At 71.2% G+C, this 57,234-nt stretch carries 48 protein-coding genes, 2 tRNA genes, 1 pseudogene and 1 riboswitch (1 of these 52 running past the window's edge); of the genes and pseudogenes, 32 read left to right on the plus strand and 19 right to left on the minus strand.

The annotated features are described in order from the left end of the window. The 4 genes from ACWD1U_RS11615 to nudC form a co-directional block, all read left to right on the plus strand. On the plus strand, window positions 1-1,989 hold a 1,989-nt coding region (locus tag ACWD1U_RS11615; RefSeq protein ID WP_451106620.1), incomplete at its 5' end, for a PD-(D/E)XK nuclease family protein. An 80-nt stretch (window positions 1,990-2,069) separates the two neighbouring features. Continuing rightward, the gene (locus tag ACWD1U_RS11620) at window positions 2,070-5,600 is read left to right on the plus strand and encodes an ATP-dependent DNA helicase (protein WP_451106621.1); all 3,531 of its coding nucleotides are present in this window, start codon (window positions 2,070-2,072) and stop codon (window positions 5,598-5,600) included. A 31-nt stretch (window positions 5,601-5,631) separates the two neighbouring features. Further along, window positions 5,632-7,035, plus strand: a complete 1,404-nt coding sequence (locus ACWD1U_RS11625) for a dipeptidase (RefSeq protein ID WP_451106622.1) — start codon at window positions 5,632-5,634, stop codon at window positions 7,033-7,035. A gap of 153 nt (window positions 7,036-7,188) precedes the next feature. After that, the gene (nudC, locus tag ACWD1U_RS11630) at window positions 7,189-8,133 is read left to right on the plus strand and encodes an NAD(+) diphosphatase (protein WP_451106624.1); all 945 of its coding nucleotides are present in this window, start codon (window positions 7,189-7,191) and stop codon (window positions 8,131-8,133) included. A 100-nt stretch (window positions 8,134-8,233) separates the two neighbouring features. On the opposite strand, the pseudogene ACWD1U_RS11635 reads toward nudC, so the two are convergent. Together ACWD1U_RS11635 and ACWD1U_RS11640 are read right to left on the minus strand one after the other, a co-directional pair. Then, window positions 8,234-9,045: pseudogene (locus ACWD1U_RS11635) on the minus strand (phosphotransferase). A gap of 97 nt (window positions 9,046-9,142) precedes the next feature. Continuing rightward, on the minus strand, window positions 9,143-9,400 hold the full coding sequence (locus ACWD1U_RS11640) for a mycoredoxin (RefSeq protein WP_388771439.1): 258 nt from the start codon (window positions 9,398-9,400) through the stop codon (window positions 9,143-9,145). Between the two features lie 98 nt (window positions 9,401-9,498). Between ACWD1U_RS11640 and ACWD1U_RS11645 the strand changes: the two genes are divergently transcribed. From ACWD1U_RS11645 to ACWD1U_RS11660, 4 genes are all read left to right on the plus strand, one after another. Next, window positions 9,499-11,778: an ATP-dependent DNA helicase UvrD2 gene (locus tag ACWD1U_RS11645; RefSeq protein ID WP_451106626.1), complete on the plus strand. Its 2,280-nt coding sequence runs from the start codon at window positions 9,499-9,501 to the stop codon at window positions 11,776-11,778. A 164-nt stretch (window positions 11,779-11,942) separates the two neighbouring features. After that, complete coding sequence (locus ACWD1U_RS11650) at window positions 11,943-12,269, plus strand: hypothetical protein (protein WP_451106627.1); 327 nt, start codon at window positions 11,943-11,945, stop codon at window positions 12,267-12,269. 174 nt (window positions 12,270-12,443) lie between these two features. Beyond that, a complete protein-coding gene (locus ACWD1U_RS11655; protein ID WP_451106629.1) occupies window positions 12,444-12,821 on the plus strand; it encodes a WhiB family transcriptional regulator in 378 nt (125 codons plus the stop codon). After that, window positions 12,818-13,141, plus strand: a complete 324-nt coding sequence (locus ACWD1U_RS11660; protein WP_451106631.1) for a hypothetical protein — start codon at window positions 12,818-12,820, stop codon at window positions 13,139-13,141. The genes ACWD1U_RS11655 and ACWD1U_RS11660 overlap by 4 nt, the downstream gene beginning before the upstream one ends. 205 nt (window positions 13,142-13,346) lie before the next feature. Here ACWD1U_RS11660 and ACWD1U_RS11665 read toward each other — a convergent pair whose 3' ends face one another. Then, window positions 13,347-14,717 (minus strand): ABC1 kinase family protein, encoded by a 1,371-nt coding sequence (locus ACWD1U_RS11665; protein WP_451106632.1) that lies wholly within the window; start codon window positions 14,715-14,717, stop codon window positions 13,347-13,349. Continuing rightward, a complete protein-coding gene (locus ACWD1U_RS11670; protein ID WP_451106634.1) occupies window positions 14,710-15,918 on the minus strand; it encodes a ThiF family adenylyltransferase in 1,209 nt (402 codons plus the stop codon). The genes ACWD1U_RS11665 and ACWD1U_RS11670 overlap by 8 nt, the downstream gene beginning before the upstream one ends. 302 nt (window positions 15,919-16,220) lie before the next feature. On the opposite strand from ACWD1U_RS11670, the gene ACWD1U_RS11675 reads away from it, so the two are divergent. From ACWD1U_RS11675 to ACWD1U_RS11690, 4 genes are all read left to right on the plus strand, one after another. Then, window positions 16,221-16,832 (plus strand): M48 metallopeptidase family protein, encoded by a 612-nt coding sequence (locus tag ACWD1U_RS11675; protein ID WP_451106636.1) that lies wholly within the window; start codon window positions 16,221-16,223, stop codon window positions 16,830-16,832. A gap of 138 nt (window positions 16,833-16,970) precedes the next feature. Next, the gene (locus ACWD1U_RS11680; RefSeq protein WP_451106638.1) at window positions 16,971-18,695 is read left to right on the plus strand and encodes a TerD family protein; all 1,725 of its coding nucleotides are present in this window, start codon (window positions 16,971-16,973) and stop codon (window positions 18,693-18,695) included. An 11-nt stretch (window positions 18,696-18,706) separates the two neighbouring features. After that, entirely contained in the window at window positions 18,707-19,387 is a 681-nt protein-coding gene (locus ACWD1U_RS11685) for an AIM24 family protein (protein ID WP_451106640.1), read from the plus strand. Window positions 19,388-19,403: 16 nt separating this feature from the next. After that, complete coding sequence (locus ACWD1U_RS11690; RefSeq protein WP_451106642.1) at window positions 19,404-20,159, plus strand: AIM24 family protein; 756 nt, start codon at window positions 19,404-19,406, stop codon at window positions 20,157-20,159. Window positions 20,160-20,308: 149 nt separating this feature from the next. On the opposite strand, the gene ACWD1U_RS11695 is transcribed toward ACWD1U_RS11690, so the two are convergent. Both ACWD1U_RS11695 and ACWD1U_RS11700 read right to left on the minus strand, forming a co-directional pair. Then, on the minus strand, window positions 20,309-20,836 hold the full coding sequence (locus tag ACWD1U_RS11695; protein WP_451106644.1) for an NUDIX hydrolase: 528 nt from the start codon (window positions 20,834-20,836) through the stop codon (window positions 20,309-20,311). Beyond that, complete coding sequence (locus ACWD1U_RS11700) at window positions 20,833-22,278, minus strand: zinc-dependent metalloprotease (protein ID WP_451106646.1); 1,446 nt, start codon at window positions 22,276-22,278, stop codon at window positions 20,833-20,835. Before ACWD1U_RS11700 ends, ACWD1U_RS11695 begins: the two co-directional genes overlap by 4 nt. A 192-nt stretch (window positions 22,279-22,470) precedes the next feature. Here ACWD1U_RS11700 and ACWD1U_RS11705 point away from each other — a divergent pair, with 192 nt between their 5' ends. From ACWD1U_RS11705 to ACWD1U_RS11715, 3 genes are all read left to right on the plus strand, one after another. After that, a complete protein-coding gene (locus ACWD1U_RS11705; RefSeq protein ID WP_451106647.1) occupies window positions 22,471-23,592 on the plus strand; it encodes an SDR family oxidoreductase in 1,122 nt (373 codons plus the stop codon). Window positions 23,593-23,686: 94 nt separating this feature from the next. Then, on the plus strand, window positions 23,687-24,148 hold the full coding sequence (locus tag ACWD1U_RS11710) for a molybdenum cofactor biosynthesis protein MoaE (protein WP_451106649.1): 462 nt from the start codon (window positions 23,687-23,689) through the stop codon (window positions 24,146-24,148). Between the two features lie 382 nt (window positions 24,149-24,530). Then, window positions 24,531-25,622 carry a YlbL family protein gene (locus ACWD1U_RS11715; RefSeq protein ID WP_451106650.1) on the plus strand — a complete coding sequence of 364 codons (1,092 nt, stop codon included), beginning with the start codon at window positions 24,531-24,533 and terminating at the stop codon, window positions 25,620-25,622. Window positions 25,623-25,676: 54 nt separating this feature from the next. On the opposite strand, the gene ACWD1U_RS11720 is transcribed toward ACWD1U_RS11715, so the two are convergent. After that, entirely contained in the window at window positions 25,677-26,219 is a 543-nt protein-coding gene (locus ACWD1U_RS11720; protein WP_451106652.1) for a PPA1309 family protein, read from the minus strand. Window positions 26,220-26,382: 163 nt separating this feature from the next. On the opposite strand from ACWD1U_RS11720, the gene ACWD1U_RS11725 reads away from it, so the two are divergent. The 4 genes from ACWD1U_RS11725 to ACWD1U_RS11740 all read left to right on the plus strand — a co-directional run bounded on the left by ACWD1U_RS11725 (window position 26,383) and on the right by ACWD1U_RS11740 (window position 32,139). Next, on the plus strand, window positions 26,383-29,325 hold the full coding sequence (locus tag ACWD1U_RS11725; protein ID WP_451107002.1) for a UPF0182 family membrane protein: 2,943 nt from the start codon (window positions 26,383-26,385) through the stop codon (window positions 29,323-29,325). Window positions 29,326-29,381: 56 nt separating this feature from the next. Beyond that, a tRNA-Met gene (locus ACWD1U_RS11730) sits at window positions 29,382-29,455 on the plus strand. A 234-nt stretch (window positions 29,456-29,689) separates the two neighbouring features. Next, window positions 29,690-31,513 carry a tetratricopeptide repeat protein gene (locus tag ACWD1U_RS11735; protein ID WP_451106653.1) on the plus strand — a complete coding sequence of 608 codons (1,824 nt, stop codon included), beginning with the start codon at window positions 29,690-29,692 and terminating at the stop codon, window positions 31,511-31,513. Window positions 31,514-32,065: 552 nt separating this feature from the next. Next, window positions 32,066-32,139, plus strand: a tRNA-Met gene (locus ACWD1U_RS11740). Between the two features lie 129 nt (window positions 32,140-32,268). Here ACWD1U_RS11740 and ACWD1U_RS11745 read toward each other — a convergent pair. Continuing rightward, complete coding sequence (locus ACWD1U_RS11745; RefSeq protein ID WP_451106655.1) at window positions 32,269-32,685, minus strand: Fur family transcriptional regulator; 417 nt, start codon at window positions 32,683-32,685, stop codon at window positions 32,269-32,271. A 409-nt stretch (window positions 32,686-33,094) separates the two neighbouring features. Here ACWD1U_RS11745 and ACWD1U_RS11750 point away from each other — a divergent pair, with 409 nt between their 5' ends. Continuing rightward, window positions 33,095-33,517, plus strand: coding sequence for a MarR family winged helix-turn-helix transcriptional regulator (locus ACWD1U_RS11750; RefSeq protein WP_451106657.1), 423 nt, complete (start codon window positions 33,095-33,097; stop codon window positions 33,515-33,517). Further along, window positions 33,514-34,806: an MFS transporter gene (locus ACWD1U_RS11755; protein WP_451106659.1), complete on the plus strand. Its 1,293-nt coding sequence runs from the start codon at window positions 33,514-33,516 to the stop codon at window positions 34,804-34,806. The genes ACWD1U_RS11750 and ACWD1U_RS11755 overlap by 4 nt, the downstream gene beginning before the upstream one ends. Window positions 34,807-35,065: 259 nt before the next feature. Here ACWD1U_RS11755 and ACWD1U_RS11760 read toward each other — a convergent pair whose 3' ends face one another. Together ACWD1U_RS11760 and hisN are read right to left on the minus strand one after the other, a co-directional pair. After that, complete coding sequence (locus ACWD1U_RS11760; protein WP_451106661.1) at window positions 35,066-35,458, minus strand: CBS domain-containing protein; 393 nt, start codon at window positions 35,456-35,458, stop codon at window positions 35,066-35,068. 129 nt (window positions 35,459-35,587) lie between these two features. Further along, the gene (hisN, locus tag ACWD1U_RS11765; RefSeq protein WP_451106663.1) at window positions 35,588-36,388 is read right to left on the minus strand and encodes a histidinol-phosphatase; all 801 of its coding nucleotides are present in this window, start codon (window positions 36,386-36,388) and stop codon (window positions 35,588-35,590) included. Window positions 36,389-36,791: 403 nt separating this feature from the next. Here hisN and ACWD1U_RS11770 point away from each other — a divergent pair, with 403 nt between their 5' ends. After that, window positions 36,792-37,400, plus strand: coding sequence for a TetR/AcrR family transcriptional regulator (locus ACWD1U_RS11770; protein WP_451106664.1), 609 nt, complete (start codon window positions 36,792-36,794; stop codon window positions 37,398-37,400). An 18-nt stretch (window positions 37,401-37,418) separates the two neighbouring features. Here ACWD1U_RS11770 and ACWD1U_RS11775 read toward each other — a convergent pair whose 3' ends face one another. The 4 genes from ACWD1U_RS11775 to ACWD1U_RS11790 form a co-directional block, all read right to left on the minus strand. Beyond that, the gene (locus ACWD1U_RS11775) at window positions 37,419-37,742 is read right to left on the minus strand and encodes a DMT family transporter (protein ID WP_451106666.1); all 324 of its coding nucleotides are present in this window, start codon (window positions 37,740-37,742) and stop codon (window positions 37,419-37,421) included. A 129-nt stretch (window positions 37,743-37,871) separates the two neighbouring features. Then, entirely contained in the window at window positions 37,872-38,882 is a 1,011-nt protein-coding gene (gene rsgA / locus ACWD1U_RS11780) for a ribosome small subunit-dependent GTPase A (protein WP_451106667.1), read from the minus strand. Window positions 38,883-38,899: 17 nt separating this feature from the next. Further along, entirely contained in the window at window positions 38,900-40,240 is a 1,341-nt protein-coding gene (gene aroA, locus ACWD1U_RS11785; RefSeq protein WP_451106669.1) for a 3-phosphoshikimate 1-carboxyvinyltransferase, read from the minus strand. 118 nt (window positions 40,241-40,358) lie between these two features. Beyond that, on the minus strand, window positions 40,359-41,081 hold the full coding sequence (locus tag ACWD1U_RS11790) for a M50 family metallopeptidase (RefSeq protein ID WP_451106671.1): 723 nt from the start codon (window positions 41,079-41,081) through the stop codon (window positions 40,359-40,361). Window positions 41,082-41,413: 332 nt separating this feature from the next. Here ACWD1U_RS11790 and ACWD1U_RS11795 point away from each other — a divergent pair, with 332 nt between their 5' ends. The 10 genes from ACWD1U_RS11795 to ACWD1U_RS11840 all read left to right on the plus strand — a co-directional run bounded on the left by ACWD1U_RS11795 (window position 41,414) and on the right by ACWD1U_RS11840 (window position 51,516). Beyond that, entirely contained in the window at window positions 41,414-42,229 is an 816-nt protein-coding gene (locus ACWD1U_RS11795; RefSeq protein WP_451106672.1) for an SOS response-associated peptidase, read from the plus strand. Window positions 42,230-42,266: 37 nt separating this feature from the next. Then, entirely contained in the window at window positions 42,267-42,905 is a 639-nt protein-coding gene (locus ACWD1U_RS11800) for an alpha/beta hydrolase family protein (RefSeq protein WP_451107004.1), read from the plus strand. Between the two features lie 256 nt (window positions 42,906-43,161). Further along, window positions 43,162-43,848 (plus strand): RNA polymerase sigma factor SigR, encoded by a 687-nt coding sequence (gene sigR / locus ACWD1U_RS11805; RefSeq protein WP_451106674.1) that lies wholly within the window; start codon window positions 43,162-43,164, stop codon window positions 43,846-43,848. Further along, window positions 43,845-44,156, plus strand: coding sequence for a mycothiol system anti-sigma-R factor (gene rsrA / locus ACWD1U_RS11810; RefSeq protein WP_451106676.1), 312 nt, complete (start codon window positions 43,845-43,847; stop codon window positions 44,154-44,156). Before sigR ends, rsrA begins: the two co-directional genes overlap by 4 nt. A gap of 152 nt (window positions 44,157-44,308) precedes the next feature. Then, window positions 44,309-45,646 (plus strand): HD-GYP domain-containing protein, encoded by a 1,338-nt coding sequence (locus ACWD1U_RS11815; protein ID WP_451106678.1) that lies wholly within the window; start codon window positions 44,309-44,311, stop codon window positions 45,644-45,646. Then, complete coding sequence (locus tag ACWD1U_RS11820; RefSeq protein ID WP_451106679.1) at window positions 45,643-46,890, plus strand: HD-GYP domain-containing protein; 1,248 nt, start codon at window positions 45,643-45,645, stop codon at window positions 46,888-46,890. The genes ACWD1U_RS11815 and ACWD1U_RS11820 overlap by 4 nt, the downstream gene beginning before the upstream one ends. A 117-nt stretch (window positions 46,891-47,007) precedes the next feature. Further along, complete coding sequence (locus ACWD1U_RS11825) at window positions 47,008-47,988, plus strand: tetratricopeptide repeat protein (RefSeq protein WP_451107005.1); 981 nt, start codon at window positions 47,008-47,010, stop codon at window positions 47,986-47,988. A 130-nt stretch (window positions 47,989-48,118) separates the two neighbouring features. Continuing rightward, window positions 48,119-48,769, plus strand: coding sequence for a peptide deformylase (gene def, locus ACWD1U_RS11830; protein ID WP_451106680.1), 651 nt, complete (start codon window positions 48,119-48,121; stop codon window positions 48,767-48,769). A gap of 294 nt (window positions 48,770-49,063) precedes the next feature. Beyond that, window positions 49,064-50,149 (plus strand): epi-isozizaene synthase, encoded by a 1,086-nt coding sequence (cyc1, locus tag ACWD1U_RS11835; RefSeq protein WP_451106682.1) that lies wholly within the window; start codon window positions 49,064-49,066, stop codon window positions 50,147-50,149. Then, window positions 50,146-51,516, plus strand: a complete 1,371-nt coding sequence (locus ACWD1U_RS11840; RefSeq protein ID WP_451106684.1) for a bifunctional albaflavenone monooxygenase/terpene synthase — start codon at window positions 50,146-50,148, stop codon at window positions 51,514-51,516. The genes cyc1 and ACWD1U_RS11840 overlap by 4 nt, the downstream gene beginning before the upstream one ends. 14 nt (window positions 51,517-51,530) lie before the next feature. Here ACWD1U_RS11840 and ACWD1U_RS11845 read toward each other — a convergent pair whose 3' ends face one another. The 5 genes from ACWD1U_RS11845 to mctP all read right to left on the minus strand — a co-directional run. After that, window positions 51,531-52,493 (minus strand): helix-turn-helix domain-containing protein, encoded by a 963-nt coding sequence (locus tag ACWD1U_RS11845; protein ID WP_451106686.1) that lies wholly within the window; start codon window positions 52,491-52,493, stop codon window positions 51,531-51,533. 248 nt (window positions 52,494-52,741) lie between these two features. Beyond that, entirely contained in the window at window positions 52,742-53,746 is a 1,005-nt protein-coding gene (locus ACWD1U_RS11850; RefSeq protein WP_451106687.1) for a ribonucleotide-diphosphate reductase subunit beta, read from the minus strand. 56 nt (window positions 53,747-53,802) lie between these two features. Next, complete coding sequence (locus ACWD1U_RS11855; protein ID WP_451106688.1) at window positions 53,803-56,160, minus strand: ribonucleoside-diphosphate reductase subunit alpha; 2,358 nt, start codon at window positions 56,158-56,160, stop codon at window positions 53,803-53,805. Between the two features lie 124 nt (window positions 56,161-56,284). After that, window positions 56,285-56,446: riboswitch (cobalamin riboswitch) on the minus strand. A 15-nt stretch (window positions 56,447-56,461) separates the two neighbouring features. Continuing rightward, on the minus strand, window positions 56,462-56,968 hold the full coding sequence (locus tag ACWD1U_RS11860) for a GNAT family N-acetyltransferase (protein ID WP_451106689.1): 507 nt from the start codon (window positions 56,966-56,968) through the stop codon (window positions 56,462-56,464). 72 nt (window positions 56,969-57,040) lie between these two features. After that, window positions 57,041-57,234, minus strand: the end of a protein-coding gene (gene mctP / locus ACWD1U_RS11865) for a monocarboxylate uptake permease MctP (protein ID WP_451106691.1). The gene runs 1,435 nt beyond the window's last position; 194 of the gene's 1,629 nt are visible here — the last part of the coding sequence; the start codon falls outside the window, past its right edge — the gene reads right to left on this strand; its stop codon occupies window positions 57,041-57,043.

Consider the following 57,234-nt stretch of genomic DNA (forward strand, 5'->3'; position numbering starts at 1 on the left):
GAGGACGCCCCCACCCCCGACCTGTCGGCGGAGGACGCCCCCACCCCCGACCTGTCCGCAGAGGACGCCCCCACCAACGCCCCCTCCTCCGAGGACGCGCCCACCCCGGACATCTGCTGGCTCGACGCCGAGACCGCCCTCACCCTCCTCACCTCGCCGCTCGCCGGCATGGACGCCGCCGACCTGCGCCGTCTCGGCCGCGCCCTGCGCGACGAGGAGCGGGCCGCGGGCAACCCGCTGCCGCCGCCCTCGGACGTGCTGCTGGCGCGGGCGCTCGCCGAGCCGGAGCGGCTCGCCGTGCACGACCCCACGTACGCGCGTGGCGCCCAGCGCCTCGGCGCGCTGCTGCGCAAGGCCCGTGAGCGGCTGGCCGGCGGCGGTACGGCCGAGGAGGCTCTGTGGGACCTGTGGGAGGGCACACCGTGGCCCGGGCGGCTGGAGCGGGCCGCACGCAGGGGCGGTGCGGCCGGGCGTAACGCGGACCGCGATCTGGACGCCGTGTGCGCGCTGTTCGCCACGGCGGCCCGTGCCGAGGAGCGCACCGGCGGCCGGGGCGCGCTGAACTTCTTGGAGGAGATCGACGCCGAGGACATCGCCGCCGACACCCTCACGGGGCGTGCCGTACGCCCCGACGCGGTCCGCCTGATGACCGCCCACCGCGCCAAGGGCCTGGAGTGGCGCCTGGTGGTCGTCGCGGGCGTCCAGGAGGGCCTGTGGCCCGACCTGCGCCGCCGCGGCTCCCTCCTGGAGGCCGACCGCATCGGCCGCGACGGACTCGCCGAGCCCCTCACCCCGGGCGCGCTGCTCGCCGAGGAGCGCCGCCTCTTCTACGTGGCCGCCACACGCGCGCGTGAACGGCTCGTCGTGACCGCGGTGAAGGCTCCCGCGAACGACGGCGACCAGCCCTCCCGCTTCCTCACCGAACTCGGCGTCGAACCCAAGGACGTCACCGGACGCCCCCGCCGGCCCCTGTCCGTCGCCGCGCTCGTCGCCGAGCTGCGGGCCACCACCGTGGACCCGCGTGTCTCCGACGCCCTGAGGGAGGCCGCCGCCCGCCGCCTGGCCCGGCTCGCCGCCCTCGCCGACGAGGACGGCCGCCCCCTGGTGCCGTCCGCGCACCCCTACCGCTGGTGGGGCATGTTCGAGCCGACCGAGTCCAAGGTGCCGCTGCGCGACCGCGGCCAGCCCGTCGTGCTCTCGGGAAGCGCCCTCGACCAGCTGGCCAACACGTGTGCCCTGCAGTGGTTCCTGGGCCGTGAGGTGAAGGCCGACGCGCCCGCGACAGCCGCGCAGGGGTTCGGCAACGTGGTGCACGTCCTCGCCGACGAGGTCGCCTCCGGGCGCACCCCTGCCGACCTCTCGGTCCTCATGGAACGCCTCGACTCCGTGTGGAACGCCCTGGCCTTCGACGCGCCGTGGAAGTCGGAGCAGGAGAGGGCCGACGCGCGCGTGGCGCTCGAACGGTTCCTCCATTGGCACGTCATGGACCGCACCGGGCGCACCCCCGTGGCCAGCGAGCACGACTTCGACGTCACCCTCGAGGCGGGTGACTACCAGGTGCGCGTCCGCGGCCAGATGGACCGCGTCGAGGTGGACGGCGACGGCCGCGCCTACGTGGTCGACTTCAAGACCGGCAAGCAGGCGCCCACCGCCAAGGAGGTGGAGCGCCACCCGCAGCTCGCCGTCTACCAGCTGGCCGTCCGCGAGGGCGCCGTCGACGAGGTCTTCGACGGTGTGCGGCCCGAGCCGGGCGGCGCCGAACTCGTGCATCTGCGTCAGGGCGCCGCCCAGCGCGACGGTGGCGAGACGCTGCCCAAGGTGCAGGCGCAGGAGCCGCTGGAGGGGGAGTGGGTCGGCGACCTGTTGGCCACGGCCGCCGGAAAGGTCCTCGACGAACGGTTCACGCCGACCGCGGGGCAGCACTGCACACACTGCGCGTTCCGGGCCTCGTGCAGCGCGCGGCAAGAGGGACGGCATGTCATCGAGTGATCCATCCCTCCACCTGTGCTTCCTGCGCCCGGAGGCCGATCCGGTCCGGGCTGTCAGTGGCCGCCGCTAGCCTCTCCGATATGCCCGCCCGCATCACGGATCCCGAACAGCTCAAGGACCTCCTCGGTATCCCGTTCACCCCGGAGCAGACGGCCTGCATCACTGCGCCGCCCGCCCCGCAGGTGATCGTGGCCGGAGCCGGTTCGGGCAAGACGACGGTGATGGCGGCACGCGTGGTGTGGCTGGTCGGCACCGGCCAGGTCGCCCCCGAACAGGTGCTCGGCCTCACCTTCACCAACAAGGCCGCAGCCGAACTCGCCGAGCGTGTCCGCAAGGCGCTGGTGAAGGCCGGCGTCACCGACCCGGACGCCATCGACCCGGACAACCCGCCCGGCGAGCCGGTGATCTCCACGTACCACGCCTTCGCGGGCCGTCTGCTGACCGACCACGGCCTGCGCATCGGCCTGGAGCCCACCTCCCGGCTGCTCGCCGACGCCACCCGCTTCCAGCTCGCCGCGCGCGTGCTGCGCGAGTCGCCCGGACCCCACCCGGCCCTGACCCGCTCCTTCGCGGACCTCGTCGGCGACCTCCTCACCCTCGACGCCGAACTCGCCGAGCACCTCGTACGCCCGGAGGCGCTGCGCGCGTACGACGCCGAACTGCTGCTGACCCTGCGCGGCGCCAAGCTCACCAACGCCGACCTGCGCAAGGTGCCCGAAGCGGCCGCCGCCCGCCGGGAACTGGCCGAGCTGGTCACCCGCTACCGGGCGGCCAAGCGCGAGCGGGACCTGCTCGACTTCGGCGACCAGATCGCCCTGTCGGCCCAGCTCGCGCAGGCCCCCGAAGTGGGCCGCCTCCTGCGCGATGAATTCCGGGTGGTCCTGCTCGACGAGTACCAGGACACGTCGGTCGCCCAACGCGTCCTCCTGGCCGGCCTGTTCGGCGAGGGCACCGGCCACCCGGTCACCGCCGTCGGCGACCCCTGCCAGGCGATCTACGGCTGGCGCGGCGCCTCGGTCGCCAACCTCGACGACTTCCCCGAGCACTTCGCCCACGCCGACGGCCGCCCCGCGGTCCGCCAGGCACTCAGCGAGAACCGCCGCAGCGGCGGCCGCCTCCTCGACCTCGCCAACGGTCTCGCGGAGCCCCTGCGCGCCCTGCACGCGGGCGTGGAGGCCCTGCGCCCGGCCCCCGGCGCCGAGCACGACGGCATCGTGCGCTGCGCACTGCTGCGCACCCACGCCGAGGAGATCGACTGGGCGGCCGACTCCGTCGCCCACCTCGTGCGGACCGGGACCCCGCCCGGTGAGATCGCCGTCCTGTGCCGCACGGCGACCGACTTCGCCGAGATCCAGGGTGCCCTGGTCGCCCGGGACATCCCGGTCGAGGTCGTCGGCCTGTCCGGGCTGCTGCACCTGCCCGAGATCGCCGACCTCGTCGCCGTGTGCGAGGTCCTCCAGGACCCCGGCGCCAACGCCTCCCTGGTCCGTCTGCTGACCGGCCCGCGCTGGCGCATCGGGCCCCGCGACCTCGCCCTGCTGGGGCGACGCGCTCGGCTCCTGGTGTCCCACGCCCGCGTGGAGGGCGACGACGACCCGGACCGCCGGCTCGCCGAGGCCGTCGAAGGGACCGACCCGTCCGAGGTGATCTCCCTCGCGGACGCCCTCGACACCTTCCTGGAGACGCCTCTCGACGGCCGCGGGGACGACGACAAACTGCCGTTCTCGCCCGACGCGCGCGTGCGCTTCGCCCGGCTGGCCACCGAACTGCGCGAACTGCGTCGCTCCCTGGCCGACCCGCTGATGGACGTCCTGCACCGCGTCCTCGCCGTCACCGGCCTGGAGGTCGAACTGTCGGCGTCCCCGCACGCCCTGGCCGCCCGCCGCCGCGAGACCCTGTCCAACTTCCTCGACATCGCCGCGTCCTTCGCCGCCGGCGACAACGAGGCGACCCTGCTGGCCTTCCTCGGCTACCTGCGCACCGCCGCCCAGTACGAGAAGGGCCTCGACAACGCCCTCCCCGGCGGCGAGAACACCGTCAAGGTGCTCACCGCGCACAAGTCCAAGGGCCTGGAATGGGACGTCGTGGTCGTCCCCGGCCTGGTCACCGGCACCTTCCCCAGCAGCCAGGGCCGCGAGAAGTGGACCTCCCAGGGCAAGGTCCTGCCGCACGAGCTGCGCGGCGACGCCGACACCCTTCCCGACGTCGCCTCCTGGGACGCCAAGGGCCTGAAGGCCTTCCACGAGGCCATGAAGGACCACCAGCACACCGAGGAACTCCGCCTCGGCTACGTCACCTTCACCCGCCCCCGCTCCCTCCTCCTGGGCTCCGGCCACTGGTGGGGCCCGACCCAGAAGAAGCGCCGCGGCCCCTCCGCGTTCCTCCAAGCCCTCCACGAGCACTGCGAAGTCGGACACGGCGAGATCGAGGCCTGGGCGGAGGAACCCGCCGAGGACGAGGAGAACCCGGCCCTGCACCAGGCGACGGCCGACCAGGTGTGGCCCCTGCCCCTGGACGAGACGGCCCTGGCCCGCCGCCGCGCGGCCGCCGAGACCGTCCTGGCCCACCTGGAGGACCTCGCCTCCCACGAGGACGCCCACCCCGCGGCCGTGCACGACCCAAACGCGACCGACGACCCGGAGTGGCCCCCGCCGCCCGAGGACGACGAGCCCCCGTACGGCGAACCGGACCCTTTCGACGAAGGCCCGTCCGACGAGGATCTGTTCGGCGCGGACGCGTTCGGGGCAGACCCCTTCGACGGAGTTCCCTTCGACGAAGCCATCAGCGACGCCCAGGCGGACGGCAGCGCACGGCCCGCGGACCGCCGCCCCACCATCCCTCACCAGGCGGCCCCGCCGGAGCCCCCGCACCCCGGGGGTCACCCCCACCTCACCCCGGAGGAGGCCCGCACCGTCGCCTCCTGGGACCGCGACCTCGACGCCCTCACCGGCGAGCTCCTGCGGGCCCGCGACAGCGTCACCGACGTCCCGCTCCCCGCGTCGCTCACGGCGTCCCAGCTGATGCACCTGGCCGCCGACCCGGACGGCTTCGCCCAGGAGCTGGCCCGCCCCATGCCCCGCCCGCCCCAGCCCGCCGCCCGCCGCGGCACCCGCTTCCACGCCTGGGTCGAGGCCCGCTTCGAGGAGCTCACGCTGCCGATGCTGGAGCCGGGGGAACTGCCCGGCAGCGAGGCCGAGATCGCCGACGAGCGGGACCTCCAGGCCCTCAAGGACGCCTTCGAGCGCACCGCGTACGCGCACCGCACGCCCTACCGGGTGGAGGCCCCCTTCCAGCTCGAGATCGCCGGCCGCGTCGTCCGGGGCCGGATCGACGCCGTCTACAAGGAGGGCGACGGACAGGACGCGACGTACGAGATCGTCGACTGGAAGACCAGCCGCTCCCGCACGGCCGACCCGCTCCAGCTCGCCGTCTACCGCCTCGCCTGGGCCGAGCAGCAGGGGGTGCCCCCCGAGGCGGTCACGGCCGCGTTCCTGTACGTGCGCACCGGAGAGGTCGTACGCCCGCAGGAACTGCCCGACCGGGCCGCCCTGGAGCGGCTGCTGCTGGACGAACCGCCTCGTGGAGAGCTCGGTGAGGAACCGCACTCCTAGGACGTCAGTGCGGGCCGATAGGCTCGTGACCATGAGCCAGACCCCGGACAGCGTCGTCCGTACGTACATCCAGCAGCACCGCGCCGCCTTCCTCGACGACCTCGCCGAGTGGCTGCGCATCCCGTCGGTGTCGGCCCAGCCGGACCACGCGCCCGACGTACGACGCAGCGCCGACTGGCTCGCCGCCAAGCTGAAGGAGACCGGCTTCCCGACGGCCGAAATCTGGGAAACCCCGGGCGCGCCCGCCGTCTACGCCGAGTGGCCCTGTGAGGACCCGAAGGCGCCCACCGTGCTGGTCTACGGCCACCACGACGTTCAGCCCGCCGTCCGGGAGGACGGCTGGGACAGCGAGCCCTTCGAACCCGTCGTCCGCGACAACCGCCTCTACGCGCGCGGGGCGGCCGACGACAAGGGCCAGGTCTTCTTCCACACCCTCGGCGTCCGCGCCCACCTCGCCGCCACCGGCCGCACCACCCCGGCCGTGCACCTGAAGCTGCTGATCGAGGGCGAGGAGGAATCCGGCTCGCCGCACTTCCGGACCTTGGTCGAGCAGCACGCCGAGCGGCTCGCCGCCGACGCCGTGATCGTCTCCGACACCGGCATGTGGTCCGAGGACACCCCCACGGTGTGCACCGGCATGCGCGGCCTCGCCGAGTGCGAGATACGGCTGCACGGCCCCGACCAGGACATCCACTCCGGCTCCTTCGGCGGCGCGGTGCCCAACCCGGCGACGGCCGCCGCCCGCCTGGTCGCCGCCCTGCACGACGAGCACGCGCGCGTGGCGATCCCGGGGTTCTACGACGGACTGGTCGAGCTCACCGACCGCGAGCGCGAACTCCTCGCCGAACTCCCCTTCGACGAGGCGCAGTGGCTGCGCGCGGCCAAGTCGTACGCCACCCACGGGGAGGCCGGGTACACCACCCTGGAGCGCGTCTGGGCCCGTCCCACCGCGGAGGTCAACGGCATCGGCGGCGGCTACCAGGGCCCCGGCAGCAAGACGATCATCCCGTCCTCCGCCCTGGTGAAGCTGTCCTTCCGCCTGGTGGCGGGCCAGGACCCCGGCCAGGTGGAGAAGGCCGTCCGCGCCTGGGCCGGGCAGCAGGTGCCCGCCGGGATCCGCTGCGAGATCACGTTCAGCGGGGCCACGCGCCCGTGCCTGACGCCGCTGGACCACCCGGCCCTCCAGTCGATCACCCGCGCGATGGGCCGGGCCTTCGGCAAGCCGGTCCGCTTCACCCGCGAGGGCGGCTCCGGACCGGCCGCCGACCTCCAGGACGTCCTCGGCGCACCGGTGCTCTTCCTCGGCGTCTCCGTCCCCTCCGACGGCTGGCACGCCCCGAACGAGAAGGTCGAACTGGACCTGCTCCTCAAGGGCGTCGAAACCACCGCGTACCTGTGGGGTGACCTCGCCGAGCACTGGCGCCACGCCCCCTGAGCCCTCCGCGCCGTCCGGACCGGCCACGCGCGCGGGGCACACTGGAAGGGCCGCCCCGCCGCCCGAGCCCGCCGGACCCGGTCGTCTCCCGCCGTACATCCCGTCGAACAGTCCGCCGAACCAACCGTTCCACCGGGGGAGTTGGAAGCACCCGTGACCACCTGGACCGACCACAACGCCGACCGCCCCATTTCGCTCACCGCCCCGAGCGGCATCGACCGGGCCGCCCACCACCGGCTCGACGAGGCCTGGCTCGCGGCGGCGTGGAGCCACCCCTCCACGCGCTGCTTCGTGGTCTCCGACGGCCAGGTCCTCATCGACGAGACGGCGGACGGGCGCACCGAACTCGTCATGACCCCCTCCTTCGAGGCCCCCCTCACCGAGGCGCACCGCTACTTCCTCGGCATCGACGAGGACGGCGTCAGCTACTTCGCCCTCCAGAAGGACGCTCTGCCCGGGCGCATGGACCAGTCCGCGCGCCCGGCGGGCCTGCGCGAGGCCGGCCTCCTGCTGTCGGCCCGCGACGTGGGCCTGATGGTGCACGCGGTGGGCCTGGAGAACTGGCAGCGCACGCACCGCTTCTGCTCGCGCTGCGGCGAGCGCACGGTCATCGCCGCGGCCGGCCACATCCGCCGCTGCCCGGCCTGCGGCGCGGAGCACTACCCGCGCACCGACCCGGCCGTGATCATGGCCGTGACCGACGAGGACGACCGCATCCTGCTCGGCCGCCAGGTGCACTGGCCCGAGGGCCGCTTCTCGACGCTCGCCGGCTTCGTCGAGCCCGGCGAGTCCATCGAGCAGTCGGTGCGCCGCGAGGTCAAGGAGGAGGTGGGCATCGCCGTCGGTCAGGTCGAGTACCTCGCCAGCCAGCCCTGGCCCTTCCCGTCCAGCCTCATGCTGGGTTTCCTGGCCCGCGCCACCTCGACCGAGATCGACGTCGACGGCGACGAGATCCACGAGGCCCGCTGGTTCTCCCGCGACGAACTGCGCGCCGCCTTCGAGTCCGGCGAGGTGCTCCCGCCCTACGGCATCTCGATCGCGGCCCGCCTGATCGAGCTCTGGTACGGCAAGCCGCTCCCGACGAGAACCGTCGCCTGAACGGGCGCGCCCGCATGCCCGACCCGTACGGGAACCGGCCGGCGTCGGTGTGGTCCCGGTAGTCCTCGGCAGGTGTGAGGGGGATCAGCGCCCGAGCACGTCAGTCCAGCAGCGCGACAGCGAACGTCTCGCGGTGGTCGGTCAGCCAGGCCTGCATGCGGTCCCACCGTGCCCATCCGCCACGGTCGGCCAGCGCTTGGAGGTAGGCAGGATCACCGTCAGCCACGCGGCGGGCGACGAAGGCCCGGCAGATCTCCGTGGCCTGTTCGATCACGCCGGGCAATTCGGTGCGCTCCCTCGGCGAGAGGCCGTAGCTGTCGGCGAGGATCCGCAGTCGTGCAACCGCGTCCGATCCGGCGGGATACAGGGCAGCCGCGGATGCCGGATCAAGCATGGGTACCCAGTAGCGGGCAGCCATGGCGACGTCCCAGAGGGGGCGGCCGGGCGCCGCCAGGTCGAAATCAATCAAGGCGGCGGCATGACCGTCGCGGAAGACTACGTTGTCCGGGCACACGTCGTTGTGGCACACCATTGTCCCTCCCTCCGGATCGGCGAGGTCCTGGGGCCACTCGACGTCTTTGTCGACCGCGATGGTCGCGCTGGCCTCATGCAGGCGGCGCAGCAGGACGCCCACCGATTCGAGGGCGGTTGTCGTCAACACCCAGGGCGGGAACGGTGGCAGAGCCACGTCGCCGGGAACGAAGGTCAGCTGCTCACGACCGTCAGCGGTGAGGCCCACGGGGGTCGGAGCCGCGTCGAATCCGTGCTCTTTCAGCGCCAGGAGGTGGGCATGGAGGCGTGTGCGTTGCGCGGTGCCGGGCGTTCCACCAACTCACCCCGGCGGAGGACCGCCCCCGCGTTCACCATGCCTCCGACCAGCGCCTCGCCGTACGCCTCGTCTTCGGTCGTCATGCCGATCACGCTACCGCCGAGTCGGCCCCGTACAGGCCGGGCATACAAAGACCCCCGATCCGGAGCCAGGCCGGTCGGGGGTCGTGTGTGATGTGGGTCAGACGCCGAGTGCCTGCTTCACCTGGGCAAGGCTCGGGTTCGTCATGACGACCTCGGTCCCACCGTTGGAGGGAACTACCTGAACCGTCGGCACCGTCTGGTTTCCGCCGTTGGCCTTCTCCACGAACGCGGCGGATTCCGGGTCCTGCTCGATGTTGACCTCGGTGTACGCGATGCCCTCGCGGTCCATCTGGCTCTTCAGCCGGCGGCAGTAGCCGCACCACGTGGTGCTGTACATCGTCACAGTGCCCGGCATGTCGCTCGCGCTCCTTGGGTGACTCGGGGACGGGTTAGCAGTGGGGGAACGTATATGAAAGGTCCACCATTCCCGGTGCCCCGCCTCCGCCGGACGTGATGCGTGCCGCATCGGTACGACTATCAGTGCCTGCCTGTGGACAACCTTCGCGGCTGTCTCCCGTGACCTGGCAGCATGGCCGTGTGACAGCAGCAACGCACTCCACCCTGATCCCGCAGGCACCGGACTCGGCCGACGCGGTGCTCGACGGGCTCGACCCCGAGCAGCGCGAGGTGGCCACCGCCCTGCACGGTCCGGTGTGCGTCCTGGCGGGCGCCGGTACGGGCAAGACCCGGGCGATCACCCACCGCATCGCCTACGGAGTGCGCGCCGGCATCCTGCACCCCTCCAGCGTGCTCGCCGTCACCTTCACCAACCGCGCCGCGGGCGAGATGCGCGGCAGACTGCGCCAGCTCGGCGCCGGGGGCGTCCAGGCGCGCACCTTTCACTCGGCAGCCCTGCGCCAGCTCCAGTACTTCTGGCCGAAAGCGATCGGCGGTTCGATGCCGCGGCTCGTCGACCGCAAGGTCCAGCTCGTCGCCGACGCGGCCGCAGCCTGCCGCATCCGCCTCGACCGAGGCGAGTTGCGTGATGTCACCGCCGAGATCGAATGGTCCAAGGTCACCCAGACCGTCCCCGCCGACTACGCGCCCGCCGCTGCCAAGGCCGGCCGTGATACCCCCCGAGCCCCCGCCGAGATCGCCCAGCTCTACGCGGCCTACGAGGACGTCAAGCGCGAGCGCTCCGTGATCGACTTCGAGGACGTCCTGCTGCTGACCGTCGCCGTCCTCCAGGACCGGCACGACATCGCCGAGCAGGTCCGCGGCCAGTACCAGCACTTCGTGGTGGACGAGTACCAGGACGTCAGCCCCCTCCAGCAGCGCCTGCTGGAACTGTGGCTCGGCGAGCGGGACAGCCTCTGCGTGGTCGGCGACGCCAGCCAGACGATCTACTCCTTCACGGGAGCCACACCGGACCATCTGCTCGATTTCCGCACCCGACACCCCGGCGCCACCGTCGTCAAGCTGGTCCGCGACTACCGCTCCACCCCCCAGGTCGTCCACCTCGCCAACGGCCTGCTCGCCCAGGCGAAGGGCCGGGCCGCCGACCACCGACTGGAGCTCGTCTCCCAGCGCGCCCCGGGCCCCGAGCCGGTCTACACCGAGTACACCGACGAGCCCACCGAGGCGGAAGGCGCGGCCCGCCGCATCCGCGAGCTCATCGACTCGGGCGTCCCGGCCGCCGAGATCGCCATCCTGTTCCGCACGAACGCGCAGTCCGAGACCTACGAGCAGGCCCTCGCCGACGCCGGAGTGCCCTACCAGCTGCGCGGCGCCGAGCGGTTCTTCGACCGCCCGGAGGTGCGCAAGGCGGGCGTCGCCCTGCGCGGCGCGGCCCGCTTCGGCGGCAACGACTCCCTCCTGGACGATGTCGTCGACCTGCCCTCCCAGGTGCGCGCCGTGCTGTCGGGGGAGGGCTGGACACCGCAGCCGCCGGCCGGCTCAGGCGCCGTGCGCGAGCGCTGGGAGTCGCTGGCCGCCCTGGTGAACCTCGCCCAGGACTTCGCCGCCGCCAAACCCGGTGCCACCCTGGCGGACCTCGTCGCCGAGCTCGACGAACGCGCGAACGTCCAGCACGCCCCCACCGTGCAGGGCGTCACCCTGGCCTCCCTGCACTCCGCCAAGGGACTGGAGTGGGATGTCGTGTTCCTGGTGGGCGTCGCCGAGGGCATGATGCCGATCACCTACGCGAAGACCGACGAGCAGATCGAGGAGGAGCGCCGTCTGCTCTATGTCGGCGTCACCCGCGCGCGGGAGCACCTCCACCTCTCCTGGGCGCTCTCCCGCTCACCCGGAGGCCGCCCCAGCCGCCGCCCCAGCCGCTTTCTCGACGGACTGCGCCCCGGTTCGACGGCCACGACGGGCCGCGCCACCGCCGGCGGCGCGGGCGGGATCGAGCGCGGCGTCCCCGGAACCAGGGGCTCCGCCCCGAGACGCACCCAGCGAATCCCCGCCCGCTGCCGGGTCTGCGGCCGCACCCTGACCGACGCGGGCGAGATGAAACTGATGCGCTGCGACGACTGCCCCTCCGACATGAACGAGGGCCTCTACGAGCGGCTGCGCGCGTGGCGCGCCGACCAGGCGCGCAGCAGTGGTCAGCCCGCCTTCTGCGTCTTCACCGACAGGACCCTGATGGCGATCGCGGAGACCGCGCCCGACGACGCGCACGAGCTGGCACGCATCCCGGGGGTCGGGACGCGCAAGCTCAACCGCTACGGGGCCGACGTACTGGCCATCTGCGCAGGCCAGTACGTGACGGAGGACGAAGATCAGGACTGACACGAACTCGTCGAGAAAATAGTTTGCGCATGCCCCAGCAACCCCCATAGGTTCTTAGGCACGAGAGCAGCGGCCTTCTCGGAGGCCCTGATTCCGTGTTGTACTTGCATTTCCGTCGGACTGGTTCACCCAGTCCCCCGAGACGCCGAGAGGAGGCGAGTCCAGTGATCAGCATCAACACCAGCTCCATCAGCATCGTGAAAATGACCGATCGCTCGGCCGTCTCCACGTGCATGCTCGGCGTTCCGAACCTGGGCACCGGTCTGTCCGGCATTCGTGCCGCGCGTCCGGCGTCCTCCTCCATTGCTCCTGCGGGCCTTCCTGTCCGTGAGCGCAATGAGCGACCGACCAAGGCACTGGAAGCAGCAGTAGCGGCACAGGCGCAGGCCTATGCCCTTACGGCGACCGGTGCCGGATTCCGGAAGCAGACGACGCAGCACCACCAGATGTGGGCCTTCCGTGGGCCAGAACCCTGGAGTGATCCAGCCTGATCGCCGATCAGGCCGGCGCCTTCAGGGCCGCGGAACCCCATCCGGGATCCGCGGCCCTTCTGTTTGTCCCCGACCAGGGACGACGGACCGAAGGAGCCTCGGGACAAGAAAAGAACCCGGTACCAGCCGCCCCCCCGCCAACAGGCCGGAACGACCAGACGAGGAAGACGAACCGTGCAACTCGAAGCGCACGCACCGTCCGTACCGCCTTCCGACACGATCCCCAAGCCCGGCTCCACGGAGGACTCCGCCTTGACTCCGCTCACTCCGCTCACCGCGCTCACCGCGCTCGACGACGCCATCGAGAACCTCGGTGTACCCGTCCCGTGCCGTTCGTACGACCCGGAGGTCTTCTTCGCCGAGTCGCCCGCGGACGTCGAGTACGCCAAGTCCCTCTGCCGCACCTGCCCGCTGATGGAGGCCTGCCTCGCCGGCGCCAAGGAGCGGCGTGAGCCCTGGGGCGTCTGGGGTGGCGAGCTGTTCGTGCAGGGTGTCGTCGTCGCCCGGAAGCGGCCGCGTGGCCGCCCGCGCAAGAACCCGGTCACCGCATGAACACCACAGGAACGATCGATCGCCCCCTCACGCACGACCCCCAGAAGCAGGCCCCGATGAAGCCGTCCACTGACGAGCCCGCAGGCTCCGCGACCCAAGACTTCACCACCACCGGCGCGAAGGACTCGCGTCAGAACAGGACCCGAGAGATGCAACTCATTCCAGAAGCCATGGCTCGTGCGCATATGCGCGAACGACTGCACGAGGCGGAGCAGGAACGCCAGGCCGTGCGTCTGGTGACCGCCCGCCGGATGCAGCGCAAGGCGGAGCGCGCCTCCCGGCGTGCCCGCCGGGCGCTCGCCATGGCGGTCATGCAGTAACCGACCTCACTTGCAGCACAGGCCTCCCGACCGGAGGCCGGGCTCTCTGGCGGGGGCCGGTCCGTACCGAACGGACCGGCCCCCGCGGTGCGTTGGGCCCAAGGGTCCGGTGTGTCGGGCGATGAAGCCGGGCGTTGCGTCGGCGAACCTCAGGTCGATCGCGGGGCGCCTGGACTCCGGCTGATGATGAGGCGCGCGGCCGGGCTCATGCCTGGGCGACCGACTCCTCGCCGTCCGCCGGGTCTTCCGGGACGAACCCCGGCAGCCACTCCTCCAACTCCTCGCGCAGGCGCACCGTGGCCCCCAGCTGGCACAGCACTCCGATCGTGCTCAGGGTCACCCGGTGGATCAGCAGATAGGACGGGGGCAGGTTGAGCCGCTTGCCGAGCTGGTAGGCGGGGGAGCGCGGGTCGGCGACCCGCGCCGCCTGACTGCGCATCCAGCCCCGGGTGAAGGTGAACTCCTCGACCTGGGCCGGTTCGATGATCGGCAGCAGGTAGTCGAGGACCGCGTCGGGATCCAGCTCCATGGTCTCCTTGACGAACCCCTCCGCGCAGAGGAGCTCGTAGACCGTCTCGGCCTGCCCGTCGAGGGTCATCCGCAGGGAGTCGCCGATGGTGGCCGGCAGCCCGCCCGGGAGACGGTCGACCGTCCCGAAGTCCAGGACGCCCAGGCGCCAGTCGTCCTCGCCTTCCGGACCGCCGGGCAGGAGCCGGAAGTTGCCCGGGTGCGGATCGGCGTGCAGCAGGCCGGTGCGAGCGGGGCCGGAGAAGAGGAAGCGGGCCAGGAGCTGGCCGGCACGGTCGCGCTGCTCCTGGGTGCCGTCCGAGATGATCTCCGACAGCGGGATGCCGTCGATCCACTCGGTGATCAGGACCTGGTCGGACTGGTGGACCACCTGCGGCACGAGGACGTCCGGGTCGTCCGCGAACTCCTCCGCGTGGGCCTGCTGGGCCTGGGCCTCCAGGCCGTAGTCCAGCTCCTCCGAGACACGGTCCTTCAGCTCGGCGATCAACGGCTTGATGTCCATGCCGGGGATCAGCGGACCGAGCAGCCGGGAGAAGCGGCTCAGCTGGTTCAGGTCGGACAGCAGTGCCTCGCCGGCGCCCGGGTACTGCACCTTGACCGCCACCTCACGGCCGTCGTGCCACACCCCTCGGTGCACCTGTCCGATCGAGGCCGCCGCGGCCGGCTTGTCCTCGAACTCCAGGAACAGTTCCTGCCAGTCCTCGCCGAGCCGCTCCCGCAGCACCGCGTGCACGGTACGGGTCGGCATCGGCGGCGCGGCCTCCTGGAGCTTCGTCAGCGCGGCCCGGTAGGGGCCGGCCACCTCCTCGGGCAGTGCGGACTCGAAGACGGACAGGGCCTGGCCGAACTTCATCGCGCCGCCCTTGAGCTCACCGAGCACCTTGAACAGCTGCTCCGCAGTGCGCTGCTGGAGTTCGCGGCCGACGAGGTCGGCGGACTCACCGACGATCCGCTTGCCGAACCCCCAAGTCGCCCGCCCGGCGATGCCGAGCGGGAGCGCGGCGAGTTTGGCGGTCCGGGTGACCGCCTTCCGGGGAAGATCAGACATGCGCCCTCCAAGTCCCAGCCGGCCGCTCCGCCGCTGCCTTACGGCACTGCTTCGACGGCCGTTGCACCGCCATTGTCTCGTGCGACTCCCCGTCCTCCGATAGGTGCTCCCCCTTTCCCCTCTCCACCGCTCCGCACGGGCATGCAGCATGCGCCCAGACCGGCCGCGCATGCCAGTGCAGCCCCGGAACGGAGACCTCCCAGCGAGCCCCGGCACTCGACGGAACCCGGCCGTCCAGGAAAGCGAGCGCGTGGGCGGCCGCTAGTCCGGCCACGGTCGTGGCCAGCGTCAGATCGCAGGGCCGCACCTGCCGCTGCCGGCCGGAACGCCACTGGGCGACCAGACGGGGCCAGGTCGGGTCCCGGTCGGTGCGGCTCTCCTGCAGACACCCCGCACAGCCCGTCTCCCCGGGCAGGACGAAGGGGCCGACCACGCCGGTCCCCTCCACGACCCCGGCGTACAGATGGGGTGTCCCGGAGGACATCAGGGGCTCGGCGGTGGACGGGTCGGGCGCGTGCACGTCGACGTCGTCCCGAGGAGCGAGGATCACCAGCGAGAAACCGGGGTCGCATTCCGCAGCCTGGGCCGCCGCCCGGCGTGGCGGGCGATCCGGGGAAGCCCGGCGCACGGCACGGCGGGCGGCTTCGTCCCTGCGGTCCCCGACGGCCTCCGCGGGCAGCCCGCCCGGCGCGACGTCCCATGGCTCCACGCAGCCGCCGTCGAGCACGTCCACCTCACCCACGCCGGCCCCTGCCAGCAGCGAGGCCAGCACGGCGCCCACCCGGCCGGCGCCCCGCACCTGCACACGCTGCGAGCGCCGGGCGGTGAGCTGCCTGATCGCGTCGCCGGGCACGGAGGTCGTCAGGGACAGGGAGGCCAGGTCCGGGCGGAGCCGGTCGAGGACTTCTTTCTTGCGCCGCAGGGCGTCGGCGTCCGGTCCGCCGCCCCGGGCGTCGTCGAGGAGCCCGGCCTCCGCGAGCCCGCGCACGAGCCTGTCGACATGGCCTTCGGGCAGGTCCATGCGGCGTCCCTCCTCGCGCAGCAGTTCCAGGCCCCGCGTGCCGTTCAGCAGGTCGAGGAAGCTGCCCGTCGCCTGGTCTATCGGGCCGAGCGTCATCGCGTGCGCCGGTGCCATCCCGAACTGCACCGTCTTGAGGTCGCGCCAGCCGCGCCTGAGCGCGGGTTTCACCATCGGATGCATGACAGCCCCCGTATGCCATCGATCGTCCCCGTTCGCCGGTCGGGCGGGAGTAAGGTCCGCACCTGGCCGCAGGAAGGGCCCGGGCGCAGGCCGGACCCGGATGCGGGCTCGGTACCTGGTCCCGGACCGGCCCGCCGCTCGCTTCGCCGACGGGATCCAGCATGCCCAAACCGGCGGTCCGCTGCCGAAAGTTGTCCACAGGCACGGGGATTCGTCGTACAAATCCGGCGGCTGGTGCGGGCGTCGGCACCGAACCGTCCCGGAGCCGGGACTTCCCCGTGCCCAGCGGGTAACGTCGGGGCGTGCCCGCCGACCCACTGCACCGCACCGGAAAGCCACAGCGCAGCACGACGAGCCAGCCGCCGAGCGGCTCGCGGGCGAGCGCCATCGAGGTCCGCAGGAGCGCCCGCCGACGCAGAACGGTCTCCGCGTACCGCGAGGGCGATCGCACCGTAGTGCTCATTCCCGCCCGGATGTCCGAGGCGGAGGAGCAGCGCTGGGTGAACGTCATGCTCGGCAAGCTGGCCGCCCAGGAGAGCAAGCGGGCCCTGGGCGACGCCGAGCTCACCGAGCGGGCCCGGCGCCTCTCGGAGCAGTACTTCGAGGGACGGGCCCGGCCCGCGTCGGTGCGCTGGGTGACCAACCAGAACACGCGCTGGGGATCCTGCACCCCCTCCGAGGGCAGCATCCGCCTGTCGCACCGCCTGCAGGGCATGCCCGAGTACGTCGTCGACTACGTCCTCCTCCACGAACTGGCCCATCTGCTCGTCCCCGGCCACGGTCCCCGGTTCTGGGAGCTGCTGAAGGCCTATCCCCGCACGGAGCGGGCCAGGGGGTACCTCGAAGGCGTGGTCGCCGCCGAGCGGCTGCCCCATGTGCCCGGTGCGCGGGGTGAGACCCCCGCTGGTGAGTGACCGCTTTCCGCGAGTGAGCAGCCGATACGGCTGAGCGAGGGTTCTGTACCGGGTCTGTACCGACACCGTCCGATGTCCGAGTTTGCCGTTAGCCTGGCGCGACGCACTCACGTTCTGGATGGGGGACGGTCGTTACGCATGGCCAGGGAATTCCAACGCGGCCACAAGGCCAGGATCAGTGACCTCACCGCGGGCACCGATCTGTACGTAGGCGTGCAGATCTCCGGCCCCGGTCTGAGCTTCGACATCAGCTGCTTCGGCCTCGACGCCGACGAACGGCTCTCGGACGACCGGTACTTCGTCTTCTTCAACCAGCCGAAGTCCCCCGAGGAGTCCCTTCAGCTCCTGGGCGCCCAGGCGGGCGACACGGAGTCCTTCCGGGTGACGCTCGACCGGATCCCGCCGCAGATCCAGAAGCTGTCCTTCACGGCGACGATCGACGGCGCCGGACAGATGTCGCAGATCGCCCCCGGGTACATCCGTATCGTCGCGGGCGGCGAGGAGGTGGCCCGCTACTCCTTCGACGGCTCGGAGTTCTCCACCGAACGGGCCGTGATGCTGGGCGACTTCTACCTCAGGGACGTGTGGCGGTTCGCCGCCGTCGGCCAGGGCTTCGACGGCGGACTCGACGCGCTGCTGAAGAACTTCGGCGGCGAGGTGGCCGAGGAGGAGACGCCCGAGCCCGCCCCACAGCAGCCGCAGGCCGGTGCCGCCCCGGGCTTCGCTCCGCCCGCGTTCGGTGTCCCCGCCGCTCCCCGGCCAGCCCCCGTGCCGGCAGCGCCCCCGGCGCCCGCCCCGGCACCTGCTCCCCAGCCGGCGGCGCAGGGCTTCGCGCCCCCGCCGGGCGCCACGCTGCCTCCGGCACCGGCGCCCGCGCCCCAGGTGCACGCCGCCCCGACCATCGTCGCGCCCATGCCCACCCCGCCCGGCGGCTCCCCGGTGCCACCGCCGGCCCCGGCGCCCGCGCCGTACGGCCAGCCCGGTCAGCAGCCGCCGCCGTACGGCCAGGCCCCCGGCCAGACGGCCCCGCCGCCCCCCGGCTACGGCCGGCCCCAGGCCCCGCAGGCCCCCCACACCCCGGCCCCGCCTCCGGGCTATGGCCAGCCCACCCCGCCTCCGGGCTACGGACAGCAGCAGCCGTACGGGCAGGCCCCACACGGAGCCCCGCAGGAGGGGGCCCCGCAGGTCGGTGCCCAGCAGGGGCCGGGCGTGGCCGCCGCGCTCCAGCAGTTCAAGGAGACCCCCACCGGGCAGCGCTGGACGCAGCAGAACAAGAAGCTCGTGCGCGTCGACCTCGGCATCGGCGGACAGCCCGTGCTGGCCCGGCAGGGCAGCATGGTGCTCTACCAGGGCAAGGTCGACTTCAGTTACAAGGGCGCTGGCTTCGCCGGCCGGATCGTGGGCAACGCGACCGGCCAGGAGATGCAGCTGATGCGCTGTACCGGCCAGGGCCAGGTGTTCCTCGCCGAGAACTCGACGATGCTGCACCCGATCGAGCTCCAGGGCGACGGCATCTGCGTCTCCGCGGAGAACGTCCTCGCCTTCGACGAGAGCCTCCAGTACGAGGTCCGGCGCGTCGAGGGCCACGGCATCCCCGGCGGCGCGCTGTTCACGATGCAGTTCACGGGCACCGGCACGATCGTCGTCAAGACACACGGCACGCCCGTGGTCCTCCCGGTCACGCCCACGACGTTCGCCGACTGCAACGCGGTGGTCGCCTGGTCGGCCGCCTCCCAGGTGGTCGTCTCCAGCCAGGTGCGCATGCGCCGCAACGCCTACCCCGGCGACACCGGTGAAAGCGTCAACCTGCAGTTCCGGGGCGCTCCCGGCAACTTCATCGTCGTCCAGCCGTACGAGGTCTGAGGGAGCCCGTCATGACACAGCAACTCGCGGGCTACGCCCCCGCACCCGTCACCGCCCGCATGGAGAACCACGGCAACCACATGCTGAAGGTCGCCATGCAGACCGGCAACGACCTCCTCGCGCGCGTGGGGTCGATGGTCGCCTACGAAGGGTTCGTCCAGTACGAGCCCAACCCGCCGGCCGTGCGCCAGATCGCCAAGGACTGGCTGACCGGCGAGGGCGCGCCCCTGATGAAGTGCTCCGGCGACGGCCTGCTCTACCTCGCGGACTACGGGGCGAACGTCGTCGTCATCAACCTCAACGGCGACGGCATCTCCGTCAACGCCACCAACCTGCTCGCCTTCGACGCCCACCTCACCTGGGGCGTGGAGCGGGTCAAGGGCCTGGCGAAGTTCGCCGGGCAGGGCCTGTGGAACACCAAGATCTCCGGGCAGGGCTGGGTCGCGCTGACCTCCCGGGGCAAGCCCATCGTGGTCGACTGCGGAGGAGGCGAGGACGAGACCTACGTCGATCCCGACGCCCTCGTCGCCTGGTCCCCGAACCTCAAGGTGAAGGGCAAGCGCAGCTTCCGGGCCCAGTCGCTGATCGGCCGCGGCAGCGGCGAGGCCTACCAGATGGCCTTCTCCGGTCAGGGCATCGTCGTCGTCCAGCCCAGCGAGGACAGCACCGACCGCCTCCGGGTCCGGGGCTGAGGGGGAGCCAGAAGCCATGCAGAGCCCGATTTTCGCCTACAACGAGCAGCAGACCCAGGAGCGCTGGAGCCTGCAGAACAAGCAGATGCTGCGCGTCGCCCTGGAGGGCCACGACGACATCCTGGCCCGCAAGGGCACCATGGTCGCCTACCAGGGCTTCGTCGAGTTCGACGCCGAGTACCAGAGCAACGACCAGGCACGCGCGCGTGCGCGCACGGGCGAGGGGCTCGACCTCATGCGCTGCCACGGGCAGGGCACGGTCTACCTCGCCAATCTCAAGCAGCACGTCCACGTCATGGACGTGGACCAGGACGGCCTCACCGTCGACAGCAGCTACGTGCTGGCGATGGACTCGTCCCTGCACCACGAGGTCATCGCCGTGGACAGCCTCTACGGCATCTCCGGCTCCGGGAAGTACCAGCTCAACATCAGCGGCCGGGGCAAGGTCGCCCTGATGACCTCGGGCATGCCGCTGCTGCTGCGGGTGACGCCGGACAAGTACGTCAACTGCGACGCCGACGCGATCGTCGCCTGGTCGACGAGCCTTCGGGTGCAGATGCAGGCGCAGACGCACGCCTCCGGGGTGTGGCGGCGCCGCGGCAACACCGGCGAGGGCTGGGAGCTGAGCTTCATGGGCTCCGGCTTCGCCCTCGTCCAGCCGAGTGAGCTGCTGCCGCCGCAGAACGCCCAGATCGGCCCGGGCCTCGCCGCCCAGTACGGCATGGGCCAGCAGGGGGTGCGGGGGCAGAACCAGGGCAACGTCTGGAGCTGACGCTCCGTGGTTTCGGCCGACGGGTTTCAGGGCTGCGGTCCGGTCCGGGCCGCGGGCGGTGTGGGGGTTGATCGCGCCGTTCCCGCGCGGCCGATGCTCAGGGCGGAGGTAAGGGGCGACCGCGAAGGCAAGCGCCCCTTACCTGTGGCTCAAGGCGCGAGCCTCGCGCGGGTCGCCTCCAGCAGCCGTACGACCGACTCGTCGGCCACGTCCGCCACCTCGTCGTACCCGAACCAGCGCACGTCGAGCGACTCGTCGCTGACCGCGTGCGCGGCGTCCGGGGGCGCCGATACCGCGTACTGGACGTCGAAGTGCCAGTGGCAGGGAGCCGGGATCGGATGCCGGTCCAGGCGCACCGGGCCGCCCGGGAGCAGGGAGAGCCCCGAGACGCCGGACTCCTCCGTCGCCTCACGCAGGGCCGCGGCCGCCAGGGTGGCGTCGCCCGGCTCGCAGTGGCCGCCCATCTGCAGCCACATCCGCAGCTTCCTGTGCAGGGTCAGCAGCACCCGTCCGCGCTCGGGGTCGACCACCAGGGCGCTCGCCGTGATGTGACCGGCGTGGCACGCCTTCCACAGGCCGTCCGGGTGCTCCGCCAGATGGTCGAGGTAGGCCTGGCGCAGGTCCGTCTGGTCCTCGTACCCCTTGAGCACGAGGACCGCGTCGTCGTACAGGCTCACCCGGCGTCGTCGCCCTTGTTCTCGTCGTCGCCCTCGTCGTTCTTCTTCAGGTCGGGCTTCTTGAGGTCGGGCTTGTCCGCCGCCTCGCCGAGCATCTTGTCCAGCTCGGAGAAGTCGATCTGCTCGCGGTGCACGAAGCCGTCCGGGTCGTCCAGGTCGGTCGCCGTCGGCAGCATGTCCGGGTGGTGCCACAGGGCGTCCCGGCCGTCGACACCGCGCGCGTCGGTGAGCGAGGCCCACAGTCGTGAGGCGTCACGCAGACGGCGCGGGCGCAGCTCCAGACCGATCAACGTGGCGAACGTCTGCTCGGCCGGGCCGCCCGAGGCGCGGCGGCGGCGCAGCGTCTCGCGCAGGGCGTCGGCGGACGACAGGCGTGGCTTCGCGGCGGCGTGGACCACCGCGTCCACCCAGCCCTCCACGAGCGCCAGAGCCGTTTCCAGACGGGCCAGGGCCGCCTTCTGCTCGGGTGTGTCCTCCGGCTGGAACATGCCCTGCTGGAGGGCCTCCTGCAGTTGCTCGGGGTTCTGCGGATCGAACTGGCCGACCACGTCCTCCAGCTTGGCCGTGTCGACCTTGATCCCGCGCGCGTAGCCGTCGACCGCGCCGAACAGATGCGAGCGCAGCCACGGCACGTGCGCGAAGAGGCGCTGGTGGGCGGCCTCGCGCAGGGCGAGGTACAGCCGCACCTCCTCCTGGGGGACGCTCAGGTCCTTGCCGAACGTCTCGATGTTCACCGGCAGCAGCGCGGCCTTGCCGGCGGGGCCGAGCGGCAGGCCGATGTCGGACGAGCCGACGACCTCGCCGGCGAGCACGCCGACGGCCTGCCCGATCTGCGTGCCGAACATCGCGCCGCCCATCGAGCGCATCATGCCGATCAGCGGGCCGGCCATGGCCTGCATCTCCTCCGGCAGGACGTCGCCCATGGCACTGCCGACGCGCTCGGCGACCGGATCGACGAGCTCCTTCCAGGCGGGCAGGGTCGCCTCGACCCACTCCGCGCGGCTCCAGGCCACCGCGGAGGCGGCGCCGGAGGGCAGGGACGTGGCGTCGTCGAGCCACAGGTCGGCCAGGCGGACGGCTTCCTCGACGGCCCTGCGCTCGGCGGGGCCGACGCTCGCGTCCTTGGTGCCGTCAGGGGAGCCCTGGGAGACCGTCTGGCGGGCGATCTGCTTGGCCATGTCCCAGTTCACCGGGCCGCCCTCGTAGGAGAGCATCTGGCCCAGCTGCTGGAACGCGGCGCCCAGGTCGGTGGGGTTCAGCGACCCGAACATGGCTGCGAACGGATTGTCCGCACCGGGGCCTCCGGCTCCGGGCAGGCCGCCGAAACCGAACGGGTTGGCCGGTCCCTGACCACCACCGCTCTGCTGGTCCTTCTTCTTGCCCTCGTCGCCGTCGTCCGGCTCCTCCGGCGGAAGGCCGAATCCGAATGGGGTGTCACTCACGGGATTCCTCGGCTGGTAGGGCCGCCGGTTCTTTCCGGCGGCACGGCTGCCCGACAACACCACCCAGCGTAGACACCTGGAACGGATCGGGCCTCGGTGCTTCGCCGACTGACGGCCTGCGGCAGGATGGATGCCACCTGGTACGCACGCGTGGCACGCGCTCGTACTGAAGACAACCGCTGGAGACGCCCGGTGAGTTCCCCAGATCCGCAGGTTCGCGCAGCGCGAAACCAGTCAACCAGTTCCGTGCGTCCCGCGGCGCGCGGACCCGTCGTCGCGGTCACCGGCGCCGCGTACGGCGTCGGCGCGCTGCTCACCGAGCAGCTGGCCGCGTCCGACGAGGTCAAGCAGGTCGTGGCCATCGACGAGAGGCGCGGCGAGTGCGCGGCGGCGCAGTGGCACATCCTGGACGTCCGGGACCCGGCCATCGCGGACAAGCTGCGCGGCGCCGACGTGGTGGTGCACCTGGCGCTGGATCTCGACCTGGAGACCGACGCAGCCGCCCGAACGGCCTACAACGTACGGGGGACGCAGACCGTCCTGACGGCGGCCGCGGCGGCCGGAGTGCACCGGGTCGTGCTGTGCACCTCGGCGATGGTCTACGGGGCGCTGCCCGACAACGAACTGCCGCTGTCGGAGGACGCGGAGCTGCAGGCCACGGCGGAGGCGACGGGCGTCGGCGACCTGCTGGAGATCGAGCGGCTGGCCCGGCGGGCTCCTCGAGCGCACCCGGGGCTCAACGTCACCGTGGTGCGGCCCGCCGTCCTGGTGGGCGGCACCGACACCGCGCTGACCAGGTACTTCGAGTCTCCCCGGCTGCTCGTGGTCGCCGGATCGCGGCCCGCGTGGCAGTTCTGCCACATCGAGGATCTCTGCAGCGCGCTGGAGTACGCCGCCCTGGAGAAGGTCGACGGGGAACTCGCCGTCGGCTGCGACGGGTGGCTGGAGCAGGAGGAGGTGGAGGAGCTCAGCGGCATCCGGCGGATGGAGCTGCCGTCGGCGGTCGCGCTGGGCGCGGCGGCACGGCTGCACCGCATCGGGCTCACACCGTCCCCCGCGGGCGACCTGGCGTACACGATGTACCCCTGGGTGGTGAGCGGCAGCCGGCTGCACGACGCCGGGTGGCGGCCCCGGTACACCAACGAGGAGGTCCTGGCGGAACTCCTGGAGGAGGTCTCCGGTCGTCGCACCGTGGCGGGGCGCCGACTGGGCCGCAAGGACGCGACGGCCGCCGGTGCCGCCGGTGCGACGGTTGCGCTGCTGGGCGCGGCAGCGGTGGTGCGCCGGGCGCGGAAGGCCCGGCGGCGGATCTGAGAGGTGCCGCTGCAGGAGGCTACAGACGCGTACGCGCGCGTGCCGCTCGACAGCTCTGTTCCGTACTGTCGGTCCCGTGCGGCACGATGGAGGCATGGCATCCACGAGCGATCATCCTGGCGAGCAGGCCGCGCAGGACCCGATCAGGCTGATCGGGATTCGGGAGACGGCCCTCTCCGTCGACGAGGTGTTCCGGGCCGTCGGGGACGACGCGGCCGGGGGCACCGCGCTCTTCGTCGGGACCGTGCGGAACCACGACGGGGGTGCCGATGTCGCGGAGCTGGGCTATTCGTGCCATCCCGGCGCCGAGGCCGAGATGCGGCGGATCGCCGAGAAGGTCGTCGCCGAGTTCCCGGTACGGGCGCTGGCTGCCGTGCACCGGGTCGGGGATCTGAGCGTCGGCGATCTCGCCGTGGTCGTCGCCGTCTCCTGTCCGCACCGGGGCGAGGCCTTCGAGGCGTGCCGGAAGCTGATCGACGACCTCAAGCACGAGGTGCCCATCTGGAAGCACCAGAAGTTCTCCGACGGCACCGAGGAGTGGGTCGGCGCCTGCTGATCCGGGAAGCCGTCTTCCGGTTGCGTAACCGCACCCCTGGCGTGAGCGTTGTCACTGCTGATGGTTAATCTGCTGATCAGTCAGTTCGCGGAGCTCGATGGGGTTGGAGGTCGGCATGGCGGCGCTCGCCTGGTTGCTGATTCCGCTTGTGGCTGCGATCGGCGCGGGTCTCTGGGGCAGTTGGGCCAACAGGACCCGCAGGGTCCGTAACGACGGCCCGGAGCTCATCGGATACGCCCGCTTCCGCGAGGCCATGGAGAGGCCTCGGCCCGGGAGCTGAGGGTCGGAGAACCAGCAGGTCACAAGCGCTTTAAGGCCCAGGGTCGCCCCGTACGGGCGGCCCTGACGGTGCGCTGACAGGACCGTCCCGTACTGTCGAGTCATGCCACGCCGCACCGCGACGATGCTCGCCTCCACCCTGATGCTGATCGCGCTCCTGTGCGCGGGAGTGTTCATCCCCGTGCCGTATTCGGAGATGTCCCCGGGGCCGACGGTGAACACGCTCGGCGATCACGACGGTGAGCCGGTGCTGCAGATCTCGGGGCGGAAAACCTATCCGACCACCGGCCATCTGAACATGACCACGGTCCGGGTCACGAGCGCCGACTACCGGATGAACCTGGTCGAGGCCGTCTACGGCTGGCTGGCGCATGACAACAAGGTCGTGCCGCACGACACGCTCTACCCGGACGGCAAGACCGAGGAGCAGTCCACCCAGGAGAACGCCGAGGAGTTCAGCCAGTCCCAGGAGAGCGCCAAGGTCGCCGCGCTGCAGGAACTCGACGTTCCGGTGAAGTCCTGGGTGATCGTCTCGACGGTCGTCAAGGGGACTCCGGCCGAGGGCAAGCTGCACGCGGGGGATGTGATCAAGGCCGTCGACGGTACGACGGTGAAGGAACCGGCCGACGTCGCGAAGCTCGTCACCAAGCACAAGCCGGGCCAGGACGTCCGCTTCACGATCGTGCCGGCCAAGGAGCAGGCCGCCGCGGAGAAGGAGAAGCGGACACCGACCCGTACGGAGAACGTCACCGTCACCACGACGACGTCCGACGACACCGGTAAGAAGCGCGCCATCGTCGGGATCTCCGCGGGCACCGACCACACGTTCCCGTTCACCATCGACATCAAGCTGGCGGACGTCGGCGGGCCGAGCGCCGGGCTGATGTTCGCGCTCGGCGTCTACGACAAGCTCACGCCGGGCAGCCTGACCGGGGGCAAGTTCGTGGCGGGCACCGGCACGATCGACGACCAGGGCAAAGTCGGTCCGATCGGCGGCATCGAGATGAAGACCGTGGGCGCGCGGGCCAAGGGCGCGCAGTACTTCCTGACGCCTGCCGACAACTGCGCGGCGGCCGCCAGGGACACCCCCCGGGGCCTCACCCTCATCAAGGTGGACACCATCCAGGACGCCCTCGGCGCCCTGAAGGATCTCCGCACCGGCGACACCGCGGACCTGCCGAAGTGCACTGAGTAGCCCCCAGGGCGGGTGGGCCCGGCGCGGCCGGCCGGAGCCCACAGCCCTTCGGCGCTACTCCTCGAACGTCGCCGCCAAGGCCTCCGCCAGGCCCGGGACCAGGTCGGAGCCCGTCAGGACCTCCGTGGGGGAGTCCTTCTCGCGCAGGCGCAGGGCCGAGTCGCGGGCGCCGTCGCGCAGGACCGCGACCGTCATGCGGACCTCCTGCCGCTCCGGGTGGTCGGCCACCCACTTCGTCAGCGCCGCCTCGCTCAGATCCTTCGGAACCTGGGCCTCCGCGGACGGCGGCAGCATCAGGCGCTCCACGGTGAGGGCGCAGCCGGCCACCGCGTCGGGCCAGGCGATGGTGGCGAGGAACTCGTCGAGCGGCTTGCCCGTTGGAATCTCGTCCTGCTCGATCGGGGTGAGGCCGGTGGTCTCGGGCGCGTCGCCCAGGCCGAGCCGGTCCGCGAGCGAGGGCTGTTCGGCCTTCAGCCGTGCGGTGTCGACGAGGGCGAAGAGGCGGGCCGGCTGGTCCCAGCCGAGGCCGGAGACGTACTCGTCGATCTCGAGCACGGCCCGGGTGAGCGGGTTCGCCGCCATGGGAGTGTTGGACATGGTCACAATCCTGCCTCGTTCCTGGCCGGAATCGGGAACCGAGTAAACGGTGAGTAAGTTGCATAGGTGGGGGCCCACGAACACGGGGGCCACGGACGGCCCGTGACGACGCGGGTCTGACGAATCAACAGCGAACTTCGAGGTGCGCACCTTGGCTTTCCAGATGCCGGACCGCGGCGGAGGCCCGACAGGGCCGCGGATCAGAGCGGGCCGCCCGTCCCGGCGTGTCCGAACCCTGCTCATGACGCTGGGCGTCCTGGCCGTCCTCGGCATGGCGTTCACCATGTTCGCGGGCTTTTGGACGGACTGGCTCTGGTACCGGTCGGTGGACTACTCGTCGGTCTTCACCACCACCTTGTGGACCAAGATCGGGCTCTTCTTCGTCTTCGGCCTGCTCATGGCCCTGGCGGTCGGCTTCAACATCTGGCTGGCGCATCGGATGCGGCCGCCGCTGAGCGCCATGTCGATGGAGCAGCAGAACCTCGACCGCTACCGGATGGGCATCGCGCCCTACAAGACGTGGCTGCTGTTCGGGATCACCGCCCTGGTGGGCCTGATCGCCGGCGCCTCCGCGTCCGGCCAGTGGCGCACATGGCTGATGTGGGTCAACGGCGTGCCGTTCGGCCAGAAGGACCCCCAGTTCAAGCTGGACGTCTCCTTCTACGCCTTCGACCTGCCCTGGTACCGGTTCCTGCTCGGCTTCGGTTTCGCCGCCGCGATCCTGTCCGTGATCGCCGCCGCGCTCACCCACTACCTGTACGGCGGGCTGCGAGTCACCAGCCCCGGCGCCCGCGCCACGGCTGCGGCCACCGGGCACCTGTCGGTGCTCATCGGCATCTTCGTGGCTCTGAAGGCGGTCGCCTACTGGCTCGACCGGTACGGACTCGCGGTGAAGTCCAGCGATTTCCGGGCGACCGACAACTGGACGGGTCTGCGGTACGTCGACGCCAACGCCTACCTGCCGGCCAAGACCATCCTGTTCTGCATCGCCGTCATCTGCGCGCTGCTGTTCTTCGCCACGCTCTGGCGGCGCACCTGGCAGCTGCCCGTGATCGGCTTCGGCCTGATGGTGCTCTCCGCGATCCTCATCGGCGGCCTCTACCCGGCGATCGTGCAGAAGTTCCAGGTCCAGCCGAACGAGCAGGCCAAGGAAGCGCCGTACGTCGAGAAGAACCTCGAGGCGACGCGCAAGGCCTACGGCATCGACGGCACCAAGGTCACCGACTACTCGGGCTCGAGCAAGACCGAGGACAAGACCACGCTCCGCGACGACGTCGGCTCCACGGCGAGCATCCGGATCATGGACCCGAACATCGTCTCGCCGACGTTCCAGCAGCTGCAGCAGATCAGGAACTACTACGCGTTCCCGAACAACCTGGACGTCGACCGCTACACCAAGGACGGCAAGGACCAGGACACGGTCATCGGCCTGCGTGAGCTGAACCTCGCGGGCATCCCCAAGAAGAACTGGATCAACAACCACTTCCGCTACACCCACGGATACGGAGTGGTCGCCGCCGAGGGCACCAGCGCCGACGCCCAGGGCCGCCCGGTCTTCACGGAGTCCGACCTGCCCTCCAAGGGTGACCTCGGCACGTACGAGCAGCGGGTCTACTACGGCGAGAAGACGACCACGTACTCGATCGTCGGCGGTCCCCAGAAGGAGATCGACTACTCCGACGACAACGGCGAGAAGACCACCAGCTACAAGGGTGACAGCGGGGTCAACCTCTCCAGCCCGGTCAACCGGGCCGCGTACGCGGTCGCGTTCGGCGAGCCGCAGATCCTGTACTCCGGCGCCATCGGCGACGGCTCGCGGATCCTGTACAACCGCACGCCCAAGGAGCGCGTCGAAGCGGTCGCCCCCTGGCTGACCATCGACGGCGACGCCTACCCCGCGGTGGTGAACCACCGGATCCAGTGGATCGTCGACGCGTACACGACGACGAACGGCTACCCGTACTCCTCGCGCACCACCCTCGGTGACACGACGGCCGACTCGCTGACCGCCGCCAACGACAACCGCGCGGTGGTGGCCCAGCAGAACCAGGTCAACTACATCCGCAACTCGGTGAAGGCGACCGTCGACGCGTACACCGGCGAGGTCAAGCTCTACCAGTGGGACACCAAGGACCCGGTCCTGAAGACCTGGATGAAGGCCTTCCCGGACACGGTGGAGCCCAAGAGCGACATCTCCAAGGACCTCATGGACCACCTGCGGTACCCGCAGGACCTGTTCAAGGTCCAGCGGGAACTGCTCACCCGCTACCACGTGAGGGACGCCACGACGTTCCTCAGCGGCAGCGAGGTCTGGCAGGTGCCGGACGACCCGACGAACCGGTCGGGCAACGCGGTCCCGCCGTACTACCTGAGCATGAGGATGCCCGACCAGAAGGCACAGGCGTTCTCGCTGACGACGACCTTCACGCCCAACGGCCGGGACAACCTCAGCGCGTTCATGGCGGTCGACGCCGAGGCGGGCACCAGTGGCTACGGCAAGATCAGAATCCTGAAACTGCCGACGAACACGACGGTCAACGGGCCCAAGCAGGTCCAGAGCCAGTTCAACTCCCAAGAGGACATCGCCGAGTCCATCAGGCTCCTGAGAGGCGGCGACTCCGAAGTCGAGTACGGCAACCTGCTGACGGTGCCGCTCGACGGAGGACTGCTGTACGTGGAGCCGGTCTACGTACGCGGTGGTGGACTGAAGTACCCGCTGCTGCGCAAGGTGTTGGTCACCTACGGAGGCCAGACCGCGTTCGAGAACACGCTCGACGAGGCCCTCAACAAGGTCTTCGGAACGGAGGGCGCGACCCCCGAGCCACCGGACGAGGGTGACACCGAGACGACGCCGCCACCGCCGACGTCCGACAACCCGACGGTCCAACAGGCCCTGGAGGACGCCCAGAAGGCGTTCGACGCGGGCCAGGAGGCCCTGAAGAAGAACGACTGGGAGGCGTACGGCCGGGCGCAGAAGGACCTCGAGGAGGCCCTGCGGAGGGCCGAGGACGCCCAGGCCGAGGCGAGCCGCGGGGGCGCCGGGGGCGGCGAGAGCAAGCCCAGCGGCAGCCCCGGCGGCAGTCCGAGCCCGAAGCCGAGCAGTTAGGGCCTGGCCTGGTGAAATGCCCGCCCCGCGCCGTGATACGGTTGTGAACACAACGGCGCGGGGTGGAGCAGCTCGGTAGCTCGCTGGGCTCATAACCCAGAGGTCGCAGGTTCAAATCCTGTCCCCGCTACTGAAGTCGCGATGTCCGAGTGACGAAGCGGCGACGAAGGCCCGGATTCCACAAAGGAATCCGGGCCTTCGTGATGTGCGAACGCATGTGCTGGCGGGGTCTGCGGCCGCGCCGCCGGGGGGAGTTGTGCAATCCGTGTTTGACTTGTCTCTCTGTGGGCATGTCGACAAAACGCTGTAGTGACCTCACTGGCTGCGGTATACGAGGTGTACCCAGGTTGCAGGTGGTGCGACGATGGACGTTATGGGGGACAAGGCAACTCTGTTCGGGACAGGGCGTTTTGTGCAGACTTCCGGCCGGGAGGACATCGACACCCCGGACGAGGCCGGGGAGCTCGCCGACGAGGCGGCCGAAGAGCTGCGTCAGCGGCTCGCCGCGGAGGCCGGTGATGTCGAGGCGATGAGTGTCCTCGGAGCCATGCTGCTGCGCCGTGGTGATCTCGACGGTGCCGAACCTCATCTGCGTGCCGCCACCGCCGCGGGCGACCGGGCCGCCGCCAACAACCTCGGGGTCCTTCTCCACCAGCGCGGATACGCCGACGAGGCCGCCGGATGGTGGCGGATCGCCGCCGTCGCCGGATCCGCGGCGGCCGCGCACGCCCTCGGTCGGCACCACCGCGAGCGCGGTGACGAACCCGCCGCCGAGTACTGGCTGCGCCAGTCCGCCGAACAGGGCCACACCCTGGGCGCGTACGCCCTGGCCGACCTGCTGGAGCACCGCGGTGACGCCGGGGCCGAGCAGTGGATGCGGGTCGCGGCCGAGCGCGGGCACCGGGAGGCGGCGTACCGGCTGGCGAGGGCGCTGGACCGGAAGGCGGCGGGGGACACCGGCGGTGACAACGGTGTCCAGGTGTCCGACGAGGCCGAGCAGTGGTACCGGCAGGCCGCAGCGCGCGGGCACCGCCGGGCCGCACTGCACCTCGGGACGATCCTGGAGCGCCGCGGCGAGCTCAAGGAGGCCGGGCGCTGGTACCTGACGTCCGCCAAGGACGGCGAGGCGCGGGCCGCCTGCGCGCTCGGTTTCCTGCTGCGCGACGCCGGCGACACCGAGAGCGCGGCCGTGTGGTGGCTGCGGGCCGCCCAGGACGGCGACGGCAACGCGGCCAACGCGTTGGGCGCGCTGCACGCCGAGCGGGGCGAGACCCAGACCGCCGAGCGGTGGTACCGGGCCGCGATGGACGCGGGCGACGTGAACGGCGCGTACAACCTCGGGCTGCTCTGCGCGGAACAGGGTCGCACCCCGCAGGCCGAGCAGTGGTACCGGCGTGCGGCCTACGCCGGGCACCGGGAGGCCGCGAACGCGTTGGCGATCCTGCTGCTGCAGGGCGGGGACGAGACGGGCGCGGAGCCGTGGTTCTCCAAGGCCGCGGAGGCCGGGAGCGTGGACGCGGCGTTCAACCTGGGCATCCTCCACGCCGGGCGGGGCGAGGAGGAGGCCGCGCTGCGCTGGTACGAGCGTGCCGCTGCGGCCGGGCACACCGAGGCGGCGTTGCAGGTCGGCATGGCTCGGCTGCGGGAGGGCGACGAGCAGGAGGCCGAGCGGCATCTGCGGTGTGCGGCCGGGGGTGGCAGCGCGGAGGCGGCGTACCGGCTGGCGACCGTGCTCGACGCGCGGCGGCCGCCGGAGCCGGCGCATGAGCTCGGGGAGCCGGTGCACCGGCGGAGCGAGTGCGAGGAGTGGTACGAGCGGGCGGCCTCGCAGGGCCACCGGCGGGCGCAGGTCCGGGTGGGCATGCTGGCCGCGGCCCGGGGCGATGTCGTCGAGGCGGCTCGGTGGTACCGGGAGGCGGCCGAGGCCGGGTCGCGCAACGGTGCGTTCAATCTCGGGCTGTTGCTGGCCCGGGAGGGGAGTGAGCCCGAGGCGGCGGTCTGGTGGACGCGGGCGGCTGACGCCGGGCACGGGCGGGCGGCGTTGCGGCTGGCCCTGGTCTACGCGCGTCGGGGTGAGCTGGCGGAGGGGCAGCGGTGGGCCGACCGGGCGGTATCGCTCGGGCCGGAGTCCGTGGCCGAGCGGGCGGCACGGTTGCGGGACGCGCTGCGGCAGGAGCTGTCGGCTTGAGGCACGGGTGCGGGGTGCTCGGCGTGGTTACTGAGGCCGGGTGGGTCCCGCAGCACGGGGGAGCGGGGTGCATAGGGGCCCCGACTCTCGACTTCGCTCGTGCAGGGGATGCCCCTTGCAACCCACCTTCCCCAAGGCTCTCTTTTTCCCTGAGCAGGGCGGACTCCCAGCGGCCCAGCGGCACGCTTGCCCGCCGCTGAGCGGAGCGTCGGGTCGTGGATGAGCGGGACCGGCGGGCCGCGGGCGAGCGGGAGGGGCGGCTTGCGGGCGAGCGGCCATCGGTGGCCGGCTGGCAGGCGGGAGTGGTGGGGTGCGGGTACGCGGGGTCGGCGGGGCGCAGCGGCGTCCGACGGTTGCCGGGGCGGCGGGTGCGGTCGGGTGGGATCGGTTGCGGTCGCAGAGGGAGCGGGGGGCTTGCAGGCGAGCCGGATCGGTTGCGGCGCAGGCTGGTGTGGTGGGGCGCGGCCGGCCGGGGCAGCGGGCCGTGGTTCCGGATCGGCGTGAAGCGATTTGCATCCGCCCTCGTCATTGACGTAACGTTGCATTCATCGCCGCGGGGTGGAGCAGCTCGGTAGCTCGCTGGGCTCATAACCCAGAGGTCGCAGGTTCAAATCCTGTCCCCGCTACTGAAGGCCGAGGGCCGGAATCCGAAAGGGTTCCGGCCCTCGGTGTGTTTGCTGCTTCCTGTTGCGGCACGTTGCGGGCAGCGCAAAGCCCCGGCGACCCATCGGTGCCGGGGCTCTGGTGTGGTAGGGCTACGCGACCGCGCAGTTCGGGCAGACGCCGCGGTACGTCACCTCGACGTCGGAGACCGTGAAGCCGAAGCGCTCCGAGTCGGGGAGGTCCGCCAGGGGGTTCCCGACGGGGTGGACGTCGCGGATCGCGCCGCACTGGGCGCACACCAGGTGGTGGTGCGGCTGGTGGGCGTTCGGGTCGTATCGCTTGGCGCGCTGGTCCGTGGAGACCTCCAGCACCTCGCCGAGGGTGACGAGCTCACCCAGCGTGTTGTAGACCGTGGCCCGGGAGATCTCCGGCAGCTTGGCGACGGCCCGGGCGTGGACCTCGTCGGCTGTCAGATGGACATGTTCGCCGTCGAGGACCTCGGCCACGACGCGTCGCTGCGCGGTCATCCGCCATCCGCGTCCGCGCAGGCGTTCCAGAAGGTCACTCATAGCCACCAGCCTAACAGCTAAGGGAACCAGGTCCCGAACAGGTGTGAGTTTAGAGTTCTACTTGCTTTAGATATTGTCTATTGTAGGACGAGGGGCGACTTTGTCGGAGGGGCAGGTCGGGCAGGAGTGGCGCAGTGGGGCGCACACCGGCTCGACGGAAGCGGGCAACGCCTGTGACTCCTGGAGCCTCTCGCCCGAGTCCCCGCGTCAGGTGACCTGACTGTTCGGCGACCGGAGCACCCCCGGCTCACGTAGCCGCCTGTACTCGGAGATCGGCAGTACAGCCGTGGTGCCAAGCGGTTGATCGCGATCTGGATTATCACAGCACTGTTATATTAGCGCTGTGACATCTTCGGATCCCACAGCGCTACCCGATCCATGGCGCTCCCTGCACGCGCTTCTGGCAGCCATGGACGCCGAGATCGAGCAGGTCTACGTCGAGCGTGGCATCGAGGGGGTGCGGCCTCGGTTTGCCTATCCGCTGATCCGGCTCGCCCACACCGGACCACTGACCATTCGCGAGCTTGCGAAGTCCCTGGACCGCTCGCACTCCGCTATCAGCCAGACCATCGCCGCCATGCGCAAGGAGGATCTGGTCACCTCCGAGCCGGGGCCCGACGCCCGCACCCGGCGCATCGACCTGACCGAGCGCGGCAGGTCGCTGGTGCCGTTCCTGGAGGCGGAGTGGCGCGCTACCCATGAGGCGGTCGCCGAGCTGGACGGCGAAATCCCGTACGCGATGACCACCGTTGTCGAGGAGGTGCGGCGGGCGCTGGAACGCCGGTCGATGCGGCAGCGGATCCTTCACCACCTTGTCGAGCCCCCGCGATGAGGGGAGGCATCCGGTTCCTCGACACCCGCCCGCTGCGTAGCAGTCAGGCGTTTCGCGACCTGTGGATCGGCACCTCGGTTTCTCAACTCGGCGGACAGATAGCCAATGTGACGGTGCTGGCCCAGGTCTGGGACCTGACCGGCAGCCCCGTGGGCACCGGCGCCATCGGGCTCGCTACCGGCCTGCCGATGGTGTTGTTCGGGCTGCTCGGCGGCACGTTGGCCGATGCCGTTGACCGCCGTGCGGTGGTGCGGGCCACCACCGCGGGCCAAGTGCTGGCCGCCGCGGGGCTGTGTGCCCAGGCCCTTGCGGACAACCGCAACGTGCTGCTGCTGCTCGCCCTGGTCGCCGTGGGGACGAGTTGCAGCGCTCTGGGAGCTCCTGCCCGGCGTACCTTCCCGGTCCGGCTGCTGCCGGGCGACCAGGTCGCGGCCGGTATTGCGCTGACCAACGTCTCCTTCCAGGCAGCGATGCTGGCCGGGCCCGCGACGGCCGGGCTGATCATCGCCCGCTGGGATTTCCCTGCCGCATACGCGGTCCAGGCGATGGCCATGGCAGTTTCGATGCTCGCGGTGATCCGCCTGCCCGCCGTGCGGCCCGAAGGCACCCACGCGGCAGGCGGCAGGCGCCGGCCAGAGCGTGGCGGTTGGCGGATCGTCCTGCGCCGCCCGACGCTGTGGGGCTCGATGGCCACCGACCTGTCCGCAACGCTGCTCGCCATGCCCATCGCCCTCTTCCCGCTGGTCAACGAGATCCGCTTCGGAGGAAATCCGCAGACCCTCGGCCTGTGCCTCTCCGCCGTCGCGGTCGGGGGAATCACGGCCGGTCTGTTCTCCGGCACAGTGACGCGCTGGCGCCGAGGCGGCCTCGTACAGCTGTCCGCAGCCGGTGTCTGGGGCCTGGCGCTGGCCTGTTTCGGCCTGGCGGGGCCGCTGTGGCTGGCGCTCGGCTGCCTGGTCGTGGCGGGCGCTGCCGACACCGTGGCGGTCGTCACCCGCAGTGCCCTGGTCCAATTGGAGACCCCGGACGCGTACCGGGGACGGGTCTCCTCGGTAGAACACGTCATCGGTGTCGCCGGCCCCGAGCTCGGCAACTTCCGTGGTGGCCTGTTGGCGTCTGCCACCTCCGCCCCCTTCTCCCTGGTCTTCGGCGGACTGTCCGCGATCCTGGCGATCGCCGCCGTGGCCGCGGCCAACGGACCCCTTCGCGCCTACCGCACGCCTCCTGCCGCCGCGAAGCCAACCGCCCCTGGAGTCGCCGACGCTGCGGCCGCTGGTCAGGTTTCCTGATTCGCCTCCGGCCCTGACGGCCGGTGAGCGGTCATCAGCGTCCTGCACCGCTGACGCTCCTCACCGGGCGTCACCAACCCTTCGGCGGCGTCCGGATCACACAGCGGACGCAAGGCCCCCCGGGCAGCTCGGGAAGTCGGAAGGAATACCGGCCGAGCACGTTGATGTGATGGCGGACGAACGGGGAGAGGCGGGCTGGACCGCTCGCGGTAGTGGACGGGCCGGGTCCCCTGAGAGGGGGCCCGGCCCGTCCGTGCAGTTACGCGGGAACCTGCTGCCGTGCGAGTACCCAGCAGCGGATGATGTCGCGGACCGAGACGATGCCGGCGGGTTCGCCGCCGTCCAGCACGATGAGGTGCCGGAAGCCGCCATGGGTCATGGCGCCGGCCGCCTCTTCCAGGGTCCAGGCCGGAGCGGCGAACACGACGTCGGTGGTGGTGTGGGCGTGGGCGTGTTCCGTGTCCGGGTCCTGGCCCAGGCCAACGGAGTTGAGGATGTCGCGTTCGGTGAGGATGCCGATGCCGCCGGCGTCGGGGTCATGGACCACGGCCGCCCCCACCCGGCGCGCGGACATCAGCGCGGCGGCCTGGCGCAGGGTGTGGGTCGGGCCGATGGTGAGGACGACGGTACTCATGGCGTCACGGACGAGCATGGATGGAGCCACCTCCTGGGAGTGTCCCCGCCGTTTGTTCAGCGTTTCACAAGTTCACAAGCGGGGGGACTCTCAGAGTGGCAGGCAAAGGGAGGGTCAACAAGGGGGCACTCGGTAACAACGGGGCGCTCAGTAGCGCTGGTTGAGGTATCCGAGCAACTCGTCGTGCAGCAGGCCGTTCGACGCGGCCGCGTTGCCGCTGTGCGGACCCGGGCGGGCGTCCAGTCCGGTGAAGGTACCGCCGGCCTCCGTCACGATGATCGCGTTGGCGGCCATGTCCCACAGGGACAGCTCCGGCTCGGCGCACATGTCCACGGAGCCCTCCGCGACCATCATGTACGGCCAGAAGTCGCCGTAGGCGCGTGTGCGCCACACCTCGCGGGTGAGGTCGAGGAAGCCGTCGAGGCGGCCCTGTTCCTCCCAGCCGCTGAGCGACGAGTACGCGAGGGAGGCGTCGGAGAGCTTCGAGACGCGGGAGACCTGCAGCCGGGTGGCCTTGGTGAGGCTGCGGCCGGAGAAGGCGCCGTGGCCCTTCGCGGCCCACCAGCGGCGGCCGAGGGCGGGGGCGGAGACGACGCCGACGACGGGCTGGAAGCCGCCCTCGCCGGCCTCCATGAGGGAGATGAGGGTCGCCCAGACGGGGACGCCGCGGACGTAGTTCTTCGTGCCGTCGATCGGGTCGATGACCCAGCGGCGGGGGCCGGTGCCCTCGACGCCGTACTCCTCGCCGAGGATCGCGTCTCTCGGGCGGGCGCGCTGGAGTTGGCTACGGACGAGTTCCTCTGCGGCCTTGTCGGCTTCGCTCACCGGGGTCATGTCCGGTTTGGTCTCGACCTTGAGGTCGAGGGCCTTGAACCGGTCCGTCGTCGCGGCGTCGGCGGCGTCGGCGAGAACGTGTGCGAGACGCAGGTCGTCGAGGTAGTCGGGCATGTGACGAACCTATCTGCCGAGGTGGGGGTGGGGCTACCGGGGGTTTGTGAGGGTGGGGGGAGTGGTCGAGTGGTGTGGAGGGACGCTCGGCGCCGGCATCGAGGCCGGGCGGGTGCGCAACCCGGCGCGACGGGCTCCCGCTGCGCCCGCCCGTACCGCCCCGGCGACACGACTGCCCGCAGCGTCGGGAACCACGCCGCGCCCGCACCCGCCGTGCGGCGCAAGCGGCCTCGCCGACGGTGACCACCCGGCTGAGCCGGACGACCGGGCTGTCGGTCACGCTCGTGAGCCGGCACCCGCGCAGGTCGGCTCGAACCCGCCCCCGCGTGCGTTCGCGAACCCTTGACAGTGGTCGGGTGCGCGTCAAACCTGGGCGCAGAGCCGCTCGCCCCAAGGGGAGGCGATGATGCCTGCAGCGCGGGAATCTCTACTGGACGCCGCCTTCACGGCGCTGGCGTACCGGCCGTGGTCCGCCGTACGCATGGTGGAGGTGGCCGCTGCGGCAGAGGTGTCCCGGCAGACGCTGTACAACGAGTTCGGCAGCAAGGACGGTCTCGCCCGGGCCCTCGTGAGGAGAGAAGCCGACGGTTATCTCGCCGGGGTCGACCGCGCGCTCGCCGGTCACGCCGACCCCCGCGACCGGCTCACAGCCACCGCCGAATGGACCGCCTCCGCCGCCCGCGACAATGTCCTGGTCCGGGCCCTGCTCACCGGCTGCTGGAGCGAGTGTCTGCCCTCGCCGACCCTGACGGCCGTGCCCTCCGGCTCCGCCGTACCGGCCCAGCGTCGCGCCGACGGCCCGCTGCCCTCGCCCGGCGACTTCGTCGCCCTCGTCCGCGACCGGGCCGTCAGCGTCCTGGCCGGCCCCGGCGTACCCAGGCCCGACACCGCCGACCTGGCCCGCTCCTGCGAACTCGCCGTCCGGCTCGCCCTGTCCTGCGTGTCCGCACCACCCGGCGAGGGCGGCGTGGCCGACCTGGTCCGCAGCGCCCTGCACCGGCAATCCGGATGACAGGGCGTCGGTCCGAGGTCAGTGTGCCGACCCCGACAACTGCAGCCCGACCACGCCGATGATGACGAAGCTGATCGACACGATCTTCAGGGTCGACACCAGGTCACCCAGGAACACCATGCCGTAGATCGCCGTGCCCGCCGCCCCGATGCCGGTCCACACCGCGTACGCGGGGCCCACGTCGAGTTTCTTGAGCGCCAGCGTCAACAGGCCGAAACTGCCGATTGCGAAGACGCAGAACGCGATGGTCGGCCAGAGCCGGGTGAAGCCGTGCGACAGCTTCAGGCACACGGCGAAGCCGGTCTCCAGCAACCCTGCCACGATGACCAGCAGCCACGCCATGAGGTGTCCTCCCGTGTCCCACGTTCAGTGACCGCTACGTCCGGGTCCATCAAGTTTTGGTCAGGCTTGCATCCGGCTTGGTGCGATTATGCACTTACCGTCCGCACGGCAGGACAAACAACGCGGAGGTCAGTCGCCTTCCGTCCGCTCCCGCGCGGCCAGCAGCCGCCGCAGCGAGTACAGCCGCGCCGCATCCGCGTGCCCCTCGGCCACCCACGCGTCCAGCGCGCAGTCCGGCTCGTCGTGGCTGCACGCGCGGGGGCAGCCCTCGGTGCCCGGTTCCAGGTCGGGGAAGGCGTGGATGACCTGGGACGGATCCACGTGGTTGAGCCCGAAGGACCGCACGCCGGGAGTGTCGATCACCCAGCCGGCGCCGCCGGACAGCGGCAGCGCCAGCGCCGAGGTCGTGGTGTGCCGGCCGCGGCCCGTCACCGCGTTCACATGACCGGTCGAACGCCGCTGTTCCTGCGGCACCAGTGCGTTGACCAGGGTCGTCTTGCCGACACCGGAGTGTCCGACGAACGCGGTGATCTTGCCGTCGAGCTGCTCGCGCACGCGGGCGACGGCGGTGCCGTTCTGCAGTTCCTCGCGGCTGGTGACGACGTAGGGGATGTCGAGGTGGCCGTACAGCTCCAGCAGCTCGTCGGGCGGGGCGAGGTCCGACTTGGTCAGGACCAGCAGCGGGTCCAGGCCGCCGGCGTAGGCCGCGACCAGGCAGCGGTCGATCAGCCGGGGGCGGGGCTCCGGGTCGGCCAGGGCGGTGACGACGGCCAGCTGATCGGCGTTGGCCACGACCACCCGCTCGTACGGATCGTCGTCGTCCGCCGTGCGGCGCAGCACGGAGGTGCGCTTCTCGATGCGCACGATCCTCGCGAGTGAGTCCTTCCTGCCGGACAGGTCGCCCACGATGGCCACCCGGTCGCCGACGACCGCGGCCTTGCGGCCCAGCTCGCGGGCCTTCATCGCCATGACCACACGGTCCTCGACGAGGCACGTCAGGCGGCCCCGGTCGACGGTGAGGACGAGGCCTTCGGCGGCGTCCTCGTGCTTGGGGCGGATGTTCGTCCGGGGCCGGGTGTTCCGGCGGCCCGGGCGGGTGCGGATGTCGTCCTCGTCGGTGTGCTTGCCGTAGCGGCGCATGACGTGATCCCTGCGTCCTACGCCCCGAGCATCCCGGTCCACAGGTCGGGGAAGTCCGGCAAGGTCTTGGCCGTCGTCGCCACGTTCTCGATCTGCACGCCCTCGACCGCGAGGCCGATGATCGCGCCGGCCGTGGCCATGCGGTGGTCGTCGTAGGTGTGGAAGATCCCGCCGTGCAGCCGGCGCGGGCGGATGTGCAGGCCGTCGGCGGTCTCCGTGACGTCGCCGCCGAGTTCGTTGATCTCCTTGGTCAGCGCGGCCAGCCGGTCCGTCTCGTGCAGCCGCAGGTGGGCCACGCCGCGCAGGGTCGACGGGGAGTCCGCCAGGGCCGCGACGGCCGCGATGCCCGGCGTCAGCTCGCCGACCTCGCTCAGGTCGACGTCGATGCCGTGGACCGAGCCGGAGCCGGTGAAGACCAGCCCGTACTCGGTCAGTTCGCAGGAGCCGCCCATCTCGGTGAAGATCTCGCGCAGCCGGTCACCGGGCTGTGTGGTGCGGGCCGGCCAGTCCGGGATGACGACCCTGCCGCCGGTCACCAGCGCCGCGGCCAGGAACGGCTGGGCGTTGGACAGGTCCGGCTCGATGACCAGGTCACGGCCGAGCAGGGCGCCCGGCGTGACCCGCCAGACGTTCGGCTCGCCGCCCGACTCGGGGGTGTCCACCTGGGCGCCGACCGCGCGCAGCATGTCGACGGTCATGCGGATGTGCGGCATGGAAGGCAGTGTGGCGCCTGTGTGCCGGACCTCGACGCCCTGGTTGAAGCGCGGGCCGGACAGCAGCAGGGCGCTCACGAACTGCGAGGAGGAGGACGCGTCGATCGCGACCGGGCCGCCGTCCAGGGCCCCGCCACCGTGCACGGTCAGCGGCAGCGCCCCGCGGCCGTCGTCGTCGATCCGGGCACCGAGCCGGCGCAGCGCGTCGACGACGCCGTTCAGTGGACGCTCGTAGGAGCGGGGGTCACCGTCGAACCGGACGGGACCGTCGGCGAGCGCGGCGACCGGCGGCAGGAACCGCATCACCGTGCCGGCGTTGCCGACGTCGACCGTGGCCGGGCCGCGCAGACCCGTGGGCAGCACCCGCCAGGCCTCACCGGCGCCGTCGGGGCCGCCTGCGACGGAGGAGCTGGATGACACCGTCTCCTCGATCTCGATGCCCATCGCGCGCAGGGCGCCGGCCATCAGCAGGGTGTCCCGGGAGCGCAGGGGGCGGCGCAGCCAGCCCGGCTCGGAGGCGAGAGCGGCGAGGACCAGGGCACGGTTGGTGACGGACTTGGACCCGGGCACGTGGACCGTCGCGTCGACGGCTCCGCTCGCGTGCGGGGCGGGCCAGAGGGCGGTGTCTGCGGTGTTCGGGGCCATGCCTTTACTTTATAAGCAGGCCGGGGGGCAGGCCGTTGTTCGGGTGCGGCCCCGTTGGGGTTGCTCGCGCCCGATCGGCGGCGCGCCTCGACGCGGCGCCGGCCCCTCGGTGGGCCGGTCACAGGCCCAGCAGCCAGCGCCCTCCACCGATCAGCGAGCACAGCGACACCGCGTGGAACAGGAAGAACCACAACCCGGCCGGTACGTGCGTCAGCCGTGACAGCTGGTCCGCGTCCGAGTCGCCCGCCCCGCCCCGCGAACGCTTCGCCTGCAGCTCGAACGCCGGACGCACCCCGCCGACCAGCAGGAACCACACCACCGCGTACGCGAACGCCGCCTGCACCTGAGGACCGGCCAGCCAGGACACCATCACGAACAGGCCGCCGGTGACGATCATGGTCAGGGCGCCGTAGGCGTTGCGGATCATCACCAGCATGGCCAGGAGCAGGGCCGTCGCCAGCCACAGCAGGAGCGTGATGCGGCCGGCGCCCAGCAGCGCCGCGCCGCCGAGGCCCAGCAGGGGCGGGGCGGTGTAGCCGGCGGCGGCCGTGAGGATCATGCCGATGCCGTGCGGCTTGCCGCGGCTGACGGTCAGACCGCTGGTGTCGGAGTGGAGGCGTATGCCCGTGAGGGTGCGGCCGGTGAGCAGGGCCACGAGCCCGTGGCCGCCCTCGTGGGCGATGGTGATGGCGTTGCGCGAGACGCGCCACAGGCCGTGCGGGGTCACCACGGCGAGCGCGGCGACCAGGGTCGCGATCACCACCCACAGGTCGGGGTCGGGCTGCGTGCCGGAGACCTCGCCCCAGAGGGAGGCGAGCGAGGCGGATGCGGTGTGGTCCATGTCGGGGGGAGGCTCCTCCTGGTCGCGCGGAGTCCGGCTGTGCGGCACGTATGCGCGGACGGTATCTGAGACGCCGACCTGACAGCGATCGTTCCTGGCGGCAGACGTGCAGGTCACACAGCGGAGCCCCGGAGTCATCCGGGGCTCCCCGCTCTGCCGGTGCCGACCGTGCGCGCCCACGCGGAGCCCTTCACCCCGTCCGCGACCCGCCTCCGGGGGCTCGGCCGACTCCTTCAGTCGGTGCCAGGCGACGGTCTGCCACTCTTGGACGTGTCCGTGCTGACTTCGGCGCGGCATCGCAGGCGTTTCCGCGGGTCGGAGGGGTGGATCACATGTGCGGACGGTATTCGGCGAGTCGCAGGCCGGCGGATCTCGCGGGAATCTTCGAGATCGAGAAGTGGGAGCCCGAGGAGACCCTCGGACCCGACTACAACGTGGCGCCCACCAAGGAGGTCTACGCCGTCCTGGACCGTCCCCTGAAGGACGCGGACGACCCGCGGCCGGCCCGGCAGCTGCGCACCCTGAAGTGGGGGCTCGTCCCGTCCTGGTCGAAGACTCCGGAGGGCGGCGCCCGGATGATCAACGCCCGCGCGGAGACCGTCCACGAGAAGCCGTCCTACCGCCGCGCCTTCACCTCCCGGCGCTGCATCCTGCCCGCCGACGGCTACTACGAGTGGGTCACCGGCACGCAGGAGCGCGAGCTGGAGGCCGAGGGGAAGAAGAAGCGGCCCCGCAAGCAGCCGTACTTCGTGACCCCGGCGGACGGGTCGGTCTTCGCGATGGCCGGTCTGTACGAGTTCTGGCGTGACAGGACGCTGCCGGACGACCACCCGCAGGCCTGGTGGGTGACCTGCTCGGTCATCACGACGGAGGCCGAGCAGAGCCCGCTCGCGGTGGCCCCGGCCGACGGGCCGAGGGCGCTGGCCGACATCCACCCACGGATGCCGCTGATGCTGACGCCGGACCGCTGGGACGCCTGGCTGGACCCCTCCCGCACGGACGCCGACGACCTGCGCGCGCTGCTCGCGCCGCCGCCCGCCGGACTGATGCGCGCCTACCCCGTCACCACGGCCGTCAGCAACGTCCGCAACAACGGACCGGAGCTGCTGAAGGAGCTGGAGGGGCCCGAAGAGGGCACACTCTTCTGACGTGACGAACGTGACGAACGTGACGAACGTGACGAACGTGTCCGACGCGACGGTCGAGACCGTCGAGACCGAGGCCGGAACCGCCCGCATCACCTGGCACGGGGCGAAGAAGGCCCGGCTCGTGCTCGCCGTCGGCCACGGCGCCGGCGGCGGCATCGAGGCCCGCGACCTGACGGCTCTGGCCGCCGTCCTGCCCGCCCACGGCGTGGCCGTGGCCCGGGTGGAGCAGCCCTGGCGAGTGGCCGGGAAGAAGCTGGCTCCCGCGCCCAGGACCCTGGACGTCGGCTGGCGCGGCATCTGGCCCGCGCTGGCCGGTCCCGGACTGCCGGTGATCTCGGGCGGGCGCAGTGCGGGAGCCCGGGTGGCCTGCCGTACCGCCGCCGAGTTGGGGGCGCACGGCGTGCTCGCCCTCAGTTTCCCGCTCCACCCGCCCGGCAAGCCCGAGAAGTCCCGCGCCGAGGAGCTCCTGGGCTCCGGCGTTCCCACCCTGGTCGTGCAGGGCGGGAACGACCCGTTCGGGAAGCCGGAGGAGTTCCCCGAGGGCTCGTACGAACTCGTGGAGGTTCCGTACGGGGATCACGGCTTCGCCGTGCCCAAGCGCGCGGCGATCTCACAGGAGGAGGCCGTGGCGGTCATCACGGACGCGGTCGTGGCGTGGAGCGGGTCACTCGGGTAAAGCTTCGGGAATGCCGGGGCGGCGGTCACTGTTGTGCGGGACGTACGTGCTGGAGACCAGCACCGACGTCGTAGGAGAGGGAGTCCGCCGCATGGGTTCGACCGTATGCCCGAGCCGCAGCAGCCGTGCCGACCTGGACTGGACGGTGCTGCACGCGGCCAGGACCGCCCCTGTTCGGGCGGCGGGCGGACGGGATCGTCGTCTATCCTCCGATTCGGGTGGGACCGGTCTCGGTTCCATGAGAACACTCGAGGAGGTGGGTCCGGTCACTGGGACCGACGCAGGGACCGAAAACGGCCAGGCGGAGCAGCCCGAGGGCCAGGGCGGCACGGGCGCTGAGACGACCGCCGAGCGCAGCGCGCGCTTCGAGCGGGACGCGCTCGAGTTCCTCGACCAGATGTACTCGGCCGCGCTGCGCATGACGCGCAACCCGGCCGACGCCGAGGACCTGGTGCAGGAGACGTACGCCAAGGCGTACGCGTCCTTCCACCAGTTCCGCGAGGGCACCAACCTCAAGGCGTGGCTGTACCGGATCCTCACCAACACCTTCATCAACTCGTACCGCAAGAAGCAGCGCGAACCGCAGCGCTCCGCGGCCGAGGAGATCGAGGACTGGCAGCTCGCCCGCGCCGAGTCGCACATGTCGACGGGCTTGCGCTCCGCGGAGTCGCAGGCGCTCGACCACCTGCCCGACTCGGATGTGAAGGAAGCGCTCCAGGCGATCCCCGAGGAGTTTCGCATCGCCGTCTACCTGGCGGATGTCGAGGGCTTTGCCTACAAGGAGATCGCCGACATCATGGGGACACCCATCGGTACGGTGATGTCCCGGCTGCACCGGGGCCGCCGTCAGCTGCGCGGCATGCTGGAGGACTACGCCCGTGAGCGGGGGATGGTCCCGGCCGGCGCCGGAGAGTCGAACGAAGCGAAAGGCTCGGGGTCATGAGCTGCGGAGAGCCGCACGAGACGGATTGCAGCGAAATCCTCGATCATCTCTACGAGTTCCTCGACCGTGAGATGCCGGACTCGGATTGCGTGAAGTTCGAGCACCACTTCGAGGAGTGCTCGCCCTGTCTCGAGAAGTACGGCCTCGAGCAGGCCGTGAAGAAGCTGGTCAAGCGCTGTTGCGGGCATGACGACGTGCCGGGCGACCTGCGGGACAAGGTCATGGGGCGGATCGAGCTGATCCGCTCCGGCCAGGCCGTCCCCGAGCAGGACATCACGGCCTCGCCCGCCGCGCCGCGGGAGTCCTGACACTCCCCCTCCTTCCGCCTACCCCGCCCCTGCCGGGGTAGTCACCCTCGAACACGTCACTCGAACGTGCGAATCCGCGGGTTCTCGGCCCGCGGATCCCCTTTCCGCCGCCCTAGGCTCCGGGCCTGACGGAGATGGCCGGGGAGGGGCTGATGGAAGCGGTACCGGCACGGGTACATGCGTACGTCGCCTGCGTCGTCGGCGGCGCCCTGGTCTGCCTGCTGCCCCCGGCGGGCGTCCGCACACCCTGGTGGGCGGTCGCGCTGCTCGCCCTGCTGTACGCCGGCTGCGAGCGCGTCGCCCGGTCGCGGTTCGTGGGCATCTCCCACCCGGCCGGGACCTTCTACCCCGTGCTGCTCGCGGGTGCCTTCCTGCTGCCCGCGCCCGCCGCCGCGCTGGTGGCCGTGCCCGGCGCGCTGCTCTCGCAGGTCGAACACCGGCCCGTGGCGCTGCGGCGGATCTGGCGGGCCGCCCAGCTCGTCCTCGGCGTATGGGCCGCGGGCAAGGTGCACGGGGCGCTCGGCGGCCGGGACGCGGTCCTCGCCGGTGACGTCCCCTACGCGCTCGGACCGGCCGGGGCGGCCGCGCTGGCGTTCTGCCTGGTCCTCGCGGTGCTCGACGGCGGAATCCTGGCCGTGGCCGAGCGGGTGCCGGTGCGGCGGGCCTGGCGGGGGATGGTGGCGCGCTCGCTCGCGCCGATCGCCGTGCACGGGCTCGCCGGGCTGATGATGGCCGTCCTGTGGCGCAGCCCGTACGGGCCCGTGGCCGCGCTGCTCGTGCTGCTGCCCATGTGCGTCTCGTGGTGGGCGTTCGCGCAGTACCACCGGGAACGCGCCGCCCACCAGGCGACCATCCGGGCGCTGGTGCAGGCCGTCGACATCAAGGACGGGTACACCCGCGGGCACAGCGAGCGCGTCGGGCAGGCCTCCATGATGATCGCCCGCGAGCTGGGCATGGACGACGAGCGCGTCGAAGTGCTCCGCTTCGCCGGGATCCTGCACGACGTGGGCAAGCTCGGCGTTCCGACCCGGCTGCTCAGGAAGGACGGGCCGCTGACGCCCGAGGAGCGGCGGGTGATCGAGCTGCATCCCGAGTACGGGCACGAGATGGTGCGCGGCATCGGCTTCCTCGGCGAGGCCCGCGCCGCAGTGCTGCACCACCACGAACGGCTCGACGGCAGCGGCTACCCGTACGGCCTGATGGGTCGTCAGATCCCCGAGTCCGCACGGGTGGTGGCGGTCGCCGACGCCTTCGACGCCATGACGTCCACCCGGAGCTACAGCAGGGCCCGGCCCGTCGCGGTGGCCCTGGCGGAGCTGGAGCGGTGCGCCGGCAGCCAGTTCGACCCGGTGATGGTCGCGGCCCTCGTCGAGGCCGTCGGTCGGACGGGATGGCATCCCGCGGTGACCGCCGACGACGAGGAGGTGCGCACGCCTCGCGTCCCCCCGCTCGGCGCGCCCGTCTCCAGGCGGCCGGGAGCGCACCGGTGAGCGCGCACCGGCAGCCGCGGCTCCTCACCCTCGTCCACACCTGTGCCGCGCTCCTCGCCGCCGGCTCCCTCGCCGCCACCCTCTACAGCGGGCTGGAGGAACGCCGCGTCGCCCTGGCCTTCGGCATCCTCGTCGCCGTCGGGGAGCTCGCCCGGCGCAACGACGCGCAGGTCCGGGAACCGGCACCGCTCGGGGCCGCCGCGGCCCTGTCCTACGCACTGCTCGGCGAGGCCGGCGGTCGGGCCACGCACCACGGCCTCGCCCAGGGCGTCGCCGTGGTCCTGGCCGCCTCCCTGCTCGGCAGCGTGCCGCACGTCGCCCGCGGCCAGGGACCCACGCTCGACCACCTGGCGCGCCGCGTGCTCACCGTCGGATTCGTCGCCGTGTGCTTCCAGCCGCCGTACACCCGGGGCATGTTCGACGGCTGGGGCGGTCCCGCCTACGCGCTGCTGCTGCTCGCGCTGCTGTCCCTGACCGCGCTGTGCGACGCGTTGCTCGCCGCCGCCCTGGCCCACTCCCGCACCGGCTGGCCCTTCGGGGCGGTGCTGCGGGACGAACTGCGGGCCGTGTGCGGCATCGGGTCCGCCGTCATCGCGACCGGGGCGGTGATGGCGCTGGCGGTCGCCGTCGTGGGCCTGTGGGCGCTGCCCGTCTTCTCCGTGCCGCTGCTGCTCGCCCAGATGTCGTTCCGGCGCTACGCCGCCGTCCGGGCGACCTACCGGCAGACCATCGCCTCCCTCGCCCGGGCCACCGAGGTCGCCGGATACACCTCCTGTGGGCACGCCCGCCGTGTCGCCGCACTCAGCCAGGCGGTCGGGCGTGACCTGGGCCTCACCGAGCCCGAGCTGGCCGTGCTGGAATACGCCGCGCTCATGCACGACATCGGGCAGCTGAGCCTCGTCGACCCGGTGCCCGCGGGCGCCACCGCCGGCCTGCCGGCGGCGGAACAGCGGCGGATCGCGCTGCTCGGCGGGGCCGTCGTACGGCAGACCGGCGTCGACGAGGCGGTCGCCGTGGTGGTGGAGCGGCAGGCCGACCCCTACGCCGAGCAGCCACTCGCCGCGCGAATCGTCCGGGCCGTGAACGCGTACGAGGAGAAGTCCCGGGAAGGAGGGCCCGGCGGGCCGCTGACGGCGCTGGAGGAACTCCGGCTCGCCACCGCCGGTACGTATGCGCCGGAGGTGGTGGAATCACTGGCCCGGGTATTGGCAAGGAGCAGTCTGACGCTGCCCGTGGCTGGGTAACCCATGGGTAATGAGCGCCCCCGAGGCCGTACGTGGTTGGATGCGAAGGAGAAGGTGTCCGGGGGCTCGAAACACAGCTACGGCCAGCCCACCGCACGGAACTGGCAGGCGGGAATCGTGAGGATCTTCGGCAAGGGACGGCACCGGCCCTCCGCCTCCTGGCGGCAGGCCACGGACCGGGCGTTCACACTGATCGGCGACGGCCGGTACGAGGACGCGGGCGCACTGTTGACACGTGCCGCCGATCTGGAGCCCTGGCTTTCCGAGTCCTGGTTCAACCTGGCGCTGCTGCACAAGTTCCGGCACGACTGGGAGCAGGCGCGGGCGGCGGGTCTGAGGGCGGTGGCCCTGTTGGACAAGGACGCCGGTGCGCCCGACTGGTGGAACGTCGGCATCGCCGCGACCGCGCTGCAGGACTGGCCGCTGGCCCGGCGCGCCTGGCAGGCCTACGGGCTGCGGATGCCGGGGGCGGCCAACGACGCCGGTGAGCCCGTCGGCATGGACCTCGGCAGCGCGGCCGTACGGCTGTCCCCGGAGGGGGAGGCCGAGGTCGTGTGGGGCCGGCGTCTGGACCCCGCGCGGATCGAGGTGCTGTCCATTCCGCTGCCGTCGTCCGGACGGCGCTGGGGTGAGGTCGTCCTGCACGACGGCGTGCCGCACGGGGAGCGGACCACGGCCGCCGGGCACACGTACCCGGTGTTCGACGAGATCGAGTTGTGGGCGCCGTCTCCCGTGCCGACGTGGGTGGTGCTGCTGGAGGCGGCGACGGAGGCGGACCGGGACGCGCTGGAGCAGCTCGCCTCGGACGCCGGGTTCGCCGCGGAGGACTGGTCGTCGTCGGTGCGCTTGCTGTGCCGGATGTGCTCGGAGTCCCGGATGCCGTCCGACGAGGGTGACGGGGAGCACCTGGATCCGCATGATCACAGTGAGCCGGGGCATCCCGGGCCGCTGGGGCATCGGACGGACGGGCAACTCTGGGTGCCGGAGCGGGAGTGCGGGTTGGCTGCGCCGGCTTCCCTCGTGAGGGGGGTGCTGGACGGGTGGGTGGCCGACAGCCCGGATTCTCGTGACTGGCGGGACCTCGAAGAGGTCTGCTAGGTACGTTGCCGGGTGCGGCTCCGTCGTGGTTGCTCGCGCAGTTCCCGCGCCCCCGAAAGGGGCTCCGACACCCGCGTAACCTGTATCAGCATCTCAGCCCGGTTTGTTTCAGGAAGGCGTACGTAACGTCATGGCTCAGCAGGACACCGATCAGCAGCACGCGGGCGTGCTCCCCGTGGATGACGAGGGGTACGTGATCGACACGGAGGACTGCGAGGAGCGCGAGGCTGCCTGGCGGGAGCGGGGGACCTCGCGGCCGATCACGGTGGTCGGGAACCCGGTGCTGCACAAGGAGTGCAAGGACGTCACCGACTTCGGCGAGGAGTTCCAGCAGCTCGTCGCGGACATGTTCGCCAGCCAGCGCACCGCCGAGGGAGTGGGCCTGGCCGCCAACCAGATCGGCGTCGACGCCAAGGTCTTCGTCTACGACTGCCCGGACGACGAGGGCGTCCGGCACACCGGCGTCGTCTGCAACCCCAGGCTCGTCGAACTGCCCGCCGACAAGCGCCGTCTGGACGACAGCAACGAGGGCTGTCTGTCGGTGCCCACCGCGTACGCGCCGCTCGCCCGGCCCGACTACGCCGAGGTGACGGGGCAGGACGAGAAGGGCAATCCGATCAAGGTGCGCGGCACCGGATACTTCGCACGGTGTTTGCAGCACGAGACCGACCACCTGTACGGCTACCTGTACATCGACCGGCTCTCCAAGCGGGAACGCAAGGACGCCCTGCGGCAGATGGCCGAGAACGAGCCGCGCTACCCCGTGGTGGCCAACGACTGAGACCTCAGCCTCACCAGGCGCACGGCGTCTGTCCGGGTTCCCCACCCGAACAGGCGCCGTTCGTCTGTGCCGTTCGCCTGCCCGTCACACGTTCGATCGTTTCTGCTCGCCTGGTGATCCGACACCCGCCACACAACGGGAGGTCCCAGGCAGTGTGGGGTAGCGAATGAAGCAAATACGTTCCCAGAACGGTCAGTTGTAGTGCTGAATGAGACGAGCGGGGTATGCAACGGCGCACGCCCGGCACGAAGGGAGGGGCGCCCGCGCCAACTGGCGGCTGAGAGGGGTTAGTTCGTGCATGCTTTGTCACACGGCACCACATCGACACCGGTCGCGATCGCGGTTCCACCGTCGCTCTCTCTCCCGGTGATCGAGGCGGCGTTTCCGCGGCAACTCCACCCGTATTGGCCCAAGTGCCAGGAGGAGACCCGAGCCTGGCTGCTCGAAAAGCGGCTCATGCCCGCGGAGAAGGTGGAGGAATATGCCGATGGCCTGTGCTACACCGACCTCATGGCGGGGTACTACATCGGCGCCCCCGACGAGGTCATGCAGGCGATCGCGGATTACAGCGCCTGGTTCTTCGTCTGGGACGACCGTCACGACCGCGACATCGTGCACGGCCGTCCGACCGCCTGGCGGCAACTGAAGGACCGGCTGCACTCGGCGCTCGATTCCCCGGGAGAGTACCTGCACCACGAGGACCCGCTGGTCGCCGGGCTCGCGGACAGCGTGCAACGGCTGTACGCGTTCCTGCCCCAGACGTGGAACCTCCGGTTCGCCCGGCACTTCCACGCGGTGATCGACGCGTACGACCAGGAGTTCCACAACCGCACACACGGAATCGTGCCGACGGTCGAGGAATACCTCCGGTTGCGCCGGCTCACCTTCGCGCACTGGATATGGACGGACCTGCTGGAGCCGACGGCGGGGTGCGAACTCCCCGACTCGGTCAGAAAGTACCCGGCATTCCGCCGGGCGGCGCTCCTGAGTCAGGAATTCGCCGCCTGGTACAACGACCTCTGCTCGCTTCCCAAGGAAATAGCGGGCGACGAGGTGCATAATCTCGGAATCAGTCTCATCATCCATGAGGGGCTGACGTTGGAACAGGCGGTCGTCGAAGTGAGGCGGCGTGTCGAGGAATGCATCACGGAATTCATCGACGTCGAACAGGAAGCCTTACGTTTCGCCGACGACCTGGCGGACGGCACCGTGCGGGGAAAGGAACTGAGCGTCGCCGTGCGGGCCTGCCTGAGCAATATGCGGAATTGGTTCAGTTCCGTCTACTGGTTCCACCACGAGTCCGGCCGGTACATGGTCGACAGCTGGGACGACCGGTCCACGCCCCCGTACGTCAACAACGAAGCGGCAGGTGAGAAATGACCGTCGAGTCTGTGAAGCCGGAAACCCCTCTGGCTCCGGAGCCGCACGAGCCGCCCCGGGCGGGCGGCGGGGTCCCCGTCCTCGGCCACGGCTGGAAGCTGGTGAGCGACCCGCTGGCGTTCATGTCCCGGCTGCGCGACCACGGCGACGTGGTCCGCCTGAAACTCGGACCGAAGACGGTCTACGCCGTCACCACCCCGGCCCTCACCGGCGCCCTCGCGCTGAGCAACGACTTCATCATCGCCGGGCCGCTGTGGGAGTCCCTGGAGGGCCTGCTCGGCAAGGAGGGCGTGGCCACGGCGAACGGCCCGCGCCACCGCCGCCAGCGACGCACCATCCAGCCCGCCTTCCGGCTCGACGCCATCCCCGCCTACGGGCCGATCATGGAGGAGGAGGCGCACGCCTTCACCGAGCGCTGGAAGCCCGGCGAGACCATCGACTGCACGTCCGAGTCCTTCCGGGTGGCCGTGCGCGTCGCGGCCCGCTGCCTGCTGCGCGGTGACTACATGGACGAGCGGGCGGAACGGCTGTGCGTCGCCCTCGCCACCGTCTTCCGCGGGATGTACCGGCGCATGGTCGTCCCGCTCGGGCCGCTCTACCGGCTGCCGTTCCCGGCCAACCGCGAATTCAACCGGGCTTTGGCCGATTTGCATCTCCTGGTCGACGAGATCGTGACCGAGCGCCGCGCATCCGGTCAAAAGCCGGACGATTTGCTGACGGCATTGCTGGAGGCGAAGGATGAGAATGGTGACCCCATCGGGGAACAGGAGATCCACGATCAGGTCGTCGCGATCCTCACCCCCGGCAGTGAAACCATCGCCTCCACGATCATGTGGCTTCTGCATATGCTCGCGGAACACCCTGATCACGCGGACCGGGTGCGCGACGAAGTGCAAGCGGTCACCGGTGGGCGGCCGGTGGCATTCGCGGACGTCCGAGCCCTCAGGCACACCAACAATGTCGTCGTCGAGTGCATGCGTTTGAGCCCCGCGGTCTGGATTCTGACGCGCCGGGCGGTACGGGACACGGAACTCGGCGGATACCGGATTCCGGCCGGGGCGGACATCGTCTACAGCCCGTACGCGATCCAGCGCGATGCTAAGTCGTACGACCGGAATCTGGAGTTCGACCCCGACCGCTGGCTTCCGGACCGGATCAAGGACATCCCGAAGCACGCCATGAGCCCGTTCGGCGTGGGCAATCGCAAGTGCCCGAGCGATCACTTCTCGATGGCCCTGCTGACCCTGATCACGGCGGCGCTGGCCGCCAAGTACCGCTTCGAGCAGGTTCCCGGTTCGAAGGACGGCACCCGCGTCGGGATCACCCTCCGGCCGCACGACCTGCTGCTGCGGCCGGTGCCGAGGTGACCGCCCGCTGATCGTCAGGCCGCTTCGGGGCCCCTGAACGTCCGCCGGTAGGCGTTCGGCGTCGTCCCGACCGCCCGGACGAAGTGGTGGCGCAGCGTGGCCGCGTTACCGAACCCCGTTCGACCGGCGATCGCGTCCATCGTCTCGTCCGTCGCCTCCAGCAGCCGCTGCGCCAGCAGTACACGCTGGCGCAGGACCCAGCGGTAGGGAGTCGTACCCGTCTCCTGCTGGAAGCGGCGGGCGAACGTCCGCGGGGACATCAGGGCGCGGGCGGCCAGCTGCTCGACGGTCACCTCCTGGTCCAGGTGGCGCTCCATCCAGGCCAGCACCTCACCGATCGTGTCGGCCTCGGAGTGCGGCAGCGGGCGCTCGATGTACTGGGCCTGGCCGCCGTCGCGGTGCGGGGGCACCACCATCCGCCGGGCGATCTTGTTGGCGACCTCCGAGCCCTGCTCCTTGCGGACCAGGTGGAGGCAGGCGTCGATACCGGCGGCCGTGCCGGCGGAGGTGATCACCGGGTCCTCGTCGACGTAGAGCACGTCCGGCTCGACGGTGATCCGCGGGTACCGCCGGGCGAGGGCGTCCGCGTGCCGCCAGTGCGTGGCGCAGCGGCGGTCGTCCAGCAGCCCCGCCGCGGCCAGCACGAAGACGCCGGAGCAGACGCTGAGCACCCGGGCACCGTGCTCGACCCCGTGCCGCAGGGCGTCCAGCAGCTCCGGCGGGAAGTCCCGGGTCTCGTAGCGGTGCCCGGCGGGCACGGCGATCAGGTCGGCCGTCTCCAGCCGCTCCAGGCCGTGCTCGACGTTCAGCGAGAAGCCCGTGTTCGTGCGCAGGGCCGGGCCCTCGGCCGAGGCCACGGCGAAGTCGTAGACCGGCAGGCCGTCGTCGCTGCGGTCGGTGCCGAAGACCTCGCACACCACACCGAGTTCGAAGGGGTTCACGCCGTCGAGGAGGACGACGGTCACGTTCTGGAGCATGTCTCCAGTGTGCCTCGTCAGTGGCAGTAATTCGAGGGTCTATGACAGTACTGCCACTGACGGTAAGGAGTCATCGGCGCGACAGTGGTGTCCATGGACACGAACCAGGTACAGACACTCATCGCAATGATCTTCGTCCTCGGGATGCTGGTCCTCCTGGTCCTCCCGTCAGTGATCGGTATCCTGCGCGACCGGCGCGTCGACCGTCAGATCAGGGAGGCCCAGGGGACCCGCGAAGGCGTGCCGGCTCAGAAGTCCTCGTCCAGGTCGACGGTGCCCTCCACCGCCACCTGGTACGCGGAGGGCCGCCGCTCGAAGAAGTTGGTCAGCTCCTGAACCCCCTGGAGCTCCATGAAGGAGAAGGGGTTCTCGGAGCCGTACACCGGAGCGAAGCCCAGGCGGGTGAGCCGCTGGTCGGCGACGCACTCCAGGTACTGCCGCATCGACTCGGTGTTCATGCCCGGGAGGCCGTCACCGCACAGGTCGCGCGCGAACTGCAGCTCGGCCTCGACGGCCTCACGGAGCATGTCGGTCACCTCCTGCCGCAGCCGGTCGTCGAAGAGCTCCGGCTCCTCCTTGCGGACGGTGTCGACCACGTCGAAGGCGAAGGACATGTGCATCGTCTCGTCGCGGAACACCCAGTTGGTGCCGGTCGCGAGGCCATGCAGCAGGCCCCGGCTGCGGAACCAGTAGACGTACGCGAAGGCGCCGTAGAAGAACAGGCCCTCGATGCACGCGGCGAAGCAGATCAGGTTCAGCAGGAAGCGTCGGCGGTCGGCCTGCGTCTCCAGCCGGTCGAGCTGGTCGACCGAGTCCATCCACTTGAAGCAGAACCCGGCCTTCTCGCGGATGGAGGGGATGTTCTCGACGGCCGCGAAGGCCGCCGCCCGGTCGTCGTGGTCGGGGAGGTAGGTGTCCAGGAGCGTCAGATAGAACTGGACGTGGACGGCCTCCTCGAAGAGCTGCCGGCTCAGATACAGCCGCGCCTCGGGGGAGTTGATGTGCTTGTAGAGGGTCAGCACGAGGTTGTTCGCGACGATCGAGTCACCCGTCGCGAAGAAGGCCACCAGACGGCCGATCAGGTGCTGCTCCGCGGGTGACAGCTTGGCGAGGTCGGTGACGTCCGAGTGGAGGTCGACCTCCTCCACGGTCCAGGTGTTCTTGATGGCGTCCCGGTAGCGCTCGTAGAAGTCCGGGTAGCGCATGGGGCGCAGAGTCAGCTCGAAGCCGGGGTCGAGAAGGTTCTGAGTCATAACAGTCGGCGCGAAGCGCCGTCCTCCAGGGGTGGCGGTCGGGTGGCGGGTGGGAATTACTGGCAGGCCTCGCAGGACTCGGGGTTCTCCAGGGAGCAGGCGACGGCGTCTTCCGGCGCCGGCTGCTGCACGGGGACGGTGGCCTGGGCCGCGCGGGCGATGCGGGTCGCCGGGCGCGAGCGCAGGTAGTACGTGGTCTTCAGCCCGGACTTCCAGGCGTAGGCGTACATCGAGGAGAGCTTGCCGATGGTCGGCGTCTCCAGGAAGAGGTTCAGGGACTGGGACTGGTCCAGGAACGGGGTCCTGGCCGCCGCCATGTCGATCAGGCCGCGCTGCGGGATCTCCCACGCCGTGCGGTACAGCTTCCGTACGTCCTCGGGGATCCAGGCGAAGTCCTGCACCGAGCCGTTCGCCTCGCGCAGGGCCTCCCGGCTGCGGGCGTCCCACACGCCGAGCCGTTTCAGCTCGTCCACCAGGCAGGAGTTGACCTGGAGGAACTCACCGGACAGGGTCTCGCGCTTGAACAGGTTGGACACCTGCGGCTCGATGCACTCGTACACGCCCGCGATCGAGGCGATCGTGGCCGTCGGGGCGATGGCGAGGAGCAGGGAGTTGCGCATGCCGGTCGCGGCGATGCGCTCGCGCAGGGCGGCCCAGCGCTCCGGCCAGGTCAGTTCCACGTCGTAGTGGTCGGGGTGGAGCACCCCCTTGGCCGTACGGGTCTTCTCCCAGGCCGGCAACGGGCCGTTGCGCTCGGCGAGGTCGGCGGAGGCCTCGTAGGCGGCGAGCATGATGCGCTCGGCGATGCGCGTGGAGAGCGCCTTGGCCTCTGGCGAGTCGAAGGGAAGGCGCAGCTTGAAGAAGACGTCCTGCAGACCCATCGCGCCGAGGCCGACCGGACGCCAGCGGGCGTTGGAGCGGCCCGCCTGCTCGGTCGGATAGAAGTTGATGTCCACGACCCGGTCGAGGAACGTGACGGCCGTACGGACTGTCTCGTCCAGCCGCTCCCAGTCGATGTCCTCGCCGGCCTGGTCGACGAGCGCGCCGAGGTTGACCGAGCCCAGGTTGCAGACCGCTGTCTCCCCGTCGCTGGTGACCTCCAGGATCTCCGTGCAGAGGTTGGAGGAGTGCACGACGTGACCGGGCTCGGCCGTCTGGTTGGCGGTGCGGTTGGCGGTGTCCTTGAAGGTCATCCAGCCGTTGCCGGTCTGCGCGAGAGTGCGCATCATGCGGCCGTACAACTCGCGGGCGGGCAGCGTCTTCTTCGCCAGGCCCTTCGCCTCGGCCGCCCGGTACGCGGTGTCGAACTCCTCGCCCCACAGGTCGACGAGCTCGGGCGCGTCCGCGGGGGAGAACAGCGACCACGGCGCGTCGGCGTTCACGCGGCGCATGAACTCGTCCGGGATCCAGTGCGCCAGGTTCAGGTTGTGCGTGCGGCGGGCGTCCTCGCCGGTGTTGTCCCGCAGCTCCAGGAACTCCTCGATGTCGGAGTGCCAGGTCTCCAGGTAGACGGCGGCGGCGCCCTTGCGGCGGCCGCCCTGGTTCACGGCGGCGACCGAGGCGTCGAGGGTCTTCAGGAACGGGACGATGCCGTTGGAGTGGCCGTTGGTGCCGCGGATCAGCGAACCCCGGGCGCGGATGCGGGAGTACGCGATGCCGATGCCGCCGGCGTGCTTCGACAGCCGGGCCACCTGGTGGTACCGGTCGTAGATGGAGTCCAGCTCGTCCTTGGGGGAGTCGAGGAGGTAGCAGGACGACATCTGGGGGTGCCGCGTGCCGGAGTTGAAGAGGGTGGGGGAGGAGGGGAGGTAGTCGAGCCGGCTCATGAGCCGGTAGAGCGCGGCGACCTCGTCGAGGGCCCGGGTGGTGTCGTCCTCGGCGAGCCCCGCGGCCACCCGCAGCATGAAGTGCTGGGGCGTTTCGACGACCTTGCGGGTGAGCGGGTGCCGGAGCAGGTAGCGGCTGTGGAGCGTACGCAGGCCGAAGTACTCGAAGCGGTCGTCGGCGGCCGTGTCGATCAGGGCGTCGAGACGGGCGGCGTGGAGGTGCACGAACTCGGCGGTCCGGTCGGCGATGAGGCCCTCCCGGTGCCCGACCGCGACGGACTCGGTGAAGCACGTGACGCCCTGCGAGGCGGCCTCGGCGCGGATGCCGATCGTCAGCAGGCGCGCGGCCAGCCGGGAGTAGGCGGGATCCTCGGAGATGAGGCCGGCGGCCGCCTCCGTCGCCAGCTCGCGCAACTCCGACTCGTCGGCCCGCGCGGACCGGCCGCGCAGCGCGGCGGCGGCGACCCGGCCGGGCTCGGCGTCGGGGAGGTCGGCGGTCAGCTCGGTCAGGGTCCGCAGCAGCGCGGCACCGGGCGCGTCGTGCTCTTCTTCGGCGGCTGAGACCGGTTCCGCTGGCGCGATGGTCACGTGGGGCTCTCCCTCGCTCGGCACGGGGGCCTCGTCGAGTGGCGGGCGGCAGCACACGAGCGCACGCGGCGTCGCGTCCACCGGCCCATTCCACGAGGCCCGGACGTCAGGCACACCGGCCGGGCGGCCGGGTGCGCTGTCGGCAGGTCCTCGGACTGACTCCTGTGCACGAACATGCACAAGTACACCGTTGCGGGACAGTTCCGGATTCGCACCGGATTCCCCTGCGGCGACAGCGAGCATGAGCATACATCTTGTGCCGGGTGGCGACAGCACCCCTAGATGTAGTGTCGCGACGGTTTCATAGCGTCAACTCGTAGGTAAGGAGAGTGATGTCGTCGAGCTCCGGGATCGGGTTCCAGTCGCGCTCCGGGACGCGGACGAAGCCGAGACGTTCGTAGATGCGGTGGGCGGAGTGCATGGTGCGCTGCGTCGACAGGACGACGCGGACGCAGCCGTCCGTCGCACGGGCGCGGTCGACGCAGGCGCGGACGAGGGCCTCTCCGAGGCCGCGGCCGCGGGCCTCCTGGGCGACGGCGAGCATCCGTATCTCGGCCTCCCCGGGCAGGGCGATGTCGGCCATGGGGCCGCCGGAGGGGACGACGGTCACGCCGCCGAGGAGGTGTTCGCCCCGGGTGGCCACCAGTACGTCCGCGGCGGCGGCCCGCCTGGCCACGTCCTTGAGTTCGCCGAGGTACCAGTCGCTCTCACCGAAGTCGAGGAGGCCGTCCTTGAGGTAGGCCTGGGCGGTGATCTCGCCGAGGGCGTCGTACTCGGTGGGCTTCACTCGCCGGATGAGGATGTCCATGGTTTGAGTGTGCGGGACGGGTATGACGACGGGCCGCCGGTTTCTCACCGGCGGCCCGTCGTCACGTACGACTCAGTGCGAGGAGCCCGCCGTCGCCGGCGGAAGCTCCACCTGGACGCCCGGGTCGCCCGCGTCCGCCGTGTAGTCCTCCGGCCTCGTCTCGTCGATGCCGTCGGGGGCCTTGAGGGCCCTGAGGACGAAGGTCAGGACCACCGTCACGACCACGTTCAGGACGAACGCCGTGAGGCCGATGTAGCCGATCTCGC

It is taken from the genome of Streptomyces sp. NPDC002788, from assembly GCF_053592115.1.

Coding starts and splice junctions, on each gene's coding strand:
- ACWD1U_RS11720 (WP_451106652.1), bottom strand. CDS start 26,219: ATGTCCAACACTCCCATGGCGGCGAACCCGCTCACCCGGGCCGTGCTC.
- ACWD1U_RS11845 (WP_451106686.1), bottom strand. CDS start 52,493: ATGCTCCAGAACGTGACCGTCGTCCTCCTCGACGGCGTGAACCCCTTC.
- ACWD1U_RS11840 (WP_451106684.1), top strand. CDS start 50,146: ATGACCGTCGAGTCTGTGAAGCCGGAAACCCCTCTGGCTCCGGAGCCG.
- hisN (WP_451106663.1), bottom strand. CDS start 36,388: ATGCCCGACTACCTCGACGACCTGCGTCTCGCACACGTTCTCGCCGAC.
- rsrA (WP_451106676.1), top strand. CDS start 43,845: ATGAGCTGCGGAGAGCCGCACGAGACGGATTGCAGCGAAATCCTCGAT.
- ACWD1U_RS11755 (WP_451106659.1), top strand. CDS start 33,514: ATGAGGGGAGGCATCCGGTTCCTCGACACCCGCCCGCTGCGTAGCAGT.
- ACWD1U_RS11680 (WP_451106638.1), top strand. CDS start 16,971: ATGGCCAGGGAATTCCAACGCGGCCACAAGGCCAGGATCAGTGACCTC.
- ACWD1U_RS11685 (WP_451106640.1), top strand. CDS start 18,707: ATGACACAGCAACTCGCGGGCTACGCCCCCGCACCCGTCACCGCCCGC.
- ACWD1U_RS11750 (WP_451106657.1), top strand. CDS start 33,095: ATGGACGCCGAGATCGAGCAGGTCTACGTCGAGCGTGGCATCGAGGGG.
- aroA (WP_451106669.1), bottom strand. CDS start 40,240: ATGGCCCCGAACACCGCAGACACCGCCCTCTGGCCCGCCCCGCACGCG.
- ACWD1U_RS11690 (WP_451106642.1), top strand. CDS start 19,404: ATGCAGAGCCCGATTTTCGCCTACAACGAGCAGCAGACCCAGGAGCGC.
- def (WP_451106680.1), top strand. CDS start 48,119: ATGGCTCAGCAGGACACCGATCAGCAGCACGCGGGCGTGCTCCCCGTG.
- ACWD1U_RS11795 (WP_451106672.1), top strand. CDS start 41,414: ATGTGCGGACGGTATTCGGCGAGTCGCAGGCCGGCGGATCTCGCGGGA.
- ACWD1U_RS11625 (WP_451106622.1), top strand. CDS start 5,632: ATGAGCCAGACCCCGGACAGCGTCGTCCGTACGTACATCCAGCAGCAC.
- ACWD1U_RS11640 (WP_388771439.1), bottom strand. CDS start 9,400: ATGCCGGGCACTGTGACGATGTACAGCACCACGTGGTGCGGCTACTGC.
- ACWD1U_RS11660 (WP_451106631.1), top strand. CDS start 12,818: ATGAACACCACAGGAACGATCGATCGCCCCCTCACGCACGACCCCCAG.
- ACWD1U_RS11775 (WP_451106666.1), bottom strand. CDS start 37,742: ATGGCGTGGCTGCTGGTCATCGTGGCAGGGTTGCTGGAGACCGGCTTC.
- ACWD1U_RS11715 (WP_451106650.1), top strand. CDS start 24,531: ATGCCACGCCGCACCGCGACGATGCTCGCCTCCACCCTGATGCTGATC.
- ACWD1U_RS11790 (WP_451106671.1), bottom strand. CDS start 41,081: ATGGACCACACCGCATCCGCCTCGCTCGCCTCCCTCTGGGGCGAGGTC.
- ACWD1U_RS11860 (WP_451106689.1), bottom strand. CDS start 56,968: ATGGACATCCTCATCCGGCGAGTGAAGCCCACCGAGTACGACGCCCTC.
- ACWD1U_RS11670 (WP_451106634.1), bottom strand. CDS start 15,918: ATGCATCCGATGGTGAAACCCGCGCTCAGGCGCGGCTGGCGCGACCTC.
- ACWD1U_RS11850 (WP_451106687.1), bottom strand. CDS start 53,746: ATGACTCAGAACCTTCTCGACCCCGGCTTCGAGCTGACTCTGCGCCCC.
- ACWD1U_RS11815 (WP_451106678.1), top strand. CDS start 44,309: ATGGAAGCGGTACCGGCACGGGTACATGCGTACGTCGCCTGCGTCGTC.
- rsgA (WP_451106667.1), bottom strand. CDS start 38,882: ATGCGCCGCTACGGCAAGCACACCGACGAGGACGACATCCGCACCCGC.
- ACWD1U_RS11620 (WP_451106621.1), top strand. CDS start 2,070: ATGCCCGCCCGCATCACGGATCCCGAACAGCTCAAGGACCTCCTCGGT.
- ACWD1U_RS11770 (WP_451106664.1), top strand. CDS start 36,792: ATGATGCCTGCAGCGCGGGAATCTCTACTGGACGCCGCCTTCACGGCG.
- ACWD1U_RS11710 (WP_451106649.1), top strand. CDS start 23,687: ATGGCATCCACGAGCGATCATCCTGGCGAGCAGGCCGCGCAGGACCCG.
- ACWD1U_RS11725 (WP_451107002.1), top strand. CDS start 26,383: ATGCCGGACCGCGGCGGAGGCCCGACAGGGCCGCGGATCAGAGCGGGC.
- ACWD1U_RS11760 (WP_451106661.1), bottom strand. CDS start 35,458: ATGCTCGTCCGTGACGCCATGAGTACCGTCGTCCTCACCATCGGCCCG.
- ACWD1U_RS11745 (WP_451106655.1), bottom strand. CDS start 32,685: ATGAGTGACCTTCTGGAACGCCTGCGCGGACGCGGATGGCGGATGACC.
- ACWD1U_RS11665 (WP_451106632.1), bottom strand. CDS start 14,717: ATGTCTGATCTTCCCCGGAAGGCGGTCACCCGGACCGCCAAACTCGCC.
- ACWD1U_RS11735 (WP_451106653.1), top strand. CDS start 29,690: ATGGACGTTATGGGGGACAAGGCAACTCTGTTCGGGACAGGGCGTTTT.
- ACWD1U_RS11645 (WP_451106626.1), top strand. CDS start 9,499: ATGCGTGCCGCATCGGTACGACTATCAGTGCCTGCCTGTGGACAACCT.